A 52,829-nucleotide genomic window follows, 5' to 3' on the forward strand; every position below is an offset into this window, starting at 1 on the left:
TGGAAGTAGGTGAACTGCGTCACCTCCATGCCGTCACACCAGACTTCCCAGCCGAGACCCCATGCACCGATGGTCGGGTTCTCCCAGTCATCCTCGACAAAACGGATGTCATGCAGATCCGGGTCGATCCCGATGGCGCGATAGCTCTCGAGCAGAAGCTGCTGGCTCTCTTCCGGCGTCGGCTTCAGCAGCACCTGATACTGGTAATAGTGCTGGAGCCGGTTGGGGTTCTCGCCATAACGCCCGTCGGAGGGGCGGCGGGACGGCTGCACATAGGCTGCCTTCCACGGTGTGTCGCCCAGCGCCCGCAGCGTGGTGTGCGGGGAGAGCGTGCCCGCACCGACCTCGATGTCGTAGGGCTGAAGGATGGCGCACCCTTGGGCCGACCAGAAGCGATGGAGGGTCAGGATCAGATCCTGAAACGACAGGGGTTTGCCGGTAGGGCGAGGGGACGCCGGGTCCATGGGACTTAACAAGCTCCGCTTATATGCAGGGGCGGGCACCATACAGTGATGAAGCCGGAACGGAAAGAAAGGAGCCGGAGGGGACCGTCGTGCGTTGCGGGAATGGCAGCTCGCGGTGCCGTTTCTTGTCTCCGGGCGGACAGGCGGGCATGAGAGAAACAGACAAAAAGAAAGAGACTGTGCCGATGAAGCGCTTCTTCAACTCCCGTGAAACTCTGGTGACGGAATCGCTTGACGGCCTGTTGCGTTCTTCCATGGGGCAGCACCTCTGTCGCCTCGACGGCTATCCCGAGATCAAGGTTGTCCTGCGCAAGGAGCGGAATCCGGAGCATGTGGCGATCATTTCCGGCGGTGGTTCCGGCCACGAACCAGCCCACGCGGGATTTGTCGGGGATGGCATGCTGGACGCGGCTGTCTGTGGCTCCGTGTTCGCATCCCCCGGCGTCGATGCCGTGCTCGCTGCGATTCTGGCCGTCTCCGGAAAAGCCGGATGCCTGCTGGTCATCAAAAGCTACACCGGCGACCGCCTCAACTTCACGCTGGCCGCCGAGCAGGCCCGCGATATGGGTATCCCCGTCGAAACGGTGATTGTGGGCGACGACATCGCGCTGCCCGGCAGTCGTTATCCCCGTGGATTGGCCGGAACCGTGCTGGTCCAGAAGATTGCCGGTCATGCAGCCTCGCAGGGCGAGCCTCTGGATGTTGTGGCCCGCAAGGCGCGGGAAGCTGCGGAGAAAATTGCGTCGATCGGTCTCTCCCTGACGGACTGCAACGCCTACGACACCGCGCATAAAACCCGGTTGGAAAAAGGTCAGGCCGAACTCGGCCTTGGCATTCACGGCGAACCCGGTGCCCAGCAGATCGATGTCGCCAAGGCGGACAGTCTCATGGAGCAGGCGTCCGCCGCGCTTCAGAAGGCGCTTTCAGGTGGTGAAAAGAAATACGCTCTGCTGCTCAACATGCTCGGCAGCGTACCACCGGTCGAAATGACGCTGCTGCTCGAAGCCTTTGCGAAAACACCCCTCGCGCAACAGGTCGAACTCATCATCGGGCCAGCGCCTGTTATGACGGCTCTGGATATGAACGGCTTTTCGCTGACCGTCATCGAACTGACTGACGACATTGCGGAGGCGCTGAAGGCATCCGTCGAGCCGCCCGCATGGCCCGGCGTCGCGACTTTCGGCAAGCCCGCTCTCCGCAAGATGCCCGCGCTCCCGAAAACCTTCGAGACCGCGCCGTCGTCCAACCCGCAACTGGAAGCCCTGATGCGCATCGGAGCCGAGGCGCTGATCGCAAATGCGGACAGCCTCAATGCGCTCGACGCCAAGATCGGCGACGGCGACGCAGGCTCGACCTTTGCCGAAGCCGCAAAAGAAATCCTCAACGCGCTGGACCGCCTGCCTCTCGCTGACCCGCACGCGCTGTTCAGTACCATCGGGCGCGTGCTGACACGTCACACTGGCGGTTCCAGCGGGGCTCTTCTGTCGGTTCTGTTCTCGACAGCAGGCCGCAGCACGTCATCATGGGCCGTGGCGCTACAGGAAGGACTGGAGGCCATGCAGACACTGGGGGGCGCAAAATCGGGTGACCGGACCATGATCGACGCGATTGATCCGGCTCTGAAAGCGCTGGCTGAAGGCGGCTCGCTCAGGGATGCGGCAACGGCAGCCCGCAAAGGAGCCGACGCCACCAGAAAGATGGGCAAGGCTCAGGCAGGGCGGGCGTCCTACGTGCCGGAAAGCCAGATGAACGACGTGCCGGACCCCGGTGCGGAGGCGATCGCACGGCTGCTGGAAGCCATGTCTGCATCATCATGATTGAAGAAGGGTTCCCGTTGTTTCGGGAACCCCGTTGTCAGAGGCATGAAGTATGAGTCTTGAATCCGTTAAAGCCTTTTTCGCCGCCAACGCACCCGACGTGGAGATCATCGATCAGGGCGCAAGCACGGCGACCGTCCCTCTGGCGGCGCAGGCGCTGGGCGTGAAGGAAGGTCAGATCGCCAAGACACTGGCCATCAAGGTGGGCGATGAGCGGGTTCTCGTCGTCATGGCCGGAGATGCAAGGCTTGATAACCGCAAGACCAAGGCCGCCTTTGGCGCACGCCCCAGAATGCTCCCCGCCGAGGAGGTTCTGGAACTGACCAGCCACCCCGTCGGCGGCGTGTGTCCGTTCGGTCTGCCGCAGCCGATGAAAGTCTATTGTGACATCTCACTGAAAGCGTTTGATGAGGTCTATCCGGCCGCAGGCTCACTCACGAGTTCTGTGCGGCTGACACCGGCGCGGCTGGCGGAACTGGTGGATGCGGGGTGGGTGGATGTTAGTCAGGATGTGGTGTCGTAGAGGGATTTTCTTTAATTTATAAAATCACATTATTTTTTTTATTTTTCTGAAGTTCTTATTTCCATCTTTGGGAAAGCGAGGCAATTAGCCAGTCGAGTTCTCGTCGCGCCGAAGATACAATGCTGACATAGGAGTGAATCGTGAGTGATGTAGAAAGATGATTTGTATTAAGCGTTTCTACTCGTCCTTTACCGATCATCATGATGTCCATCTTGGCGTTCGATGATAGGCGTGACGACAAGTCGTCACGATATTTCTCAGCCTGCGCGATATCGTCACGAGTGATATTATGTGATGGCCGTTTAAATTCAATGAGTAGGTAAGTATCGCCATAATCCTGCGAAAGCAATAAATCTGGGCGTTTCGCAACTCGACTGCCCGTGAACGATTTGTCTGTGTAGGTTTCAATCATTTTGCGTAGCGTTATATTTGAAGACATCATAGAATACTAACGGCCGAGTATCCATAGGTTGGTTTCGAGCGCTTTGTGCGCATCTTTTTCAAGAGTATCTGGATTCTGGATGAGTTGGTCAAAAAAATCGAGGAATTGCCGCCGTTGTGAGGCTTGATGACCAATAGTTGCGAGTTCTACGAGCCCGAATTCTTCCAAGGATGTCGCAAACGAGCCAACATCTGACTTACTTGATGCTTTTATGTGGTCAAGCACTACCCAGTAGGGGTCACATTCCATGGCATCCAAAGTCACGTCGACAATCGTAGCAACGCGATCGTGGCTTTCATCATAAAATCGCTTAAGAATTCGGTTAAGGGCTTCTTCAGCGTATTGACGACGGTATTGAGGTAACCTTTGGAGCCGTTGATGAATCTGCTTTTGTAGTCGTGCTTTTTGAAGATTCACTTCTTTAGAATGAAATTCTTTTAGAGCCGCTTTAATTTCTTCGTTAACATACAGTTTGATTTCTTGAAAAGATTTGCTATTTTCGAGGATGTTACTCCAGTCGGCGGTTACAAAATCTTCAACTCCAGTTACTTCAATTTCTCCATAGACTCGCCTTAGTAGTTTTTTTGGTATTTCTTCATCATCTTCAAGGCCAAACAGCATTGGTCGTCCAATTGCTTTGCCATTTACTTTCAAGATGATGCCCGGTGATCGTAAAGGTCGTTTCCCATCGGCAATAGTAAAGTGTAGATCAGTGTCGCCTGTTAATGGCAATTTAACAGTCGTTTGAATCGTTGTTCCAGGAACGTCCTGAACGGAGAGACAGATTTCGTTTACGAATACTTTGAAGGTATCTTCACGACCATAATCATAAATAAGAATCTCTCGAAGTCGGTCTGGAGTAGGAAAGTTTAGTCGGTTATCGAGGTCCGACAACAGGACGGTCGTTCCGGTAGGAGATCCAGCAGCAGCATTTTCTATAAACGGTAGAGGGACTGACTCTAGATCATTTTGATTTTCTATGAGGTCTTTCTTGTCAATAATTACAGTGCATTGATTGTCGCGTGCGACAGTGACTACTTTCATGTGACTTGCAATCATCAAACCAGCGAACTTGCCGATCCCTTTGCGGCCTTTTATCTTTCGCTTGTATTGAGAAGTAAGGTCACCTCGTCGTGTTCTTTTATCACTTGCAATGTTGAGGTATTCACTGCGTATTTCAGACTTCGTCATTCCTGTTCCGTCATCTTTAACGATAACAGGGTCGTTTGTTACTGGGTCGGGAAGTGTAACCCATACATTGGTGGCGTCTGCATCCCAAGCATTATCGATGAGTTCTTTTAAGGCTGCTTCGCTGGAACGATATGTCTCGCCTAGAATTCGCGTTAGTCGTGTATTCACAGCAAAGTGCGCACTTAAATTCATCTGTTCCTCTTTCTAGACCGATCATTCCGGTAAGGTCCCTTAATATAGCAGAAAATTAATACACTACCATCCAAGTAGGAGTGATTTATGTGAAATCTTTATCAATAATTTTGAAAAGAAAATTTTATAAAAATGGTTATTATTTTTATATTTTATCTAATTATTTCATAAAAACCGCAAAAACTTTTCGCATCTTTAGCACTTTCGGCGCAATAACAACCTGACAATATCCATTGTCAGGATTGCGCCTGAAATAGTCATCATGCTCGGCTTCCGCAGGCCAGAATTTGGTCAGTGGTTCGATTTGCGTGACCAGCGGCGTATTCCACAAACCCGACTGTTCGATTTCCTGCTTGACGGCTTCCGCCGTTTCACGCTGTTTTTCGCTGGTCCAGAAAATAACCGACCGATATTGGGTGCCTCTGTCATTGCCCCGCCGGTTCAGCATGGTCGGATCATGCAGTGTGAAGAAGATCCGCAAAAGCTGGGCATAAGAGATCACTGCCGGATCAAAGATAACTTCCACGACTTCGGCATGACCGGTGAGGCCGGAACAGACTTCTTTATAGGTTGGATTTTCGGTCTTGCCGCCCGCATAGCCGGACTGCACGCTCAGGACACCATTGATGGAGACCAGCACAGCCTCCACGCACCAGAAGCATCCTCCGCCGAGTATCGCAGTTTCACTCATGGCGCGTCCTGTCAGTTCATTCTGTGAAGGTTTCTCTTACCTTTAACCACATATGGGTGACAGGGTTTCCCCGCCACCCACACTTAAGGGGAAACCCGCAAAACTATTTCCCCACAACGCCATGATCTTAACCATAAGAAGTTTTTGGTGAAGCTTTTTTCAAAAAGCTTCAAAGAACACCGCCTTTTTGAAAAAAGGCGGCACCCAAAAATTTTTATCTGTTTGAAAACCTCAGCACTCACCCCAGACGGGCGAGTGCTGCTTTCAGACGATCCCGGTCACCCTGCTGTGTCACCAGACGCTCGCGGGTTTCCTCGACAACCTCCGGCCTACCACGGGCGATGAAGTCGGCATTGCCCAGCTTGCGCTCGGTCTTTTCGATTTCACCTTCCGCCTTGGTCAGTTCCTTCGCCAGCCGGGCGCGTTCAGCATCCAGATCAATGATATCGGCAAGCGGCAGAACCAGCGTCGCTTCATCAAGCACCGCCTGAGCCGAGCCTTTCGGAACATCGCCGTCCAGAACGCCGATTTCGGAAACACGGGCCATACGACCGATCGTTTCCTTCCAGCGTGTGGCGCGATCTTGCGTGGTGGCCGACGCGTCCTTCAGCAGCACAGGCGACAGACGGGAAGGGGGCACATTCATTTCCGAACGCACAGTGCGGATTTCGGAAATAAAGCGCGTCAGCCAGTCGATTTCCTCAACGGCAGCCTCAGCGCCCGGCACGGTCACAGGAACCGGCCATGTCGCGCCCATGAGTTCGCCACGCGGGCCATAGCCGAACTCGTGCCAGAGCGTGTCGGTGACAAACGGCATGATCGGCTGAAGCAGACGCAGGATCGTCTCCAGCACCCACGCCGTGACAGCGCGCAGTTCGTCGGCTTCCGGCGTTGTGTCGCCTGCGAACAGCGGCTTGGTCAGTTCCAGATACCAGTCACAGAAACGGTTCCAGACAAAGCGGTAGCACGCACCGGCATATTCATCGAAACGATAGGCTTCGAGCGCGCTGGTCGCCTCGCTGATGGCCTTGGACGCTTCGAAGATGATCCAGCGCCCGAGCGGACTCTGCACGGTCGAAGGATCGAAGCCCTCAACCGGCTTCACGCCGTTCATTTCGCAGAAGCGCGAGGCATTCCACAGCTTGGTTACAAACGCCCGGTGGTCTTCCACGCGCTTCGGACCAAACTTCAGATCACGTCCCACGCCGGTCAACGCGCAGATGGTGAAACGGACCGCATCCGCGCCGTACTGGTCGAGCAACTCCAGCGGGTCGATGCCGTTGCCCTTGCTCTTCGACATTTTCTGACCGCGCTCGTCGCGCACCAGACCATGAATGAAGACCGTGCGGAACGGCACATCCTTCATGAAGTGCAGGCCCATCATCATCATCCGGGCGACCCAGAAAAAGATGATGTCAAAGCCGGTGACAAGCACATCGGTCGGATAATAGCGGGCCAGATCCGGTGTCTTTTCAGGCCAGCCGAGGGTGGAGAACGGCCACAGCGCGGAGGAGAACCACGTGTCCAGCACGTCTTCATCCTGCGTCAGTTCGACGTTTTCCCCGTAATGGGCTTTCGCCTGCTGCTTCGCGTCGGCGTCGTCATACCCGACAAAAACAGTGCCATCCGGGCCATACCAGGCCGGGATACGATGCCCCCACCAGAGCTGGCGGGAAATGCACCAAGGCTGAATGTCCCGCATCCAGGCGAAGAACGTGTTCTCCCACTGACGCGGCACAAAGGTGACATCGCCTTTTTCGACAGCTTCAATGGCCGGACCGGCGAGGGTAGCGGCATCGCAATACCACTGTGTCGTCAGGCGCGGCTCGACCACGGCGCCACCACGCTCGGCGTGCGGCACCTGATTGGTGTGCGGCTCGATCTCGACGAGATAACCCAGCGCCTCCAACTCGGCGACAATGGCTTTGCGGGCATCCTCGCGGGACTTGCCTTCCAGACCGCGCACGAAAGCAGGATCGGCCAAACCTTCAACGGTGTGAAGATCGTCCTCGATTTCCGCGAGTGTGACGGCAGCGCCTTCGTCCAGCACTGTCAGCATCGGAAGGTCATGACGCTTGCCGACTTCAAAGTCGTTGAAGTCATGCGCCGGGGTGATCTTGACCGCGCCCGTGCCTTTTTCCGGATCGGAATAGGTGTCGGCGACGATGGGAATGCGGCGACCGGTTAGCGGCAGGACAACGAAACGTCCGACCAGAGCCTTGTAACGCTCGTCCTCGGGGTGCACGGCAACAGCCGTATCGCCCAGCATGGTTTCCGGACGGGTCGTGGCGACCACAATGGATTCACCCTCAGAGTCCGCAACCGGATAGCGGATGTGCCAGAGATTGCCACGCACTTCCTTGTTCTCGACCTCAAGGTCCGAGATGGCGGTCCGGAAATGTGGGTCCCAGTTGACGAGGCGACGGTCACGATAGATCAGCTTCTCACGATACAGCGTGACGAAGACTTCCTTGACAGCCTTGGACAGCCCGTCATCCATGGTGAAGCGCTCGCGCGACCAGTCGAGGGACGAGCCGAGGCGACGAAGCTGGCGGGTGATGCCGCTGCCCGATTCACCTTTCCATTTCCACACACGATTGAGGAACTCTTCGCGGCCAAGCTCCTGCCGCGTAGTGTTTTCGCCTGCCAACTGACGCTCAACAACAAGCTGGGTCGCAATGCCCGCGTGGTCCGTGCCCGGCTGCCAGAGCGTGTCGCGCCCCTGCATACGTTTCCAGCGGATGAGCGTGTCCTGCAACGTCATGGTCAGTGCATGCCCCATATGGAGCGTGCCGGTGACGTTGGGCGGCGGGATCATGATGGTGAAAGGCGTGGCCTTGCTGTTCGGATCGGCAGCGAACCGTCCCTCAGTTTCCCAGGTTTCGTAGAGCTGGGCTTCGGTGTCGTTCGCCTGAAACGTTTTGCTGAGCATCGCCTCTAACCAGATGGAAGGTGTTTGAACAAAAAGAAACGCAGCGCTTATGTGCGCTGCGTTTCCTCATACCGCTTTGAGCGGGTCTCTGACCAGCCGTTCCGAACTGTTGCCAGTCGGTCGGACCGGGATCAGAGTGATCAGCGGTCGCTAAGACGCTCGATCTCTTTCTGAACAGCCTGCTGCACGATGCCGGACAGGTGCTGGTCAAGCCATTCCTTCAGGAATGCGCGCACTTCATCGCGAACGATGTCTTCAATGGTCAGGTTTCCACCACGCGTGATAGCCACTCGTCTCTCCTTGTGTTCATAAGATTGTTTGCGGCGGAGCATCTGCTGAAGCGCGCCGAAAGAATGTTCCGTAGCACCGACAGTCTGCTTGTCCAGAGCGATCTGTACGGGCTCCGGTGCATCAGAGTCGGAATAGCCGGCGGCGTTTTCCGCCGGAGTTCTGTTCTCGCTCATTCTGGTCCTAGCCTGTTGTGTCTCGACATTCTCCACCAGGAGCGCTGGTTGAGACAAGGGGGGGACTACAGGTACTGGTGTTGGCAGGGTGGGAACATGAGATTCGGTTTCTGCCGTTACCGAGTCATGTGTCTCTGCAGGCTGAGCGGAAACGGTTTCCAGTTCAGGTGCAGGAGATGGCGGGGGAGCAGCAGCGGGCTCTGGTTCTGCAGGCGCAGGCGCTTCAGCCACGGGGGCAGGCGGCTCTGGTGCAGGTTGTTCCGGCTCGGGCTGTGGCTCCGGTTTGTGCTCAGCTTCTGGCGGCGGAGCTGGAGTATGAGCCTCTACAGGCGCTGCCGGCTCATGCTGTTCTGCGTGCTCGTGCGCTTCCGGCTTTTCCTCTTCCACAAACATGGAGGAGTCGAGCACAAGAACACTGTCATCGTCGTCCTGCGCGGGCGGTGCCGGTGGAGCAACGGGTTCCTCAGCTTTCGGTTCCGCCGGAGCAGGTGCGTGCTCCTCAGGCGCAGCAGCCTGCTGGGATGCTGCGTGAGCCTCTTTTCCTTCTTGCAGAATGCGACGGATGGAACTCAGAACAGTGTTGATGGAACCGTTTTCCGGCTGCGTGTCGTTATTCTCTGTCATTCAAAAACCTTTCCACGCCGCGCTTATCGTCCGGGCTGATCCAACGCATAATCATTCAGCCCCCACAAACGATCCTTAACCGCGTCATAGTAAGCTTTCTCATTATAAAGCGGTACGTTGAGATGTAGATCAAGAGCTGTCAGACGACCAATCGCCTGAGCGACGTTGTAAGAGGACGTGACCATGTTGCTCAGGCTCTGAACAAGCGCCACCTGCGCCTGAAGCAGGGTGCTCTGCTGCTGCAGCACTTCAAGAGTGGTGCTTGTTCCTACAATGGCCTGTCTTTCCACACCATCAAGTGCGATCATGCCGGCCTTGATGGCCGCGTGATTGCTCTCGATAGCAGCTTTGTAAGACACCAGTCGCTGCCAGTTTGACGCGGCAGCCTGCGCAGCGGTTCGGCGCTGCACGTCAACTGCACGACTGGAGGCCTGAGCCTGCTGTTTGGCCTGCCGGACTTCCGAATATTCTGAACCACCCTGATAGATAGGCACGGTCACATCGAGCGTGGCGTATTTATCGTCCTTTGTCTTACCACCAAGCTGCTGGTTGACCTGACGCATATAAGCGACAGAGGCGGCAACAGTCGGCATCAGAGCAGCCATCGCGACCGACACGGCGTCTTTCTGTGCGGATTCTGTGAAGAGCGCGGTAATGACGTCCGGGTTGTTCTTCACAGCCATGGCCACAGCCTGATTTTCCGATTTGACCGGAAGCACGAGTGGCTGCGGGGGAACCAGGTTTGGGGGAGGGGCCATTCCCACGACCTGCATATAGGTGGCCTGCGCGGTCTGAAGTGTTCCCTCGGACTGCTGGCGGGTCGCCTTTGCGCTGGCATAAGCTGATTCAGCCTGCGCCACGTCGGTACGCGTAATTTCACCAACGCGGAAACGTTCGTTTGTGGCCTTGAGCTGCTGCTCAAGCACGCGTTCGTTGTTGATGTTCAACTGGAGAAGCTGTTCGTCTTCAATCACGCCGACATAAGCGTTCACAACGCTCATGAAGACCTGCTGCTCCGTGGAGATCAGCTTCGCTCGTTCGGCCATGACCTTGTTGACGGCCTGATGGGTCTGGGCCGTCGTTTTGCCACCGGTGTAGATCGGTTCGGTGGCTGATACGTTCGCGGCGAAGCCGAACGTGCTGTATTTACGCTGATAGCCGCGGATGCCGTCCGCGGAGTCACCATCGTAGTTGTTGCTGCCCTTATAGTAGCTGGGATTGAACTGTCCCTTGATGGTGGGATGCCAGCCAGCAAGTGCGGTTGGGACGTTTTCGTCCGTCGCCCGCAGTGTCGCACGTTCCTGCTGAAGTGTCGGGTTGGTCAGGTAGGCAACAGAAAGAGCTTCCTCCAGCGTGTGAGGAATGAAACTGGGCTCGCCGCTGCCATCATATTTCTGGGCCATGGCTGTCGAGCTGCACAGTAGACCTGCCAGTCCCAAACCCAAGTGGCAGGAATGTTTCATGTAACTTCTCTCTTTGATACCTGCTCCGCACACTCGACCGGAGTTGAGAGCTTATGCCACGCTGATGTCGGATTTTCCACTATTCTACTTAACAGCAGATTGCCACACCGCAATTTATCTCGGCAAAAGGATTACCTCTTCTCAGAAAGCAAAGGCCGCCGGGCGCGTAAAGGCGGGAAGCACAGGCGCTTCAGAATCGAAAAAGCGACGGATGGACCATCCTTCACCTTTTTCAGCTTCAGCCAGAAACGCTGAAGATGTTCCGTCATCTGGACGCAGTATGCCAGCCACACGACCGTTTTCTGTCAGTTGGGTGCTGCAGAAACGGGGGATTTCCTCGATGGCGCCGTCAAAAAAGATCAGATCGAAAGGTGAGCTTTCGGGCGCGCCACCGGCAAGGGAGGCCCGCTTCCAGGATACGTCGACAGACGCACGCATCGTAAATGCCGTGCCGATGGCCAGCAGGGAGGCATCTTCTTCAAGGGCAGTTACCTCTGCGCCGAGCATGGCGATAAGGGCTGCCGTATATCCCGTAGCGGCTCCGACCACGAGCACGCGCTGGCCAGCCTGAATGGCCGCCATCTGCACCAGTCGTGCGGTCACCATCGATTGCAGCAGATAACGACCATTTCCGAGTGGAAGCGTGAGGTCGGAATAGGCGAATTCCTGCTCATTTTCCGGAACGGCATATTCACGGGGAAGCGCCCGCATGGCCGTGACGATGCGCGGATCATTGACTTCCAGCGGACGCACCTGATCATCGACCATCCGCTGTCGGGCATCGTCGAAAGCCGAGGCGCTGGTATCCGGGAAGTAAGGAGCCATCACGGAGGTCGGGGCCTGATCTGCGGCATAGGTCATGATGGCGGTGTTCCGTTTCAGTCTGTGTGGTCTCCGTGGAAACGCAGCCGTTCCAGGATCATCATACAATAATGAGAAAACCCAGCCAGAGCCCTTCGTCAACCAGTTGTAGCATCAACTGTGCTGACAATGGGTTGAGCGGACATGATGGCAGGGGAATGACAGACAGGACTTGACCCGCCGCGAGACGTGAGAGATATAGCGCTGGCACCGATGAGGTCCGGTGGCAGAATGGTGATGTAGCGGACTGCAAATCCGCGAATGTGGGTTCGATTCCCGCCCGGACCTCCAATGCCCTCAGAAAACCGCAGAAAACCGCCAAAAACCACCCAAGTTTTACACTTTGGTTATTTTGGTTTTACAGCCTCCAAAAGATCCATTGCCTGTTGAGCCAGTCGTTTTTGATCGACGGCGCGGGTGTATCTGGCGACTTCAGACAGGTTCTTATGACCCGTCACGGCAGCGATCTGGTGAGTTGTGCATCCTGCCTCAGCCAATCGTCTTGCTGAGGCCTTTCTCAGCCCATGCGCCGATAGGTCATCCGGCAGACCGGCAGCAGAAACCCAGTCGCGCATCAAGTTTCCGAGCGAATCGGAAGATGGTTTCTGGCCCCATTTCACCTCAAGGAAATAAGCCCCGACATTCCCTACCGACGCGAGGCTTTCCGCAAGGCCGGGGAGAATAGGGATCATGAGTCGCGTCCCGGTCTTCTGCTGCGTTACTTCTATCATCCCAGCCCTGATGCTTGCTGGCCCCATCCGAACTACATCAGAGCGCCTCTGTCCCGTGTGAAGCATAAGAGAGAACGCGGTTCGCGCCCGACTACCGAGTGGCCAGCACGCTTGAAATTGAGCCACCTCTTCTTCTGTCCACGCCCTTGCTCCGTCGGCTTTTTCTTTCAGGCGTCGCACGCCCGTCGTCGGGTCCGTGGCACGCATGTCAGATTCAACGGCGAGTCGAAAAACAAGACCGAACATCCGCAGCCATCTGTTTCCTGCCGCTGGACGATCAGCAAATCGGGAAAGAATCGCTCTGATGTGCTTCGGCTCGAAATCTTTAACTGGTTGAGACGCGAACGGTTCGCTCATCATGCGGATAAGAACGTTTCTGTATCCGCGTTGCGTCGGCTCTCTTAGCGAAAGAAAGGCGTTCGTTTTCATCCAGTCCTCGCAAAGACGGGCAAACGTTCCGACGCCCCTGATCTCTTTCGGTCTCTCAGGTTCAGCTTGAGCAATGGCCGCATGGTATGCTGGCCAGAATGCGTCATCATCAAGCGGCGGCAGCTTAAGGCGAGGCAGTTTAGGGTGACGAAAATAGAAGCGCAGAACGCCATCACGTCCACGATGACGTTGCACATACTTGATTCTGACCGCAACCATCCATCAGGTACCAAGCAACTCGTCCAGAGGATTACGATCTGCTGGCGATGAGGTGGCCGACAGAAGCCCTTGCTGCCGGTCGATCCACTGGTCTAGCTGATGTCTGTCCCACACACGCCGTGAGCCGATGCGTATGGAAACCACAGCATCAGCAACGCGCGTGTGGAATAGAGCCTCTGATATGCTCAGATACCTAGCGGCCTCTGTTGAGCGAAGTAAACGCGGCGTGATCGTCTCACTCATCGGCGCTCTCCTTTTTAATAACGAGACCTCGCCTCTGCATTTCTTCGAATATCCGTTCAGAACGCGGAACCGCTCTATTGTCCGACACGCGCCAGCTATCGTCCAATAATTCGCGGATGAGGATTATTTGGTCGTAGGCGTTCATGGCCTGGACCTCGCACGGATGGCAGAGATTGCGGCATCAACACCGTCATTGAACCACTGCTCAGGCATGGAGAAATCAGGAATTCGCGTTTCTTTCAGCGTTTGCAGGATATTCTCCCGCTCATCCTTCCGGCACGCCTCGCCGTATGCGCGGAGTTGGTCAGAGGAGAACGCCTCTGCCGTATTCATATAAAGAGATTGCCATTTTGGCTCAGGCAGCTTCACTTCGTCAGGCATCCGTGTTCTCCAGTGGTCTGGCGTACATCAGGCAGATTTCGCCGTCCTCAGTGTCGAATGCGCCTATCATCTTCCATCTATCGGTCCCGTGCCACGGGGGACGCCCAATCCGTTCAAGGTGCTTAACTTCCAGTGCCTCGTTTTCCTCCACCATCTCCGGGGGCATATCATCAGTCCAATAACGAAGCTCTATACTATTACGTCGGCAAATTTCTTTTGCATCCCTCATGCCGATTTCATCGTGCCCAAACCACTCAGCAAATTTCGGATATGGAACACCATCTTTCCTTATATCCTGTGTCCAGTATTTAAAGTAATTCACTGCCCGTCCTCCTTCATGGCGGCGTCGATGGCGGAGCGGAGTGTTTCTTCGTAATTGCCAGTTCCGCATACGCCGAACGATGTTTCTCCGGATGTGTTCATTGAGCAGTGAATTTCTACATCCTCCGTATTCACCGCAATGTTTTCCAACCACTCCAACCGCTTCGTATCTTCCGCACACTCAGCCTGCGCCCGTTCGTAGCCGCGCTGTTCAGCTTCGAGGGCTAAGTCTGCCCTGATATATGGAGCATGATGATTACCAGAAACACGAGGCCAGCGTCCTAGGGACATCAATCCTGTATCCGGATTTAGCCATACCCATTCTGGAAGTTTTTTCTGCTCCTTCGTCATCTCTCGCGCGGCTGTTAGAACTTGCGTGTCTACAGTTGTTACTGGGCCGCGTCTGATACGATCCTCGGCTTCCTCAATAAATTTCTCAGCAATATACGCGAGCGTTTGGGGTGCAAACCCTGAATTATCAAACCGCAGACAGCTTACAATATCAGCGATCTGCTCTTCTCTCGTCCGGGCCATTACTTGCGGTCCCCGTGAATAGATGGATGTGCGCAGAAATACACAGGGAAACATTCCTCTTGCCGCTTGCCGCCAACACGCCACCAATTCCGCGTCTGTGACGAGGGCGCGAAATACCACATGGAGCAAACATTCCCTTTCTTATCCATTCCAAGAACATGCGTTGTGGTTCCGTCATGTTCACTAATCGGCCGCCACATAGCGGCGAAGGCGGCTTTGAGTGCTTCCTCTGCATCTCTCGAAAACGTCTTCCATTGTGGCGCTCCCGACAGAGCGCAAATCCTGTCCGGCTTGAATCCCTGCCGAGTGCATATTGCCCGTGCCGCCGCCTCGATCATTTCTGGTGTCGGGGTCATGATGCGGCTCCTTTGAGGGCTTTTCTCGCGCGATCACGAAGCTCTTTCACCCCGATCTTGAGCCATGACTGTTCAGACATGGTTGTCTTTGCTTGACCAGAGAGCGTATCGCTACCGTAAGTCTCTATTGAGAGAAGAGCCTCCCGCAACCTCTGCGCCTCAGCGTCTTTCTCTGCGAGCACGGCTAGGTGGTCGGACTCACGGATGATGGGGAAATAATCATAGTAGGGATTAAATGTAATTGATGCCCCCACTAGTTTTTTCTCAGGGTAAAAATCCCGCGGGCAGGCGTACCCTATAACCAGCGCACTGCTCTGCGCCCGCACGCCAACAGCACGCAGCAGATCTATAAACGTCACGTTGTCACCGCGCCCAACACGCATGATCCAGTCCGTCAGCGCAGTTTCCTGCGCCTCGGTGAGCGGTGTTCGGATCACGAACGTCTCGGGTGTTTCCGGGGGCGGGGAGAAAGGGTCTTGGCGCTCGGTCATGCGGCTGCTCCCTCATCTTCCCGTTCGAAAATTTCGAGCGCGGCATTAACAGAAGCATCAACCCGGTCACTGAGATCCGGGCGGTTTTCAGACAGATGCTTTCTCCACTGCTTTGTTTTGGGAGAGGAAGTAATCCGCTGCAGCGCTTCCAGCGTAGGCGCATCCTGTATTGCTGCGATCAGATCGTCTGTTGCGTCGGCATCTGTGTCGGCAGGTGGTCGATCTGCGCCGGTCTCGGCCCAAGCGCGTAGACGCTCCCCTGTATCAACTGTGATTTTCTGACCGGCAGGAAAGATGGCCTGCAGATCATGATTTAGTTTGCGCTGCATGTCATAGCGAGGCTCGCCGGGTGTTTCTGGGTGCATCGTCATTGAACCAGACAACTCAAACATGAAGGATTTTTCGCAGACAGGCATGAAACCCATCTGGCGAATTTCATTCCTCTCTCGGCCCGTTCTTTCGTCTTTCACCTTCTCAAACTTGATCTTTTCCTGAGCACGCAGACAGAAAATCAGATGTGTCCGGCACTGGATTAACTTTGCCATCATGCGCTTGTGGAGCTGCTTAGGCTTTTTCCAGCTTGGAGCGGTCATTGCATCGACTTTCCACGCCTGCACGACGCCGTTGCGGTCTGTGGCTGCCGCAATTGCGGCCTGTTCAGCCATGTCTGAGCAGCCACCTTCGCCATCCCACTCATGCGACATGCTGTCGATGACGATCACAGTGGCCCCGGCTTCTTCAGCGGCTTTGATGGCTTCAACGTATCGTTCCGGTGTGAACGGGGGCGGGAAATCTAAGTGCATGAAATCGAACGTGCCGCTGGCTGGGTCGGCTTTTGCTCCGGGCATAGGGGCATAATGCAGAGCGCGGCCAGCTTCTGTGTCGATGACAGCAATTTTTCCATTCTGTCCTTTGATGCCCTCAGCAAGCGTCAAGGCCGAAAAGGTCTTCCCGGATCCAGAGGCACCAGCAATTCCGAACAGAAGACCGATCTTCTCACGAACGGCAGGGCGAATTGTGAAAACCATCAGACAAATTCCTCGATCATCTCATCGCGCATTTCGCGCTCTTCTGTTTCGCGTATCAGCCAGTTCGGGGCTTCAATGGTGGCCATGTGCGGATATCCGGGCCAAACGCCGCTTTTCATGCATCGCCCCCAAATATCGACAGCGCGCTGAACGTCATCCTGGGCGATGTGCTGCAGAGTTCTGCCGGGCGTCATGACAGACACAGCGAATGGTTCGACCATTTCAAAAACAATGAACCGCATGGGTGCTGGGTCATTCCCACGGAGACGGCGCGCTCCGTCAGCATAGAAACGGTCCTGAGTTCGATAGGCTCGAACCATGCGGCGGTCCCATTCGGTTGGGTTGGCGCTCATCATCGTTCCCTTGAGGTCGAATAAAGGCGAACGTGGATCGTCAGGCATCCGGTCAACCATCGCTCGGCACCAAATGTCCCGGTCTCGCCAGACCATGACTTGCTCTGATTTTCCAGGCGCGAAAAACTCTTTGCACTCCTCGCGTTCTCGCATCTCAGAGAGAACCGCAGTGCTACAAGCGTGAGCGATATCGAAATCTTTCGACAGGAGAGGGATGACGCCTGCGTCGCGGCAAGCATTACGCTCTTCTTTCGCGGCGGCCTTTTTGTAATCGCTGAATTTTATCTCCTGAATAGGAGCGCCCTTCCCAAGAATTAGCTGATGGATAGCCGAGCCCTTATCCATCGCAGCCGTGATTTCCTTTGGTTGCTGATTGGGGTTGAGCCGCACATGAGCGAACCGTGCATGCTTAGGGCTCTGATCGAGTATAATCCGCGCAATACTGTTCGACAGGCTGGGCTCAATCACAGGATCAGAATGGTAGACTGATTCAGGAATGTCATAGATCCCCGGCTTAACGATCTGCATCACAACACCCATCCAGTCTGCTCGAACGTCGCGTCTGCATGCGCCAGATGCGCCTCCAGCATGAACTCCCGATCATCCGCCGCAATGCGATTTGCCGAACGCTGCATGTCGTCGGCCATGTCGCCCAGTTCCAGAATCATTGATGCGATCTGGTCAGAAAACTCGTTGTTCAGATCGTCACATTCCCCCATACGTCGAACAGTTTCCTGAAACGCGGGAAGCTGCGCCGCTGCCTGTTCACGATGGGAGATATTGTGCGCGTCGTTTGTCGTCAGGCCATAAACCTTCATCTCACCCTCCATTGTTGGAGAAAATTCGGACAACTCGTCCACGGAACCCGCTCCGAAGAGCGGAGAACGCGGGCGTGTTTATTTGTAGTCTCGCCTCAATTTAAGAAGGCGATCCATTAAAATATTGAAGTATTGTTCATCTCTTTCGTGAAAAGATTTCTTTATGAGATCGATATATTCAAGAAATTGATCATCAGGAACGTCAATTCTTCTTTCTCTCAATTCCCTGAGAAGAAGATCATCAGATACCTCATCCAGATAGTCTCGAACGTCAATTTCTATGCATGCCATCTCAAAACCCTCCCGCCACAGCCTCAAAACCCCACAACATCCCGGCGCACACAATCGCCATGAGCGCGGCCATTCCAACAGCCAGTCGCGTGGACACCACGATCTGCTCGGGGACTTTCTCGATCTGCGTGTCGAGCCAATCCAACGCGACCTGAACCGCGTCCGCCGTGGAGCAGGGGAGACTGGAGAGCCACAGGCCGATGGCCGGGGCGATGATCAGCGTGATGGGCTGAGCCATTCGTTCGCGGCTGATATCCAGCTCCGTGTTCAGGTCGCGGATGTTGGTCAGATTGTTGTTCCGTTCCAGCCAGAGGCGGTCGTTTTCAGCAGACAACGCCACGTTCTGATCACGCAGTTCACGGGCTGCACGCTCGACCATGGGCCAGTCGTGGTGTGCAAGGCCGTGGTTCAGGGCGGTGAGGGTGGTGTTCATGCTTCTGGCCTCAATACTGGATTGAAACGTGACGGATTGTATTCTTGGCAATCGCGACAACGACCGCCTTGGCCTGATCTTCTGTCAGTCCGATGGCTGACAGATCGGCTACAATCTCACCGTTGGTCTTGGCGCAGTGTGCACGGTTTGCTGCCCGGCGCTTTTCCTCTGCGAGCCGATCAGCTTCCTCTTTCGCAATACGATCACGTTCAGCCTGAACAGCGGCTTCTTTGTCGCGGCGCGCCTTTTCCACAGCTGCAACACGATCCTTTTCAGCCTGCTCAGCATCCTGCCGAGCCTGTCGTTCAGCGCGCTCCTTCGCGTTCTTTTCTGCGAGAGCCTGCAATTCCAGCTCGCGCTTTTCACGCGCCGCCTTTTCCTCAGCCGCAATGCGCGCTTCCTCAGCAGCCCGTTCAGCTATCCGCTTCTCACGCTCACGCTGTTCAGCTTCTTGCTTAAGACGTCGGTTGATCTTAGCTTCCTGAGCCAGACGACGCTCTTCTTTCTCGCGTGCGTCGCGGGCAATAGCAGCTTCCTTCTGTGCCTCAAGCTGTTGCGTCACATTCGTGACAGCAAGTTTTGCCCGCGCACTGAACTCCTCGAAATCACGACCGGACAATTCTGTCAGCCGATCTAGGCGGCCCTTCACAATATCGACGGAAGGGTTTTCATCAAATCGGGAAAGCGCCTCGATCTCTTGAATGGCGGATTTATGTGCGTCTGTTCGCGCGGTCTCACGAGCCTCGTATTCATCGACTGGAGCACGGACTTCATCGCGCAGCTTATCGCAGCGATCCCGAACAATCCGAAGATCAGCATTGACCAGATCGACGGTTTTCTTTGCATCCGCCTTCAGATCATTGCCCATATTCTCAAGAGCCGTCTTGGAACGAGACACCTGAAACGCGATCGACTTTATTTGCTTGCGGCCCTTTTCTGTCGTGGCGTCAGTCGGGATTGCTCGAACATTGCTTTCCAGATCGGAAAGCAGTTTCTCAATACCGCCCTCACGAAACACTTCTGATGGCACCAGAGCGCCAGTATTCAGAATAGCGACTTCACTTCCGCTCATCTGTATTTCCTCCATTACCTGCCGTATCCGGCTACCAGACGAGGACCGCAGCCCTCGTAGAACAGTGGGATCAGGCGTGTTCGCGGATTTGTTCGAGCGCGACGGTTGCAGCGGCGTTGATTTCCTCGACGGCTGAAAATCCCTCGTCGGCTGGTGCGAACGGGTCCATCTGGTTCCGGCCCGACATGACGCGATCTCGTTCGATTGCATCCATCAGCGACCGCGATGCCTTGGCGATATGTTCGAGCGACACGGCGCGTTGCGTCATTGCAGCGAGTGTTACGCGGCTGTTGTGGCCTTGGCCCCGGTAATACGGTGAGCCTGCCGGTGCGACGTTGAACGCCATGTTGTCTGGATATGCCATTTTCCAGACCTCACGCTACTTTTTCTGCGGCAGGGACCCACTGACTGGACCGCAGTTCAATGAACGCAATGAGATGGCCGTATTCCTGCGCGGTTACGCTATCACCGTGTGTTTTCTGAACGGCTGAACGGAATTCATCGAGCGTTCCATTGAAACATCCGCGATTGACCGAAATCCCGTTGGCGGACCGGAACCATGTGAGTGTCCCGTTTTCAGAGCCGACGTGTGAGTGCCAACCAATATGGATTGAGAGTTCGACCTCAGCGTTGCCGGAGACCAGAGCGTCGCCGTAGACCCGAGCGTCGCCGGAGACCCGAGCGTTGCCGGAGACCCGAGCGTTGTCGGAGACCAGAGCGTCGCCGTAGACCCGAGCGTCGCCGGAGACCCGAGCGTCGCCGTAGACCTCAGCGTTGTCGGAGACCAGAGCGTCGCCGTAGACCAGAGCGTTGCCGGAGACCAGAGCGTTGCCGGAGACCTGAGCGTTGCCGGAGACCCGAGCGTTGCCGGAGACCCAAGCGTCGCCGGACTGGGATAGATTCGTATCTTTTTCGATATATCCACCAAGATCACCAGCATTCACGCCGAGCGCTGCTATTGCGACCAGCGCTCGGATACGAAACAGCCTCGTTCCATTTGGCGCTATTACCGTGTCGCTTTCCAGAAGTTCGTATTTGGTGTTTTCCATCCCATCCTCCTCGGCGTTGGTGTGCCGGTGTGCGGTGTTGATGGGATTATGTGACATGAGATCACATAATCAGTCAAGGGAAAATGTGATTTAAGATCACATTATTTCTTCCCACTCAGTTTCGGCGATTCATCCCAAGTGAACGTCGGCCATTCCGCCGCCAGAATCCGGGCAAAAAAAAACGGCGCGAGATGTCTCTGTTTCAGACAATGCAAGCATAAAATTAATATGCTTGCATTGCCATGCTGGGACAGAATAGTTTTGTTTCATGGAAAAAAAGATTACGAATCGTCGAAATGGCGGCGTTGCTCGCATGAAGGCACTCAAACCAGAAGCGCGCACAGAAATTGCTCGAGCAGCCGCAAAAGCACGCTGGGCACAGGCAAAAATGGTAAGAGCAACGCATGGCTCTTCTGAACACCCTCTTGTTATCGGGGATACGAAAATTCCATGCTTCGTACTCGAGGATGGTAGGCGCGTTATCACGCAAGGAGGATTTACGGACGCTTTAGGTATGGCTCGTGGTGGGTCCATGGTGCCGGGTATGAATCGACTCGAGCTTTTTGTCTCTCGAAAGTCTATAAATCCTTTTATTAACAGTGAGTTGAGGGAGAGAATCGCCAACCCTATAGCGTTTATAACGCCTGACGGTTTGAGGGCGAACGGATTTGAGGCTGAACTGCTTCACGATGTTTGTGAGGCTGTTCTTCTGGCTAGGTCAGAAGGCAAATTACAGAGGCAGCAATGGGGGATTGCTTCCAACTGCGAATTATTAATCCGGGGATTTGCGCGCGTAGGTATTGTTGCTCTAGTCGATGAAGCAACTGGATATCAAAAAGATCGCGAAAAAAATGCCCTTGCGGAAATTTTAGAAAAGTTTATCGCAAAAGAACTTTCTGCTTGGGTCCCAACGTTTTCTTCTGAATTCTATGAGCAAATGTTTCGGTTGAGAGGGCTGGACTTTTCCTCTGAAAATTTAAAACGGCCGCAGTATTTTGGAACTCTTACAAATGACATTGTTTATAAGAGAATTGCTCCCGGAGTTCTGGACGAATTAAAAAGAGTAACCCCAAGAACGGAAAAGGGCAGACCTAGTGCAAAATATTTTCAGAGCCTCACAAGTAATTTAGGGTATCCCAAATTAAAGGAGCACCTAGGTGCAGTAGTTGCTTTTATGAAAATAAGCAAAGACTGGAAAAGTTTTGTGTCATTGCTCGATGAGCATTATCCACGTTTTGATAGAACCCCGATGCTACCCATGGATTACGACCAGAAAGAGGATAGTGGTGAAGGGATCTAAATCTACCTTGCGCGGTGGAGATCTTCGCGTCCCCAAGCACCCCGCAACAAAAAACCGCGCATAACCGCCATCAACCTCTTTTGCGTTCCCATTTCGTTCTCATTCGTGAGATGGTTCTCACGGAACGAGAAGGGGAGCGGAATGGGGGAGTTAAGCGGCATTAGACGGATCGGCTTTGCTCGCCAACCGCTCAGCGACGGCCCTCAAAGCTGCTTTCTCCGGCTCGTCCATAGCTCGCCACATCCTAAGGAGGGAACGCTCATCGGGGTCTTCGATGACCTCGCTGCCCGCTTTGAACGTAGGAATCTGAGAGCCATGACGAAGGTAATCGAGCGAAACCTCCAAGAGGTCCGCTAGGGCGCACATTTTCTCCCACTGGGAAGCTACGTCCTTGTTCTCCATCCGTGACAGGTACGTGCGATCAATCCCGGTGGCAGCGTGTATCTCCACCTGGTTCAACTCACGCTCGACGCGCAGCCTCTTTATTCTCTGGCCTAAGGTCTCTGTCATAAAGCGAGACTGCCACTCCGCCGAAATTGATGTGTGACTTCAGATCACTATTTTGCTTGACCTTTTATGTGATCTGAGGTCACATATGGGCATGACGCCAAAAGAACTCATATCGAAGGTCGGCAGTTCACTGAGTTTGTCTCGTGCCCTCGGCCTCAAAGGTCACGCCAGCCTTTTCCGATGGAAGCAGATACCGCCCGAGTATTGCCCGGTGATCGAGCGCGAGTTCGGCATCCCCCGCGAAGAACTGCGCCCCGACCTATTCCGCCGCGAGGAGGTCCAGCCATGAGCGCCAAAACCTCGGCATTCACCAACCTGTCAGTTGATATCTCACTGCCCGAGGGCTTTTCGGAGCGCATCTCTGATAGCGTCTGCGGCGGCATTGCTGATCTCCTCCCTGTGGTTTTCTCCTATGTGGCTAATCACGTCATTGCGTGTTCCAGCCTCGAAACCACAGGACTGGCAGAGCACCCGGTCGTCGCCAGATGGGTCTGGCCCCAAAATCTCGACGCTGAGATTGCTGCCGCACTCCGGGCACTGCGGAACGATATTCAAAAGATTGCCTTCGCTCATACCAATTCATCCTCTGTTGCAACGGGTGATGAAAGCGTGGGGGAGGTTGCGACTCCCTCACGCGCCAAGAGCCTAGGCGACGCCGGGGAGGGTTGGAAATGATCCAGATCCTCACGACATGGCTCGTCCTGTCCGTACCGTTCGCTCTGCTGCTCGGCGCTGTGTGTCGGGGAGGGCGAGCATGAGCGCCTCAATACCATCAGGCTATCGCAAGGTAGGCGCGCTTCGTGGCGGCCGCTGGTTCCCGTTGGCGAAGACCAACTCAGGCGAGCTGGTCTCACAGCAGCTCATGAACACATGGCGGTCCCTGCGGAAATGGGACGTGAAGATCGTCAACGATGGCGACACGGCCATTTATTGCGCGAAAAGGATCGGGTGAATGGCGAGTGATCAAAATCTTCGCGTCGCGGCGGGGAGAATTGGCCGTGATATCGAGAAGTGTGGCGGTTCACAGGGTAATTCTTCCAAGCCACAGCAGCGCCAGCCAGAACAGCGCCGGAGCGACGATCCACGCCCCGACGCGAAGAAACAGTCTGGCGGTTGGGATCAGCCGGGATCGCGTGATCTCTGTAATGAAATGCCGTTCTGATCTCACGACATGCCACCCATCAGCTCCAACTCAATCCGTGCCGCGAGCATCTGCCGGTCTCTCAATGAGGCCGCTGGATGCACGACGGCCCATGTTCGGGCAGCCGCAATGAGCGACTGCGCGATGATGGGCTGTGCGTTCGGGAGCGCTGCTTCCCGGTCGTATGAGTGCATCACCTCCATGTCTCGTTTCTCCATTTCTCGTGTCCGCAAAACAGAGAATGAGGGAATGAGATGTGGAAAAACAGCGTACAAAATTACCGAGATTTTCGGGGAGGTCGCATGAGCGCAGTAGACGCCATCACCTACGCCGAAACCGTGACGGGCGTTCTCCGTCGGAAATACGGCCCGCTCCGCCACGCATCGAAGTTGTTGGCACGAGCAGTCGGATCGACGCCGCGCACGGTTCAGAACTGGCTTGATGGGATCAATGCGCCGCGTGGTGCTGAACTTATCAGGCTAATGCAGGAATGTGACGAATTGCGGGATGAAATATTCCGGCTCGTCGAGGAGGGTAAATGCCAAAAGGATACGGCATCGATTTCGGTTGGTGTGGCTTCGGCACCCATGCCGGACCGCCGAAGGTCTACAGATTGGGCTGGTTTCTGATCGTCGTCTTTCCGGACGGGATCGCTCTGGCCCTAAAAAGCTATCGTGCTGCACTGATGATTAAGAAGCGCGAGGTGGTGGAATGACAGTTCGCCTTTCGCAACTCCGCGAAAGACTGGCTGACGAAGCAGAGATGTTGTCGCAGTCAGAGGTTGCGCGGAAGTATCGAATTCCTGTGTCTCAGGTGTGCGAAATAATCAGCGGGAAAAGACCCGTAACCGCAACTGTTGCCAATGCAATGGGCTGGATTGTCGATGAGCCGATAGTGCGGCCGATGTTTGGTCAAAACTTCATTCCATCAGCGGAGAACTCGCATGTCTGACATTGGTCATAACACTGGCGGCGTGGCTGCTGATCGTCTCAAGAGCCTCGTGGAGAGATATACGCGGCTCGAAGAAGAGAAGAAGGGTCTCACTGATGACCAGAAGGACATTCTGACTGAGGGGGCCTCTGCCGGTTTCGACAAGAAGGTGCTTCGTCAGCTTATCCGGATCGTGAACTGTAAAGACAAAGACAAGCTGAGGTCTGAAGAAGAACTTCTGGATATTTATCGTCGTGCGATTGGAGAGGACTAATGCTAAAATCCGCCCTCGCCAAATTGACGCAACACAACATAGTCCGTCTCATCACGGACAATGCCAGACTGCGTGACGAAAACACACACCTGAAACGACGCAACCACGAACTGGAGCGCAACGACCGGCGCACGCTCGACCTGTTGGCGCAGAAGAACGTGGAGATTCAAGCTCTTCAAGAGCAACTCCGTGGACGTGACCGGAAAATCGCTGATTATCGCCGGGATCGTGAGGGGAGGTTTGCGTGATGAAAGTTCTGATCGGCTGTGAATATAGCGGCATTGTTCGGGATGCATTCATCTCCAATGGTCATGAGGCTATGTCGTGTGATCTGCTACCGACAGATCGTCCAGGCCCGCACTATCAAGGGGATATCAGGGACGTCCTCGATTACCCTTGGGATTTGGCAATCTTTCACCCGCCCTGCACTGATCTGTCCGTTTCAGGAGCCCGGCACTTTACAGAAAAGAGGATTAATGGTCGGCAGCAGGCTTCCGTGTCGTTTTTCATGCGTCTGACAAAAACGGATATCCCTCGCGTGGCCATCGAAAACCCGGTCTGCATCATGTCGACACTCTGGCGACGCCCAGACCAGATCATCCAGCCGTGGCAGTTTGGTCATGGTGAGACGAAGGCAACATGCCTCTGGCTGAAAGGGCTTCCTCAGCTGAATCCCACAGAAATTGTGGATGGACGCGAAAACCGCATTCATCGCATGCCACCGTCCCCTGACCGCGGGAAGTTGCGGAGCGCGACATATCCGGGAATTGCCGCGGCGATGGCGGAACAGTGGGGGAGGTCCGCACGATGCTGATGCAGGATACCGTGCTCTACCCCGAGACGAAGCCGCGCAAGCGTCCGCAGCACCACGAGGATAATCTGCACACCCAGATTGCCAACGCTCTGCGGGTGATTTTGCCTTCATGCGTTGTGTGGACCTCGACTGAGAACCGGTTCAACGGGCCGCGTGAAGGCGCACGCCGCAAAGCCCGCGGCTGCCGTGCGGGATGGCCGGATATGATGTTCTGCCACGCAGGACGAACGATCTATGCCGAACTGAAGCACGGGAAGAATGGTGCATCGAAAGAACAACGTGATCTGCACGCAGAATTGCGAGGGCAGGGATTCCCTGTTGCAGTCTGCCGGTCGCTCGACGAGGTGCTGGCGTTCTTGAAAGAGAATGAATTTCCGATGCGTGGGGAGATAGCAGCATGAGCAGCATACCGCAGTCATCTCAGTCGAAACGGATTGCGAAAATCATATTCGATGCCCTGAGCCGTGAAATAGAAATGTCCGGCCTCAGCATCTCCGCATTTATGCGCAGCATCGGCGTTCATGTGGCAACCTATAACTCTCTCAAGGAGGGGTGGGTGCCCAGCGGAATGACCATGCTTCGCCTGTTCTACCAGCTGGATATCGACCAGAAGCAGATTGGAAAAATGATCGATCTGGCAGAAGAATTTAACGAGACACGGGTAGAGGCGGTCTTGGGTGTAAGGCCAGTCCGTGCTACACCAAAAACAGCGAGACCCGCGAGTGCTGGACACACTCAAGCGGGCCTCTGACCAACGCGGATGTATGCACCATTCGCGCGGCTGATCCGGTACATGCCGGATCACGTTGCCGCCTGTCAATTCGGCAGGCGAGGTGCGCCGTTCGCTCCAGATGGAGTGATGTGATGACTGAATACTTTATCGTCGATGTGCGTGAGGAATTTCGCGGGAAATATATCACGCTTTGGCGCCCTGATAATGCTGGATACTGCTGGCCTATTCCATGGGCTGGACGTTATTCTCAGATGCAGATTTTAGAAAATCATGAGTATTACACCACTAAAAGATTTTCGAAAAATGCGCCAAACTTTGAAGGGCATGCATTCGAACGCTACCCGGTCGCTTGCGATATCGTGACGAGGCTTGTCGAGACGCCAGAGCGAGGCGACATCGATGGTGACGTGGGGCCGGTTATAAGGAATACGAAGAAAAACCGAGATTATTTACTCCGTCATAGATTCCGTCGCCCGATCACGGACGAGGTGACGGCATGAGCGATCTACCCGATCCACTGACGCCGGAAGATTGCGATCTGCGGGGCCTTCCGTTCATGCAACTCGATGTTGTGCGCTTGATCGATAGCGATCTGTTCGCACTGTCGACAGGCGACGAGTTCAAGGCTTCTGTGGCCCTCTGGTGCAAGTCATGGACCCAACTCCCAGCCGCAAGCCTTCCCGATGATGACCGTGTATTGGCTCATCTTTCGGGATCAGGAACAAAGTGGAAGCGCATTAAAGCCATGGCTTTGCGCGGCTGGGTCAAATGCAGCGATGGGCGTCTGTATCATCCCACGGTAGCCGAAAAGGCACTCCACGCATGGAAGGCCCGCACTAATCAACGCGAGAGAGCGGCAAAGCGCTGGAACAAAAACAACAGCAGCGATGGCAATGCCACGGCATCCGAAAATGATATGCCACGGCATAGCCACGGGATATCCCAAGGCAATGCCATAGAGAGGGAGAGGGAGAGGGAGATATCCTCACTACGTTCGGATGAGAGAGAGGGCGCGCCTTTGTCGCTCGCTCCCGCTGTCGATGCCGACGATGGCCAAACCGATCTCGAGGATTTCACCGGGCCTGCCAGCCCGAAGCCGAAACGCGCCGCCCGGCTCCCCGCCGACTGGCAACCGAGCGCCGAGGATGCGGAATTTGCCCGCAGCCTCGGCCTCGATGCTGACCGGGTTTCCGCAGTTTTCCGCGATTATTGGTCAGCCAAGGGCGGGAAAGACGCGACGAAAACCGACTGGTCCGCGACGTGGCGGAACTGGTGCCGCCGCGAGCAGCAGAGCGTGATGACTGGCGGCAAAGTCGCGGTTTCGGGGCCTCGGCAGGGGGCGCCTCAGTCGGCCCGAGAAATCCAGCGGCAGAACGCGGAATCGTTGGCTGACCGCATGGCGCGGCGTTACGGCAAGGGGGTGCAGGCATGAGCGCGATTGTGAAACTTCCGACCCGAGCGGCGGAACTCAGTCCAGCCCTTTCGGCGGCGATCGCCCATCGCTCGGTGGAGAAGTTCGGAAGCGGAGAAGATGGCGTCGTCATCCGCGTCGGCGAAGCTCGACTGACCCAAGTGATGATCGACGAAGCGGCACGCGCACTGCCCTCCCACGAAGCTGCCATGAAGCCGCTCGATGGCCCAGAATTGCAGGCGAAATGCGAGGAACTGATGGACATGCTCGCTGGCGCTGCGGCCATGACACCCGATGACAAAACGCTCGGGATGCGGACGTTTGCGCTGGTCGTGGGTTGTGAGGATATTCCGCGTGTTGCATTCGGAGATGGGTTGCTTCGGGATGCCGTGAAGCGCTTCAAGTTCTTCCCATCCGTTGCGGAGATCGTCGATTTTCTGAACGAGAGGTGTGCGGCCCATCGTGACCAGTTGGCACGGCTGAAGATCATCGCGCGGTCCAAGCCGACCGAAACGCCCACACGCCAGAAGCCGTCCCCAGAGGAACGCGCCGCCGTCGCTGCCAAGCTGGAAGCGCTACGCGCCGAGAAATCCGCACAAGCGGCGCAGGATGCCGCAATAGACGAGTTCGGTAGTTGGACACCCGAAGGGGCCGAGAACCTGTCAGGCGACGCTCTGGCGGCATTCTTGGAGGGGCTTATTCCCACATTGGATGGTCCGAAGCGCGAAGTGACCGAAATGCGCATCGTGGAGCTGCGGAAGAGCGCCGCGATGATGCGGCAGGTTTTGGCGATGAGCGAGGGGGCGCGGGCATGAGTGCTTCGTTTCCACTGACAGCAGGAAAGTCTGATGAATGGTTTACGCCGCCGGAGATTTTCGACGCGCTGAACTGTCAGTTTGACCTTGATGTGGCGCAACCGTCTGAAGGGCGTGCGTTTCTATCAGTGCCTTGCCGTCAGTTTCTCACGAAAGTGGATGATGGGTTGGTTGCGCCATGGTCAGGCTTCGTATGGATGAACCCGCCTTTTGGTGGCCGAAATGGTGTTGTGCGCTGGCTGGATCGATTTGTCGCGCATGGAAATGGAATTGCCCTGGTGAACGCGCTCACATCGTCCGGGTGGTTTCAGGACTTCTCTCCCAAAATGGATGCGCTGATCTTCCCGCGAGGAAAGACGCGCTTTGTTCGCCCTGATGGGAGCAGGGGAGAAAGCCCTCAAAGTGGAATTGTGCTGATGGGGATTGGCAAGCAGGCCGCTGATGTGATGCGACGTGTCTCGCCTACTTTCGGATTGCGGGTCGAAGAGGTGGCCTCATGAACGACTGCGAGGGAAAGAAACGCTACACGCGCCTCGGTGCCAAACTCGACGCCCGGATCATGCGGCGGAAGAACATGCAGGTCGTGGCCTATACGTGCCGCGAGTGTGGACGCTGGCACGTTGGCGGAATTGGCCTCGGCTATGCGACGAAACGGCCCGCGCCACGTGTGATTTGTCTTGGTGTGGGGAGTGTGACGGCGTGAGCGAAAACAGTACCCAAGCGGGAAATGACGTGGTACGATCAGGGATGAGCAATAAATCATCATCCCGAAAAAAGCGATCTGTTTTCAGAAATCGAGGTCGCGCACGTCGTGGTGCAGCATTTTCGCTTCGAAAATTAAGCTGCCTGCGTCTGCCATCAGTGAGGACGGTTTGATGATGAACAGTAATCGTTTTCTCGCTCTTGTGGCGATATGCGGGGCTACCATTGTGGGTGTGTTGGGGTTTCACGCATACGACAATGCTCAGGGGTATCGCCGAATTGCAGAGATGGTTGCGCGTGGCGCTAATCCTCAATCAGCCGCCTGCGCTGTCTGGGGAAACAGTATCGACGGCACAACAATGATCGATCCGGTCTGCGTTGCAGCCCAAGGGCATCAGAATCAATGACCAATCCCGAAACATGGCCTGAGTGTCTGACAGAAAAGGGACGCGAGAACGCCAACGCTCCACCGCGTGACTGGGGCATTGCGTGCGCGAGGATGAACCTGCTGGCCGGGGTGCCGCTGACTGAGGCGCAAAGAAAATTGGTGGAGAGGGCAGGGTGATGGCAGCGCAGAAACGCAGGGTTGTAATCCGGCAGGCCGAGGATATGGGGCCGACGCCTGAGAGGATAGCTAAGGGGGATTTTGAGACGGGTTCTCCCCCGCGCGTTCTGACGACCGTGACGGCTATGCTCCGGTCAGGAGATATCACACAGGATGAGGCTGATGCTGCTGACCGGTGGTATCGGGATTATCAACTGGCGTTTCTAACGGGTTACACACTGAGCCGGTATGGGCAGGCGAACACATACGAGGCACCGCACGAGGATCACGATCCGAACACGCAGAGGCTCCGGCACGACGCGGTATCGTTCGCGGTTGTGCGAGGGCAGGCGGCAGGGAGGATCAGCGAGATACGGTCAAGGCTAGGCATGTGCGGGCATCAGAGACTGAAGATGATGCTGGTCGATGAGATGAGTTTTTCCCGGATTGGGGAGGCTATTTATCCGAAAAAGAGCCAGCCCGATGCGGTAAGGTCAGCGAAGTTCCAGTGTGCTATTATTCTGGAGCAGTTGCGTGAGTTTTATCAATCGAGCGCCAATGAGCAAAAGAACTTGCGCGATTGCATAGAATATGCTTGATTTCTATAACGTTGCAAAAATTATGCAAGCCATCCTTCGGGGTGGCTTTTTCTGTTTCTGAGGGGGGGGGGCTGCTATCCTTCCGCATCTGACCCGGATGCGACAATCCCGAACCTCTCTAAACGGACAGTCCCAGAGGGTGTCTAGCTGTCCGTGGTGGGCAAACCGTGTGGCCTTAAATTTACAGCGGTAGGGCGGGAAGGGTTTTTCAAGGAGAATGGCTATGGCCGGAAAGAAGCCGGTCAGGAGTGCTCAGGTAAAATTAACTGACGACGTTTGGGAGTCTGTTCTCTGTGCTATCGAAGATGGGTTCACCATCCGCCAGATAGCCGATATGGACGGCATGCCATCGTGGGACACTATACGTCGTGCCATGCGAGGCGATCCTGAAAAGTCGTCACAATACGCGCACGCACGCGAGAAATCCTCAGAAGCTTTTGAGGCGGAACTATTAGAGGCAGCACGCACGGCAGGCCCGGAAGACGCGGCAGCCAAGCGGCTTCATGTCGACGCGCTCAAGTGGGTCATGTCGAAGCGATCCCCTAAAGTCTACGGCGACAAGATCACACAGGAACACACTGGGCCGGGCGGGAAAGACCTACCCACTCCAACGCTTGTAATATCCACATACCAGAAACCGGATGACACAGACACGGATTGAGATCCCGCCTGCATTTGGCGATTTCGGCCATCCGTATCGGTATCGTGTTTGGTATGGCGGCCGTGGTTCGTCAAAATCATGGACCGTCGCCCGCGTTCTGATTGCACTAGCGGCCTCTAGACCGATCCGCGTTCTGTGTGTGCGTGAGTTCCAGAACAGCATCAACGATTCAGTCAAACGGCTACTCGCTGACCAGATCGAAAGTCTCGGACTGGCAAAATGGTTCAAGGTCCAAGAGACAAGCATCTCGTCATCATCTGGCGCGGAGTTTCTATTTAAAGGGTTGGCCCGGAACATTCAGGGCATCAAATCGACTGAAGGTGTTGATATCTGTTGGGTCGAGGAAGGCCAGACAGTCAGTCAGTCATCGCTTGATATCCTCATACCGACGATCCGTAAGGCTGGGTCTGAGTTATGGTTCACCTACAACCCGGAACACGATGATGACCCTATGCATCGCCTTATGCGGATGTTGGAGACAGAAGACGCGGCGCTGGTCAGAAAGGTCGGCTGGCAGGATAACCCGTGGTTTCCCGATGAGCTTAACGCCGAGCGGAAATTACTGCTCAAGCATGACCCGGAAGCCTACGAGCATGTGTGGGAAGGCGAGTGCCGCACGATCAGCGAGGCGGTTGTGTTTCGCCATCGTGTTTCGTTCGATCCGTTCGACACGCCGCACGACGCCCGGTTTTACTACGGGGCTGACTGGGGTTTTTCGCAAGACCCCACTGCTCTGGTGCGGGCATTCATTACCGATGACGTGCTGTATATCGACCAGGAGGCTTTCGGTTACGGCGTTGAGATGGACGAGTTGCCGAGCCTGTTCGACACGATTCCGGGCTCGCGTGACTGGCCCATCCTCGCAGATTGCGCGAGACCCGAGACGATCAGCTACATGGCCAATCGTCATCGATTCCGCATCATGGCCGCAGAGAAGTGGCCGGGCAGCGTCGAGGATGGCGTCGAGCGCATCAAGGCGTTTCGCAAGATCGTGGTCCATCCACGGTGCAAGAGCATTTCCAAAGAGTTCCGGATGTATTCGTACAAGGTGGACCCGCGAGATAGCAGGATCATCCTCCCGAAACTCGAAGACAAGTGGAACCACGGGATCGACGCGCTCCGGTATGCGCTGGCCCCACTGATTCAGAACCGACGCAAGATGCCGTCATTCGCAAACTACAAGCCCACAGGACGCAGATGAAGAAACTGTTCGCACGCAACCGGGAGCGACGGACCGCCCCCGTGCGTGTCGAGCCCTCTCTCCAGATGTCCAAAAAAGAACGGCTGAACCTCGGCTCGTTCAAGTGCGGGGATGGCGTGTCTATTCCCCGGTCGATGGAAGAGGTTTTGAGGCCCTACGAGCCCCCGAAAGGCATTGTCGGCAGCGGAACTTCAATGGCGCAGGACAGCGGCTTGGCTGGCTCCATGTCTTCGCTCGCTGGTTTCGCTGGTGGGTATCCTGAGATTGCGGCCGGATATTTCGCTGATGGTCTCGCGTTTCTCGGATACCCGCAGTTGGCGCAGATGGCCCAACGCGCTGAGTTCCGGAAGCCGTGCCAAGTCATCGCGCGTGAATGCACGCGGGAATGGATCGAGTTCGGCTCGGCAAAGCAGGGCAACGACGAGAAAGAGAACGACGCCGCTGCCGAGAAGATCAAGCAGATAGAGGCTGAGTTCATCCGTCTGGACGTGCGGCGTATCGTGCAGAGGCATATTTATCACGGCCTGACATATGGCCTCGGTCATATCTGGATTGGCATCAAAGGAGCGGCGATAGACTCATCCGCGCAGGCCCAGCCGCTCGTCATAGGCCCGAACGGGATGAGCAAGGGCTCTCTGGAACGGCTGGAGAATGTCGAACCGATCTGGACAACGCCAAATAAATACAACGCCGACAATCCTCTGCGTGCGGATTACTACCGCGCTTCGTCGTGGTGGGTTCTTGGCGTCGAGGTCCACCGCTCGCGCCTGCTGACGACTGTGCCCTTTCCGGTGTCGCAGATGCTGGCCCCCGCGTTTAATTTCGGCGGCCAGTCTCTCACGCAGATGCTGCAAGCCTACGTGCATAACTACCTCGGCACGCGCAATTCGACCGCGAACATCGTCCGCAATTTCTCGAAAATCGTCCTGAAAACGGACATGACCGGGAACATGCAGGCCGACATGCCGGGCCAGCCAATGCCATACGGCGACGTGGATATGCAGTCCGTTCAGGGCCGTGCCGCCTTCATGCAGGACACGGCGGACGGGCAGTCTGCGATCGTGGTGGATAAGGAGCGCGAAGACGCTGCAATCATCGCCACGCCACTCGGTGGCCTTGACGCATTGCAGGCGCAGAGCATGAAGGCGATGGCTTCCATACCGGGCATCCCGCTCGTCAAGCTGTTCGGTATCCAGCCGACCGGCCTGAATGCGTCGTCAGAAGGTGAAATCCGCGTATTCTATGATGAGATTTCGTCATTTCAAGAAGAGAATGTCCGCCCGGTCATTCAGACGATCTTTGAGGCCGTGCAGATAAACCTCTGGGGCAAGATTGATCCTGATCTGTCGTTCGAGTTCATCCAGCTCTGGCAGATGGACGAGAAGCAGCTTGCTGAGATTGAGAAGCTGAAGGCCGATCAGGACGCGGTTCTCGTGCAGGCCGGTATTGTGTCGCCAGAAGAAGCCCGCGAACGGCAGGCCACGGACCCGCAGAGCAACTATCGCAATGTCAATCTGACAGGGATAGCGCCAGAGCCACCCGATCCAGAGGTGGACGGCGAGGGGCTTGAGGGCGTGTTGAAGCACGGTGAGGAAGAGGAATAGTGGCGCTTCGCTGCCAGTCAGCCCAAGGCAAGCGAATAGCGCCTGTCCGGGCCAGCGCGGCGGTTGAGGCTAAATATTACGCCGCCCTCCACGCTCTACTTGAGCGCATGCACAACGAGGTCATTCGCGATCTCGCGAAAGCCTACACCAAGGCAGAGCCGCAGATAGCGCAGGACGCTTCACCGCTCGCTGCTCTGGTCAAGATCATGGATGGCCTGACAAAGAAATGGCGCAAGAGGTTCGAGGATGACGCGGAAACCATCGCGCAACGGTTCACAAAATCCGCACAAGGTCACGCGCAACGCGGTTTTCAGGGTGAACTGAAGCGCCAAGGCTTTATCGTCCAGTTCAAGCCGACACGACGTGTTCAGGACGTGCTCCAGCGCTCAATTGCCGAGAACGTCAACCTCATCACCGGCATGAGCGCGGATTATCTCAAAGGCATTGAGACCGCCGTGAACATGTCCGTGATGAACGGGCGCGATCTCAAAAGCCTGGGTGACACGCTCCAGCAGCAATACGGTGTCAGCAGGCGTCGAGCGTCCCTGATTGCGCGGGACCAGAATTCGAAAGCTACGTCCGCCATAAACCGGACACGGCAACTCGAACTCGGGATCACAGAGGCAATCTGGGTTCATTCATCGGGCGGCAAGCACCCGCGACCGAGCCACGTAAAGGCTGGACGAGACAAGCTGAGATACCGGCTCGACAAGGGCGCTTTCATAGACGACGAATGGATACACCCCGGCGAGTGCATCAACTGCTTTACAGGAGAGACCTTAGTCAATCTCGACAATGGTTGTCATAAAGTCTGGCGTCACGATTATAGGGGAGACGTTCTTATCCTTGAATTTGGCGAGACCAGTGTAAGAGCGACACCTAATCACCCTCTTCTTACCAGCAAAGGATGGGTCGCGGCTGAGTTGATCGAGGGTGGAGATTATGTATGGGAGGCTAGGCTTAAGATAATTGAGACCGGCATGAGCAACCACCACATACGACATGCCAGATTCGATGATCTTTTCGATGCGTTCGGGACTTTCGCCTATCGGAAGACTGACGTTGGATCTGGATTTGATTTCCACGGCCATGTCCCGGATTCGGAAGTCGAGACTGTAGGGCCAGAGGTCAAACTGTCGGACGAACGGTATGCCTCTCTCACTGAGAGCGTCCGCGAACTCTTGCTCGCCAATTCCGATAGCCGGGGCGCAGTTGTCCTCGATAGCATTGAGGCGGCGCATTCTTTCGATGCGGGCCGCAAGCGTGATGGAAGAAAGTTCTTCGGCGCTACTGTTGGAGAAGCGAATGACATTAGCCTCGCCACCGCTCCGCGTATCCAAACCAAGGTAACGCATTCTGGTGCGGACAAAATCTCTGGAACGACCGAGGTAGTGAGCCATTCTGAGGACAGACACACCATCGGTGTGCCACTGGATGATTTTCTCGTCGTTTCCAGAGAACGAAATATCTCTTTTATGGTGCCCGATATCATCGAGGGCGCGACTGACCACCTGCTGACTGCATCCGATCCTCGCTCCGATATCGGACATACTCATTCCTTCATCGTAAAGCCTGACGACCTCCTGAATATCAATGTCGATGCGGCGATGAGACTTTCTGCCCTTTCGAAAGTCGGTCGCAAACCCAGCTTTGCGGAGATGCTTGCTGAGTTCATCAGTGTTTACGCCGATGTTCTCGGCGAGAGCTTTGAGTGTGGGGAATTTGTGTATAGACGCCGCCGCATCAGCGACAAATTCAGGCGTGAATATTATTCTGGCCATGTATATACCCTAGAAAGTGATACCGGGTATTATACGGTCGGAGAAACAGCGACAGCAACAAAAAACTGCCGATGTGTTTCGTCACCGATTATTCCGGGGTTTGACGACTAGAAATGACTGACAAACTGGCTTTCGACCGTTCGGTGCGACGCATCGACGCGGACGGACACCTCCACGTTGAACGCTGCGTCATCAGCGCCGCAGTCGTGTCACCGTATTATGGCCGAGAAATCCCCGGTTCGGAAGAGTTGAGCCTAGAGCCTGACACGATTTATTGGCTCTACCGCGATGCCGACGCGCTGCGTGAAGCGGCGGCCAGCATGAACGGCAAGCCCATCATCGAGGTTCATCAGCCTATCAGTGCTGAAGATCACCCGAAAGAAATAACCGTCGGTGCCGTCAACAATGTCCGTTTCGATGACCCTGACCTGATTGGCGAACTGTCGATCTGGGATGGTGATGCCATCGATCGGATTGAGGACGGCTCGAAACGCTGCGTCTCGTCTGGATACGCTTACCGAGCGGTCCCGGAAGAGGGCGAGATCAGCGGCCAGAAATACACGCTCAAGATGGTTGATATTCGCTTCAACCACCTTGCGCTTGTCGAAAACCCCCGCGTGCAAACTGCCATCATCGGCGACAGCGCGATCACCACAATGGAGAACGATATCATGGCTGTTCGCAAGCCCATGACAGCAGCAGGCCGCGTCTTGGCGGCTTTGAAGAGTGGCCGCCTCGGCATGGATGCGTCCGAAGAGGACGTAAAGAAGTGCATGGACGAGGACGAGGACGACAAAAAGGAAGACGAGAAGGCCGCCGACGCCAAGGCTTGTGATGAAGATAGCAAGAAGGCCGAGGATGAAGACGAGGACGACAAAAAGGCTGAAGACGAGGAAGAGGACAAGCCGAAACCCGGCATGGACGCTGCCTCTGTTCGTCTGGCCATTGATGCTGCCGTCTCCAAAGAGCGCAAGCGCAACAAGCAGGCGCAGGACGCCCGCGAAGCTGTCCGCCCTCTCGTCGGTGATGTCATCGGTCTGGACAACGCGCCGGACATTTATCGCTACGCACTGAAGAACGTCGGTGTGGATGCGGAGAACGTCCACCCGTCGGCTCTGCCTGCAATGGTCAGTATGGCTATGGCGTCCCGCCAGCAGAAGCCGCGTGTGGCGATGGATGCAGCGCCTGACAGTGATTCCCCTCTGGCGGGCGTCTCCGCTCGTCGCAAAGCGTAAGGAGTAGCCCAGATGGGTTTCCCCAAGAAGATCAATTACAACTGGGCGGTTGGATTTCCGGGCGGCATTGCCTCGGCCAATCCCCGCCGATCCGCCATTCCCGGCTCCCTCGGTTTCCGTGCTGGCGCGGGTGGCGTGTCCGTCGGTGCGTTCGGATGGGTGCAGGCTGACGGCGTGACCGTGCTGAACAAGCCGGTCGCCACCGAGGCCCCTACAGGTTTCGTCCTGTGTGACCAGACTGGCCTCATCACTGAATATCTCGGTGAGTCCACAATGACGCTGCTCGATGGCTGGAATGTCCAGCTCATGACGGGCGGAGATTACTTCGCTGTAGCCACAACCGCCGCGACCGCTGGGCAGGCTGTCTACGCCTCCACGACCGATGGAACGCTGACGACTGGCGCGGCTGGCACCGTTCCTGACGGCACTGTCGCAACCGGCTTCGTCGTGACGCAGGGCGGAGCAATCGGCGCAACAATCATCATCTCTGGCGCAGTAGCGCCGATCTCCGGGAGCAACGAATAATGGCGACTTTCCGCACTGATGCGGCCCGTCTCGCTCAGGACTGGGGAATCAACCTCCCCGGCGTGACGCACTATGTGGGTGAGCGTGGTAACGCGTTCGACGCCGCCCCTGTGTTCTCTGCCGTGACCGCACCGAACAGCGGTATTCCGGCTGTCATCAACACGATGGTTGATCCGCAGCTTATCCGCCAGCTCATCACTCCGACGAAATCGGAAGAGATTTACGGCAGTCAGAAGAAGGGCGACCGGGCTATCAAGACCGTCATGTTCCCGGTCCTTGAATCCTCTGGTTACGCTGTAGCGTATGGCGACTATGAGCAGGCTGGTGACAGCAGCGCAAACGCCAACTGGGTCAGCCGTCAGTCATTTCCGTTCCAGACGTGGGCCAAGTATGGCGATCTGGAAGCTGAAATGATGGGCATGGGTAACATCGACTGGATTGCCGAGCAGCGCACGGCCGGCGCTTCTGTCCTCGCCAAGCAGGCGAACCTCATCAATCTGTTCGGTGTATCTGGCCTTGAGAACTATGGCGCTCTCAACGATCCGTCCCTGCCTGCTGCTATCACAGCATCGCTCAAGACCGGAACGGCGACGGCATGGACCAGCACCAGCGACCCGAACGCAGTCTACAACGATTTTGTGACCCTGTTCTCTGATCTGAACAAGGCTATGATGGGCAACATCGACAACCAGACCCGCGTCAAGGTTGTCCTGCCGTCCGAATTGTCGCCTGTCCTGACCTACACGAACAGCTTCGGCATCACCCTTGAGGAGATGCTGAAGAAGTCATGGCCGAACATGGAAATCGTGTTTCTGCCGGAAGCGGGCGTCACTATGTCTGGCGGCTACACCAGCGCGAACGTCATGCAGATGTTTGTGCCGGAAGTGGATGGTGTTGAGACTGTCACTACTGCTTTCACCGAACGCCTGACCATGCACCGGCTTGAGCAGTATTCCACCAACGCACGACAGAAAATGTCGCGTGGCGGATGGGGCACGGTCTGGAAACGCCCGATGGCCGTTGCTCAGATGGTGGGGATTTGATCATGGCCGACACAGTAACCGTCTGCTGCCGCCTCCCGCATGGCCTGCGTCTGCGCCTCACCCCGGAAGGTGATGTTCAGCGCCGCGCCGAACTGAGCAAGGCAGGAACCCCTGACCGCAGCCCCACTGGCTACGTCAAGGAGGTCGTTGTGCAGGGCGCGAACCGTGCGCCGAACTACCACCCGAAAGATAACGTGATGCTCGGTCGCGTTGGCCGAACGGTGGTGGACAAGTCATTCTGGGATGCGTGGATCGCTGCTCACAAGGATAGCGATCTGGTCAAGAATAACTGCGTGTTTGCAGAACTGACCGACGCAAAGGCTGATGCCAAGGCTGCCGAGTTCTCCAAGGTTAAGACAGGCTTTGAGCCGGTCGATCCTGAAGAACTGAAGCGAAAAGGTCTTGAGGCAGCGGCCTGATGAGTGACGCGATCACGCAATGTCCGGGCGTGGCTACGTTCGATTACGATGTGTGGTCGCTACGCTACCCGGCACTCAAATGCTACATTGGCGAGGATTTGGCCCAGTCTTATTTCGATGAGGCTGGTCTGTATCTGAACAATACGCCATTGAGCATTGTTCGGGACGTTGGAAAACGTGCGGTTCTGCTGGGTATGCTGACCGCACATCTGGCGCTTCTGAACCTACCGACCTCTCAAGGCGGTCTCGGTGGCTCTGTTGGCCGCGTGTCTTCGGCGTCCCGTGGCAGCGTGTCGATCTCCACGGATTTCGGCCCGCAGACCGCGGACGCCGCATGGTTCAACCAGACACAGCCCGGCGCGGCGTTCTGGGTGGCAACGCGCTATCTCAGGCAGATGGCGTTCGTCCCGGGACGATCAACAAGGCCGCGCATATGGCCCTGAAGTCGAACGGCGGCCCCGGCTGGCAAGCTGCTATCGAGAGATTGCAGCAGAAGGTCAGGTCAGGCGCACACGCGGCGGCAGGCTTTCAGGATGGCGAGACCTACCCTGATGGAACGCCGGTTGCTCAAGTTGCAGCATGGGATGAGTTCGGAACAAAGACCGCGCCGCCTCGCTCATTCATGAGAAAGACCATCACGGATCATAAAGCGGAGTGGCCGAAGCTACTTGCGGCTGCTTTGAAAGCGACGAACTACGACGTGGACAAGGCTCTTGGGATGGTAGGCGAGAAAATGGCCGCCCAGATACGAGAGGAAATCGCGTCGATAGATGGCCCGGCAAACGCGCCATTGACCAACCTCCTGAAAGACCGTTTCCCGATGGGAGGTTATTCGATTGATGATCTCCGCAAGGCTGCTAACGACATTCGAAAAGGCGTTACAGCACCAGCAGGAAAGCCACTGGTCTGGTCGGGGCAGATGCTCCGATCTGTCACGTCACAGGTAAAAGAGGGCGCGACGGATGATTGATGTCTTCGGACTAGCTGGCTCTCTCTGCTCGAACGTCAACCCTCGCACGCAGGCGTTGATCCGCATCAGCACGGGTAGCACCGATAACGCGGATGGAACGCCAAACGTCCAGTATGAAACAACGATCATCGAAATTGAGGTTCAGGCCCTCACATCCGAGGACTTGAAACAGGTCGAGAATATCAGCCAGCAGGCCGACATGCGGGCCGTCTACTTGTTCGGGGCGGCGAAGGCACTCAACCGCCCCCTTCAAATCGGCGGCGATATCCTGACATTTTACGGCTCTGACTGGCTGATTACGCAATCTCTGGAAGACTGGGGCAATAACGAATGGTCCAAGGTAGTGGCAACACGCCAGCTTCCTACGCCGTAACGCCAACTGAAAAGGACATTTACACAGCCGTTCGATCATGGCTCCTTTCGGTCCTCCCTTCTGGTTTCAGGGTTATTCAGGGGCAGCAGAACCGAGCAGCCCCACCTCCTGACCCGTTCGCCGTCATGACGCTCATCGGACGCGAGAGGATTGCCACAAACGGCTGGTCATACACAGATACCGCCCGCAACGTCACTGAGCAGACGCAGCTCACAATGCAGGTCAGTCTGTTCGGATGCGCTTCGAGCAACCAGATGGAAACCATCACGATGCTCTGGCGCGATTTTCAGGCGGTGGACTGGTTTCGCTCGCAGTCGATACCGATTGCACCACTCAACACCTCTTCGACCCGGAAGCTCGGTTTTCTCAATGGCGAGAAACAATACGAAGACTGCTGGTCTGCTGATCTGCTCATGCAGGTCAATTTCACAGCGTCTGTCCGGCAGCAATTCGCCGACACGCTTTCTGCAACATTGATCGAGGTGGATACGACCTATCCACCAACGGAGTAACCTATGGGTAGCATCCCTATTTCGCAGGTGGTGAGCGTCGTCCCCGGCGTCCTCGCAGCCGCGTCCGGTCTGGACAATCTCTCTGCCCTGTTCGCAACCGCTCCGACGACCAGCCTGACGGCAGGAAGCGTGCAGTCATTCACATCTGCCGCTGATGTCGGCACGGCGTTCGGTGACACGTCAAACGTGTATCGCATGGCTGAGGTCTATTTCTCTGGCTATGAAACAGCCGTCATGACGCCCGGCACGCTCTACATTGGCGCGGTCGATGTGTCAGAGGCAATCGGCACGCAGCTTGATACGCTCCGAAACGCAAACGGCGGCTGGAACGGCCTGGTATTTGACACAGTTCTGGCGCTCACAAACGCGCAGGCCGTCGCCACATGGGTAGGCACACAGAATCAGCAGATTTATTGCGCTCTGGCGGACAACACAACCGAGGCCGCGACGACAGGCAACACGACCGCTCTGGGACCGTGGCTCGCCACCCAGAACATCAGCGGCGTGACGGCCATCTATGACACGGACGTTCTGTCCTGTGCTCTGGCGATGGCGTGGATGGCCTCCCTGTCATTCGATACGACGGACGGACGGCAGACGCTGGCGTTCATTGAGGATGCGTCCGGCCTTGTCGAGGCGGCTGTTACGGATGGCTCAACAGCATCAACGCTGATCACCAATGGTTATTCGTTCTACGGCCAGTATGCGAACGGTGCGAGCCAGTTCGTATTCATGCGCCCCGGACAGGTTTCCGGAAAGTTCCTGTGGGCAGACAGCTACGTCAATCAGATATGGCTCAACAGCAATCTGACGACTGATCTCATCAATCTCCTGCTGACGACGGGAAATATCCCCTACAACACGCAGGGCGATACGTTGGTTGAAGCCTCGCTCAAGGACACAATCACGCAAGCCCTTTCGTTCGGCATGATCCAGACCGGCGTCAATCTGACCACGCTCCAGAAGCAGCAAATCAACAATGCAGCGGGCGTCACCACGGCGGCGGATAGCGTCGTCAATAATGGCTACTACCTGAAACCGAACATCAGCACTGCCGCCGCTTCTTATCGTGTCAAACGCACAACGCCGCCCGCGCAGCTTTGGTATTCCGATGGCCAGTCTGTGCAGAGCATAACCCTCAACAGCGTGGAGGTACAGTAACATGTCTGATCTCGATATCACCTCTGCCAATTCGATCTTCGTCATCACTGTCACGTCGCTATTGCAGGCTCCTGTCACGCTCCAGAATTACGCGGCAGACCGGGCATGGGACGCTCCAGAATTGGAGATGGCCGAAACGCAAATGTCGATCGACGGGTATCTGAATGCAGGCTGGGTGCCGAACCCGGTTGACCAGACAGTTTCATTCTCGGCGGCCAGTGTCAGTGTTCCTGTGTTCGAGACGATCATGGCGGCGCAGCAGACGTCACGCTCGCTCTATCGTCTCGGTGGTGAAATCACACTGACCAGCACAGGCCGGAAATACACGATGGTCAACGGCATCCTGCGAGCGGCCAGCGTTCTGCCAGCAGCAGCGCGTGTTCTTGAGGCTCGGGCCTTCTCGATCCGCTGGCAGTCCGTAACTCCGGCAGGTATCTGATATGGCCCTCAAGAGCGTAACCGTCACCGTCCCGCACGATGGCGACGACAAAGGCAAGCAGTTCGTCATTACCCGCATGTCGGCCATTGAGGCTGACAGATGGGGGCGTCACTGTCTCCAAGCGGCGGCGGCGTCTGGTGGCGACATTCCGGGCATCGTTGAGGGTGGCGGCATGGCGTCCGTGGCGGCGGCTGGCATCGGCATCTTCGCGGGCATGAATCCGGACAGAATGGACGAACTTCTTGACCGGCTGATGCAGCAGATTGAAATGCTGCCCGATCCGTCGAACCCGAACACCCGACTGAACTGGACGCTGGCGCAGACCCAGATCGAAGAAATCCCGACCGTGGCTTGGCTCCAGACAGAGGCGTTCAAGCTGCATGTGGATTTTTTCAAGGGCGCAGGCCGGTTGTTCTCCCTGCTGTCCATGATGCTGGCGGTGGAAAACAACGGCCCTGCGCCGCAGTCCGAAACGTCGATGAGCGACACGCAATCGTAATTATGGAGGGTGTCGCCACCCTTCATGAACTTCAGACGATTTATGACAGCGAGGACTTCGAGGACTTGCTTGAAATCGCCATTGTCAAAAGGTTCAATAGATAATGGCAACCGTCATTGATGCCCTCGTTGTCACGCTCGGTCTCGACCCCCGCGACCTGAAGAAAGGCCAGCGGGAAGCGGAAACCTCCCTCAAGAAGGTCGAAAAATCCTCGGCGGACGTAGGCAAGAGCCTGTCTCACGCTGGCGAAACTGGCGCGCAGGCCATTCGGTCCCTGTCACGCGAGGCTCTTTCTTTCTTCGCGGTCCTGACAGCAGGCAAGAGCCTGAAGGCGTTCGTGCAGGACAACACACGCACAAACGTGGCGCTTGGCAATCTGTCCAGAAATCTTGGCGTTTCAGCCCAAAACCTCGGGGCGTGGCAGAACGTCGCCAAGTCTTTCGGCGGCACGGCCGACGACGTGTCTGGATCCATGCAGTCTCTGGTTTCGCAGTTTCAGACGATCGACGGGCGGCGAAATCTCGGCATCACGTTCGGGCAGATGGGCGTCGGTCTACAGAATGCGAACGGCCAACTTCGAAGCATGAACGAGATGCTTCCTGACCTCGCACGGGCTGCCCAGCGTATGGGGCCGCAGTTGTTTTCTGCGCTCGGTCAGCAGGCTGGGTTCTCACAGGGCTTCATCAACATGCTGGAGCAAGGTCCGCAGAAAATACAAGCGCTCTACTCCGCATTGCAGGACTATGCGCCAAAGAAGGCGGATACTGAGGAGTCGGGAGAGTTGCTCGCTGATTGGGTTAAGCTCACCGCGCAGTCAGAGGCGTTCGGTCGCACGATCATGACTAGCCTGACGCCTGAACTGCATGACATGATGCAGTGGGTTTCAGCTCTCATTGACAAAAATCAAGGGTGGATCAGACAGGATATCCCAACCTATGCCAAGCAGATAGGCGATGGGATTAAGGGCATTGACTGGCGAGCGGTCGGCACAGACGTCAAAATGTTCGCTGATTACCTGCGCTCTATCGACTGGCAGAGGGTCGGGCAGGATGTGGAGCAGTTCGCGTCTGCTGCTGATGGTGTGGCTCAGGCTCTTGGTGGTTGGCAGCGGGTTACTGAAAGCCTTTTTGCTCTCTGGGCTGGATCAAAATTCATAAGAATTGCCGCAACACTAGCGACCATGGCCCGTGGTGCTGGCGCGATTGGCGCCGTTGCGGCTGCTATAGGAGCGCCGGAAATTGCGGTTGCGGCTGCCGGTGCTGTCGGCGGCTATGAGGCGTATAAGCATGGCGGTCGCGTCCGACGCTGGTTTGACGACAATGCCACCGGCGCTTCGTGGATAGACAACAAGCTTTCCAGCTATGGCCTCGGCCACTCCTATCGCCAGCAGGCCATGGCGGACGCCGGAACACCATACAAGGCGGGCGGCCTTCTGTCCCAGACCGGCGCGACACAGGCGCAGTATGACATCTACACCCGCACAGTCGCAGGCATCGAGCATGCTCGATACGATCAGATGGGCGGCTATCACAACGCCTACGCTGGCCGATACCAGATGAGCGCATCAGCCATAGCGGACGCGGCGAAATATCTGGGCGAGACGACGCCATCCAGAGCGTCATTCCTCTCAAATCCCGACATGCAGGAACGGTATTTCGAGGCGTACAGCTCTCTGAACGCGCAATATCTGACGACGCACAACAGCGCGTATCGTGGCGCATCGGCAGCACAGAAGCTGGCGGCCCTCGCCTACGCCCACAATCAGGGTATGGGCGGCGCATCCAGTTGGCTGAAAACCGGGGTTGTTGGGCATGACGGCAACGGCACGGCTGGCACCCGGTATTCCGATGGTGTGCTGGCTAATCTGAACGCTTCCAGAGATGCAACGCGGGTTGTGAGCGCGTCCACGTCTACGCAGCCCGTCAGCAACAGTTCGAGCGTGAACGCGAACGTCACGATCAACGCGCTGGGCGGCGACCCGCACGCGATCAAACAGGCTGTGCAGACTGCGTTCAACGATCCTCGCTTCCTCGCTCGTCAATCAAACCGAGGGCTACAGTAATGGCTATGACCACCGTATTGCAGCCGGTCACAGCAAATGTGATCTCAGGCTCTGGCGTGCCAAAACTGTGGTCCACTGTCATTTCCAGCGGTGAAGCCGTGGCGTCTGTTGAACTGGATACGCTGCTTCAATCGTATCTGGTCAATAAGCAGGATCAGGTATGGGGCCTGTTCGATAGCAGCAATAACCCCGTGCTGACGGCTGGCCGCGTGCGGGCCATCGACATACGGAGCCAGTATCGCAAGACGGACGCCCCGCAGGAAAATGGCGCATTCATGTCGTACAATAAGATCCGCCTTCCTTCGCAGATCATGATCGAAATGCTCTGTGATGGGTCGGCTATGAGCTACGGCAATATCAGCGCGATAAGCGGTCTTCTGTCTGCTTTTGGTGCCACGGGCGCAACTTCAGATCTGGCGATCAGAAAGCAGTTCATGACCAATCTGGACGCGCTCGTTGCTGACCTGAATCTCTATCACGTCACAACGCCGGAAATCTCATACGCGAACATGAACGTCGTCGGCTATGCGATCCGTCGTTCTGTTGAGCGCGGTGTTACCCTTCTGTTCGCTGAAATCATGGTGGAAGAGGTGCGTGTGACCCACAAGCACAGCACCACAAACACGGCAGGGAAAACAGGTCAGCCGTCTGGTGCGTCGTCAGTGAATACAGGCAACGTGCAGACGCAGACGAACAGTTCCGCCACGACAGCAGCCCTTGCAACAGGGAGCGTGAATTGACCGACCCTGTCACCATTCCGCTCAATGCCACCCCGCGCCAGAGCGTCACGGTCCCACTGTCCGGGTCGTCTGTGGAGTTGGAAATATACCAGCTATCCACCGGACTATTCATGGATGTGTATCTGTCCGGGACGCTCACGATTGCTGGTGTGTTGTGTCAGGACAGAACGTGGATCATCCGCAAATCCTGCTACGGTTTCCCCGGCGATCTCTCGTTTGTGGACACGCAAGGATCGTCAGACCCTGACTATACCGGTCTCACTGACCGATATGTTCTGATTTATCAGGAGGGTCAGAATGTCTGACACCAGCTTCACACAGAAGAAGATCGAGGTTTCTTTCACGATCTTCGACAGTAACGGAAACCAGAAGACCCGGACATTCAATGGTCTTCGCGTTTCCTGCCAGATCGTGAATGCAGGCGTCGAAGCCGGGTCCATGTGCGCTCTCAGGATCGAGGGCATGAGCCTGTCAGTGATGAACGCGCTGTCTGTCGTGCAGGCTGGCATCATCGCGCAGAGCAACAACACTGTTACCGTCCGGGCCTCTGATGGTGGCCAGTGGCAAGAGGTATTTTATGGAGGCGTGACAGAGGGGTTCGTTGATTTTGGGGGCGCACCGAATGTGGCCTTCATGGTGACAGCCATGTCGATGTCAATTCTATCGGCTACGAAGATTTCGACCACGCAGTTCAATGGTGCGGTATCTGTTGCCGATATCCTTCAGGCCATTGCGACAAAGGCCGGACTGACATTCGAGAACAACGGCGTCACGGCTGTAACGTCAGGCCCGGTCTATTATGAGGGAACCGCCGCCGATCAGTTGAGTCGGGTCCGGGACGCCTTTCGTATCGTGTATTTCGTCTCGATGAACACGCTGAGGGTCTGGCCGTATGAGTATCTGGCCGATGAGCAATATCAGGTCGAGGTATCCGCAGACACTGGAATGATGGGCTATCCGGCGTATTCTCAGGGCGGAACAGCCGTTCGGACGCTCTTCAACAGTCAGATCAGTTTTCACACGACAATCAAACTGAACAGCCAATACTCACCAGCGGGCTGGCTGGCGGCAAACGGGCAGATATCGGGCGTGTCTGGCGGCGCAACGCACCTACCATCTAACGGCCTCTGGGTGGTCGTGAATGTGCAGCACGATCTCCAGTCAGAAACACCGGACGGACAGTGGACAACGTATTTCGAGGCAGCGCGCCCCGATATGGCAGGGCAGGTGTATTTTGGCAGATAGGCTATTCGGCACTCTCAGCCAGACCGACAGTGGCAGCGGTTTCACGGCGATAAACGCACAGATCAACCGCATCATGAGCCTGATGGGGTCGAATATGCCCGTGAAGGTGCTGTCCGTTTCTGCTACCGGGCTGGAGCCGGTCGGTTTTGTCGATGTGCAGATTCTCGTGCATCAGGTGGACGGTCGAGGCAACCCGACAGAGCGAGGCATCCTGCACAACGTCCCGTATATCCGCATCCAAGGCGGAACGCGGGCCATAATCTGCGATCCGGCTGCTGGTGACATTGGCTTCATCATGATTGCGGGGCGGGACATTTCCAACGTCAAAGCTAACCGCGCCGCCGCCGTTCCGGGGTCTTTCCGGGTCAATGACTGGGCCGACGCGGTTTATATCGGCGGCCTGCTGAACGCTGCTCCAGAGGAATATATAGGCTGGATCGACGGCAATATTCACGTCAAGACGGCGGGGCAGTTCATTGTGGATGCCGCCAGTATGCAGGTGAATTGCGGGATCACGGCGACGGGAGATGTGAAAGCGGGCAATATCTCCCTTGAAAGCCACACGCATACCGAGAACGGCAAAGGCAGCCAGACGAGCGCACCGGAGTAGGCCGCAACAACAGAACCAGACTGATGGGAGACCAAGAGCGTCAACCGGCAGGCTCCGAGTATCCAGAAATAACGAAACCCCCCGCGGGCTGGCACCTGGGATAAAAACGTCAACCCACAAGCCCGAAATGATGCTATCACCGGCCTGATGCCGCCAAAAAAGCCAACAATCGAGCGATTGCGCCAGTTATCTAACCCCGCGAAAGCTGGAGACGAGGACCGGGCGCAACCGCTCACCATTGATGAGATTGATGCGGCTATCTGGATTCTGCTGGACATGCGCCGCCGCAATCCGGACGTGACATTCAAGAACGCGATGGCGCTCCTGCGAATGGTCAAACGGCTTGTCTGGGATGTTGAGGGATTATCGCATCAGAGTGAGAAGGTGATCTATCCGCACCGTTTCAAGGTGGACGCGATCCGCAGGCTATTCGGCGATAGCTTCGATCACTACATGCGCGACGTTGAGGAAGACAGGAAGATGTAGTCCTTGCATTATTGCATAAAACCCGGCATATTCGTTTAACTTCGCCAAAATTCCGACAGCCGCCCTCTGGGTGGCTTTTTTTATGGCCGATCATGAACACATTGCTGCTGGACCGAACGACGTGGGATTTACTTCTCGACGCGAGCGGTAACATTGCTGTCGCGTCCGGCGCTTATGCCATCGGGCAGGATATTTCGTCTGCCGTGCGTGTGTTCAGTGGCGAGGCTTATTACGACACAACGCGCGGTCTGCCTTACAAAGCGCAGATACTCGGTCGCACAAACTCAACCGCCGTATTCCAAGCGCAGGCAGAGGCGGCGGCCCTGACAGTGCCGGACTGCGCGTCGGCTCAATGTCTTGTCGCTGGCCTGACAAAAGCACGGAAACTGACTGGCGCAATCCTCTTCACAACTGACGACGGCGAGACTTCCAGTGTCAACATCTAATGGCACAACATCAGTTCCGACCGCGACGTTCACAGACGCTGGCTTTGTTGCGCCCGCCGAAAGCGACATTCTGACTGGCGCTCTGGCAGATCTCAACTCTGCCATGGGCGGCAACCTGAACACGGATATTTCAACACCGCAGGGGCAGATTGCCACGTCTTTTACGGCTGCTCTTGGTGACGCCTACGCGCAAATTCTCGCCGTTCTGAATGGCGTTGACCCGTCGCGCGCCTCTGGTCGGTTGCAGGACGCGATCGGAAACATTTACTTTCTGAGCCGAAAAGGGGCGACCTCAACAGTCGTCACGGTCGTCTGCGCGGGCGTTCCGTCGGTGGTGATCCCAGAAGGAACGCTGATACAGGACAGCGCGGGCTATCGTTATTCTGCCGATGGCGCGATCACGATTGACGAGACCGGCAAGGGCACCGGGACATTCACCTGTACGACCAGCGGGGCTATTGCCTGCGCTGCGAACAGTGTCAGCACCTATCAGACGATCTCCGGCCTCACATCCGTCAGCAATCCGAGTGCGGGCGTTGAGGGATCGGACGAGGAAGGCCGGGTTGCATTCGAGAAGCGGCGGTCCGCATCCGTCGCCATGAACAGTGTCAACGTGCTGGATGCCATTGCGTCAAATGTCGGTGAGGTGGATGGTGTCACATCTGTTTACGCTGTGGACAATCCCACATCGGCAGCGGCAACTGTTGGTGGCGTTTCCATCGACGCTTACGGACTGTTCGTCTGTGTAAACGGCGGCACTGACGAGGATGTGGCTCTGGCTATCCTTGAGAAAAAACCGCCTGGCTGCCCGTATGTCGGGACAACGAGTGTCACGGTTACGGACCCAAACCGCAAATACACAACGCCACCCTCTTATGTTGTGAAGTTCACCCGCGCCACTGCGACGGCCACGTATTTCAACGTCACGATCCGCTCAGGGGTGGATGTGCCGTCCACAGCGACGGCGAGTATTCAGGCCGCTGTCCTCGCTGCATTCGATGACGACGACAACGCCACTATTGGTGGGATTCTCTATTCGAGCGCTTATTACACGGCGGTCGCGGCTGTCGGTTCATGGGTCACGATTATTGAGATCACCATCGGGACGGCGGCATCACCCACGGGCTTTGTTGCGGATTTCGACATTGACCAGATCCCGACGCTGGACGCATCGGACATCACAGTCACGGTTTCATAATGCAGAACATCGAGCAGACCGTCCTTTCGCAATACGCGAATAGTCCTGCGCTCTGCACGATCATTGATGCGTGGAATCAGGCCATTGATCCGTCAACCCTGATTGATTCCTGGTATGACAATATCTGGAACCCGAACACAGCCATTGGTTACGGGTTGGATGTGTGGGGCCGCATTGTCGGGGTCAGTCGCGTTCTGAAAGTGGCCCCTACCGGATTCATCGGCTTCAAGGAGGCCGATGACAGTTCCGGATCCGCGCTGCCGTTCAACGAGGGGATTTTTTACTCAGGGCAGCCGACAACCTCAAATTACGCACTGACCGACGATGCTTTCCGGTTACTGATACAGGCGAAGGCTCTCGCAAACATATCAGATTGCTCTGTCACTTCCATAAACTCGATCCTGATGATGCTGTTCTCAAGCAGTGGGAATATCTGGGTCAAAGACGGCGGCGATATGACGATGACCATCTGCTATGATTTCACTTTAACCCAAGTTCAGGCTGCCATTATCCAGAACTCGGGCGTCCTTCCGCGCATTGCTGGTTGCGCGATCTCATACGAGAAAGTATCATGAAAAACGCAGACTCCCCCACGCTGTTTGGAACCGCGTTCGGCTCCAGTGCGGCAACGGCCGACATAACATCGCCACTTCCCGCGACAACCTCGACCAGCGGCCGCGCCTCATTGTCCGTCGGTTTTCCGCCTGAGAATTTTACACCAACGACAGCGGGGGGCGTTCCCCCATATGGGGCAGACTGGAATGGCATCCTGAACATGCTGTCTTTGGCAGTTCAGGCATTGCAGGCTCGCGGAATCTCGGAATGGGACAGTACGTTTTCGACGGATATTTCAGGGTATCCGCAATATGCTGTGGTGCAGTATTCTGGTGGATATTACGTCTCCACAGCGGACGCGAACACGACGACGCCTGGCGCGGACGGCGCAACTTGGCAGAGCCTGTTTTCTGGCTACGCGCTCCAGTCGTGGGTCACTAGCAACTACGTCAACGGCTCTGCGGCGTCTGGGAACTTCAGCGTCCAGAACGTCCAGATCGCCAATTATGCGTCTGGTCTCGGCGGAGTTGGCACGTATCTTCAGGTAACACCTAATGGCGCCGATGCTGTTGCGTTCCCGTCTGTCGGATACGGCAACAATACGTGGCAGGCCAAAGGGAATTATGTCGCATCCAACGCGAATACAAGCGGGGCGACTGTCGATCTTCAGATAACCGGGGCTTATTACAGTAATTCGGTCAGCGCGCCCTACCTGTTCGGATACAACTCTGACGGGACAACAGCAAACTACATCCTCGCTACACAGGATTGGACGAACGGTCAGTTTGCAACGCTCGAAAGCCTGTCATCCACAAATCAGACGCTAAACACAAATACAAACAATCTAAATAACGCAATATCTAATACAAATAATCAGGTAGCTGCACTAAACACTCTGAAGATTTCCACATCCACCAATAAAAGTGGGGAAGGGAATACTATGGTTTCCGCAATCTACTTCAGCACGTCTGCGGGAAAATTAACCATTGTTTATTACGACAGCACAGGCGCTCAGGTAACAAAATTTCTGACTGTCACATCGTAATATCGCCCACTTTTCTCACTTCCTGACCCGCCCCGAGCGGGTTTTTTCATTTCTGGAACACTGAATGTCTGAGACACAAGCACCAACACTCAATGTCGAGATCGGTATTCTCAGACATCGCGTGGACCAACTCGAAGACGGCCAGCAATCGCTATCGAACCAAGTTTCCGTCCTGTCAGCTGAAAATAAAGCCCGCGCCGAACAGCTTGAGAAACAACTCGCTACCGGCTTCACGCAGTTCAACGACAAACTGGACCGGATTGGCAGCTTACGGACCTACGTGACGCTCGGAATCTCCGTGGGTGTTGGTGTGGCGTGTGGCGTCGTGGCGCACCATTTCGGGTTTGCTGTGCTGTGACCGCCCCGAATTTTGCCCCATGCCTCGATTTCACGCTCCACTGGGAGGGTGGATTTCAGAACAACCCCAATGACGCCGGGAACTATCTTTACGGCACGATCGGCGGTGGTCCGCTGATTGGCACGAACATGGGGATCACGCCACGCACGCTGATGTCGTGGCTCGACCGCCCCTTACTCGCATCGGACATGCGCGACCTTGGCCGCGAAACGGCTGCGGCGATCTATCGCACCCGATTCTGGAACACGGTTTACGGAGACAGCCTGAGCGCGGGCGTCGATCTGATGGGGTTCGATCATGCGGTCATGGCTGGTCCTGATTATTCTCTCGCAGAGATTGGCACGGCTCAGGCAGCGAGCGTGGATGCTCAGACAAAATGGCTGGACCGGGAGAGAATGAAGCTCATCCAGCTACGTCTGACCGTTCCGGCGGATGGGATATTCGGACCCGTGACACGCGCTGCTCTGTCTCAGCGTGCGGTGGCTCAGAACGCCCTGCACATCCTCTATCTCGGCCAGTTGCAGGAGCAGTATTACCGCCGCCTCAGCGGATTCACGACGTTCGGCATCGGCTGGCTAAACCGGCTCAGAGCCCGGCAGACGTTAGCCCTCAATCTGATGGATGAAGCCTATGTCTCTGCCTGACACTCTCATTCCGTCAGCAGCCCGGACCTACGTTGTCCCGGCGGACGCATCGCCCGACGTATGCGGTGGTGTCTCCACGTGGGACGCACTGCGGATACGCGGGATCATCCCGATGTTCAGCGGTTCGTCCTGCCAGTGCAAGGCGCGGTTCCCAGCGAAATCCAGCGCGGACATTCTCGACTATGCGGTCGATTTCTCGGCATGGCTGGCTGACACGGGCGACACGATTGAGACGGTATCAGTCACATTCCCCGATACGACCGGCCTGACATACGACCTCACCGATCTGTGGGCTGATGTTTACCAGGGCGAGACCGTCGTCATCATGCTGGCGTCAGGTCGCCCCGGTACGAAACAGCGTGTCGTGGTCACGGTCGAAACCACCGAGGGCCGCACGAAGGCTGTTCCGATCGAGATCAAAATCACACGGGCGACGCCTGCGACTGACCCGCCGAACAACCTCATCCCGACCAATGCACTCGCCCTGAACGGCATCTATCTCACCGACGATACCGGAGCTTATCTGATCCCATGACCGACGTATCTCTCAGCAATCTCCCGGCAGTTTCTCTCGAAAGCGCGGACGCAATCGTCGGAACCAGTGGCGGAAGCTTCGCGCGGGTCGCTGTCGACTCAATTACGTCGGCGGTTTCTGCTGCTGAGACAGCCGCGACCTCTGCTGAGCAGGCCGCGCAGACCATCACGTCTGGCGGATACACGACCGGGGACGACGTCTCCACAGCCATTGAAAAGGCTACCTCTGACCTAGTTGTGGCTGGTTCGAGCGGCACGAACATTGGTGACAACCCGGTCACGTTCGGGGGTGAGCAG

The 52,829-nt window shown here is 56.1% G+C and carries 74 protein-coding genes and 1 tRNA gene (1 of these 75 running past the window's edge); 51 read left to right on the forward strand and 24 right to left on the reverse strand.

The window, feature by feature from the left end; all coding sequences use genetic code 11:
- On the reverse strand, positions 1-464 hold a 464-nt coding region (locus B3759_RS07715), incomplete at its 3' end, for a glycine--tRNA ligase subunit alpha (RefSeq protein ID WP_291365243.1).
- Positions 465-613: 149 nt separating this feature from the next.
- On the opposite strand from B3759_RS07715, the gene B3759_RS07720 reads away from it, so the two are divergent.
- Positions 614-2,281 carry a dihydroxyacetone kinase subunit DhaK gene (locus B3759_RS07720; RefSeq protein WP_291365244.1) on the forward strand — a complete coding sequence of 556 codons (1,668 nt, stop codon included), beginning with the start codon at positions 614-616 and terminating at the stop codon, positions 2,279-2,281.
- Positions 2,282-2,333: 52 nt separating this feature from the next.
- Positions 2,334-2,804 carry a YbaK/EbsC family protein gene (locus B3759_RS07725; RefSeq protein ID WP_291365246.1) on the forward strand — a complete coding sequence of 157 codons (471 nt, stop codon included), beginning with the start codon at positions 2,334-2,336 and terminating at the stop codon, positions 2,802-2,804.
- A gap of 55 nt (positions 2,805-2,859) precedes the next feature.
- Here B3759_RS07725 and B3759_RS07730 read toward each other — a convergent pair whose 3' ends face one another.
- The 7 genes from B3759_RS07730 to B3759_RS07760 all read right to left on the reverse strand — a co-directional run bounded on the left by B3759_RS07730 (position 2,860) and on the right by B3759_RS07760 (position 11,664).
- Complete coding sequence (locus B3759_RS07730) at positions 2,860-3,216, reverse strand: hypothetical protein (protein WP_291365249.1); 357 nt, start codon at positions 3,214-3,216, stop codon at positions 2,860-2,862.
- Positions 3,217-3,252: 36 nt separating this feature from the next.
- Positions 3,253-4,629 (reverse strand): ATP-binding protein, encoded by a 1,377-nt coding sequence (locus B3759_RS07735; RefSeq protein WP_291365251.1) that lies wholly within the window; start codon positions 4,627-4,629, stop codon positions 3,253-3,255.
- Between the two features lie 160 nt (positions 4,630-4,789).
- Positions 4,790-5,320, reverse strand: coding sequence for a peptide-methionine (S)-S-oxide reductase MsrA (gene msrA, locus B3759_RS07740; RefSeq protein WP_291365253.1), 531 nt, complete (start codon positions 5,318-5,320; stop codon positions 4,790-4,792).
- Between the two features lie 238 nt (positions 5,321-5,558).
- Entirely contained in the window at positions 5,559-8,252 is a 2,694-nt protein-coding gene (locus B3759_RS07745; RefSeq protein WP_291365255.1) for a valine--tRNA ligase, read from the reverse strand.
- 140 nt (positions 8,253-8,392) lie between these two features.
- Positions 8,393-9,340: a DUF2497 domain-containing protein gene (locus B3759_RS07750; RefSeq protein ID WP_291365257.1), complete on the reverse strand. Its 948-nt coding sequence runs from the start codon at positions 9,338-9,340 to the stop codon at positions 8,393-8,395.
- Positions 9,341-9,363: 23 nt separating this feature from the next.
- Positions 9,364-10,803 (reverse strand): TolC family outer membrane protein, encoded by a 1,440-nt coding sequence (locus B3759_RS07755; protein ID WP_291365259.1) that lies wholly within the window; start codon positions 10,801-10,803, stop codon positions 9,364-9,366.
- Positions 10,804-10,944: 141 nt separating this feature from the next.
- A complete protein-coding gene (locus B3759_RS07760) occupies positions 10,945-11,664 on the reverse strand; it encodes a protein-L-isoaspartate O-methyltransferase family protein (RefSeq protein ID WP_291365261.1) in 720 nt (239 codons plus the stop codon).
- Between the two features lie 217 nt (positions 11,665-11,881).
- On the opposite strand from B3759_RS07760, the gene B3759_RS07765 reads away from it, so the two are divergent.
- A tRNA-Cys gene (locus B3759_RS07765) sits at positions 11,882-11,955 on the forward strand.
- 56 nt (positions 11,956-12,011) lie between these two features.
- Here the strand turns inward: B3759_RS07765 and B3759_RS07770 are convergent.
- The 13 genes from B3759_RS07770 to B3759_RS07830 form a co-directional block, all read right to left on the reverse strand.
- Complete coding sequence (locus B3759_RS07770) at positions 12,012-13,043, reverse strand: tyrosine-type recombinase/integrase (RefSeq protein WP_291365263.1); 1,032 nt, start codon at positions 13,041-13,043, stop codon at positions 12,012-12,014.
- A 3-nt stretch (positions 13,044-13,046) separates the two neighbouring features.
- The gene (locus B3759_RS07775) at positions 13,047-13,286 is read right to left on the reverse strand and encodes a helix-turn-helix transcriptional regulator (protein WP_291365265.1); all 240 of its coding nucleotides are present in this window, start codon (positions 13,284-13,286) and stop codon (positions 13,047-13,049) included.
- A 141-nt stretch (positions 13,287-13,427) separates the two neighbouring features.
- Positions 13,428-13,667, reverse strand: a complete 240-nt coding sequence (locus tag B3759_RS07780; RefSeq protein WP_291365267.1) for a hypothetical protein — start codon at positions 13,665-13,667, stop codon at positions 13,428-13,430.
- Positions 13,660-13,989, reverse strand: coding sequence for a hypothetical protein (locus B3759_RS07785; RefSeq protein ID WP_291365269.1), 330 nt, complete (start codon positions 13,987-13,989; stop codon positions 13,660-13,662). The genes B3759_RS07780 and B3759_RS07785 overlap by 8 nt, the downstream gene beginning before the upstream one ends.
- Entirely contained in the window at positions 13,986-14,522 is a 537-nt protein-coding gene (locus tag B3759_RS07790; protein WP_291365271.1) for a hypothetical protein, read from the reverse strand. The genes B3759_RS07785 and B3759_RS07790 overlap by 4 nt, the downstream gene beginning before the upstream one ends.
- Positions 14,523-14,874: 352 nt before the next feature.
- A complete protein-coding gene (locus B3759_RS07795; RefSeq protein WP_291365273.1) occupies positions 14,875-15,369 on the reverse strand; it encodes a hypothetical protein in 495 nt (164 codons plus the stop codon).
- Positions 15,366-16,397, reverse strand: a complete 1,032-nt coding sequence (locus B3759_RS07800) for an AAA family ATPase (RefSeq protein WP_291365275.1) — start codon at positions 16,395-16,397, stop codon at positions 15,366-15,368. Before B3759_RS07800 ends, B3759_RS07795 begins: the two co-directional genes overlap by 4 nt.
- On the reverse strand, positions 16,397-17,290 hold the full coding sequence (locus B3759_RS07805) for a PD-(D/E)XK nuclease-like domain-containing protein (RefSeq protein ID WP_291365277.1): 894 nt from the start codon (positions 17,288-17,290) through the stop codon (positions 16,397-16,399). The genes B3759_RS07800 and B3759_RS07805 overlap by 1 nt, the downstream gene beginning before the upstream one ends.
- Entirely contained in the window at positions 17,278-17,610 is a 333-nt protein-coding gene (locus B3759_RS07810; RefSeq protein ID WP_291365279.1) for a hypothetical protein, read from the reverse strand. Before B3759_RS07810 ends, B3759_RS07805 begins: the two co-directional genes overlap by 13 nt.
- A gap of 250 nt (positions 17,611-17,860) precedes the next feature.
- Positions 17,861-18,292 (reverse strand): hypothetical protein, encoded by a 432-nt coding sequence (locus B3759_RS07815; protein ID WP_291365281.1) that lies wholly within the window; start codon positions 18,290-18,292, stop codon positions 17,861-17,863.
- Between the two features lie 10 nt (positions 18,293-18,302).
- Positions 18,303-19,364 carry a hypothetical protein gene (locus tag B3759_RS07820; protein ID WP_291365283.1) on the reverse strand — a complete coding sequence of 354 codons (1,062 nt, stop codon included), beginning with the start codon at positions 19,362-19,364 and terminating at the stop codon, positions 18,303-18,305.
- Between the two features lie 70 nt (positions 19,365-19,434).
- A complete protein-coding gene (locus tag B3759_RS07825) occupies positions 19,435-19,728 on the reverse strand; it encodes a hypothetical protein (RefSeq protein ID WP_291365285.1) in 294 nt (97 codons plus the stop codon).
- Between the two features lie 10 nt (positions 19,729-19,738).
- Complete coding sequence (locus B3759_RS07830; RefSeq protein ID WP_291365287.1) at positions 19,739-20,413, reverse strand: hypothetical protein; 675 nt, start codon at positions 20,411-20,413, stop codon at positions 19,739-19,741.
- Positions 20,414-20,681: 268 nt separating this feature from the next.
- On the opposite strand from B3759_RS07830, the gene B3759_RS07835 reads away from it, so the two are divergent.
- Positions 20,682-21,713, forward strand: coding sequence for a P63C domain-containing protein (locus B3759_RS07835; RefSeq protein WP_291365289.1), 1,032 nt, complete (start codon positions 20,682-20,684; stop codon positions 21,711-21,713).
- Between the two features lie 150 nt (positions 21,714-21,863).
- Here B3759_RS07835 and B3759_RS07840 read toward each other — a convergent pair whose 3' ends face one another.
- Positions 21,864-22,223 carry a helix-turn-helix domain-containing protein gene (locus B3759_RS07840; RefSeq protein ID WP_291365290.1) on the reverse strand — a complete coding sequence of 120 codons (360 nt, stop codon included), beginning with the start codon at positions 22,221-22,223 and terminating at the stop codon, positions 21,864-21,866.
- 85 nt (positions 22,224-22,308) lie between these two features.
- Here B3759_RS07840 and B3759_RS07845 point away from each other — a divergent pair, with 85 nt between their 5' ends.
- The 4 genes from B3759_RS07845 to B3759_RS07860 all read left to right on the forward strand — a co-directional run bounded on the left by B3759_RS07845 (position 22,309) and on the right by B3759_RS07860 (position 23,385).
- Positions 22,309-22,512 carry a YdaS family helix-turn-helix protein gene (locus tag B3759_RS07845; RefSeq protein WP_291365292.1) on the forward strand — a complete coding sequence of 68 codons (204 nt, stop codon included), beginning with the start codon at positions 22,309-22,311 and terminating at the stop codon, positions 22,510-22,512.
- Positions 22,509-22,898 carry a hypothetical protein gene (locus tag B3759_RS07850; protein WP_291365294.1) on the forward strand — a complete coding sequence of 130 codons (390 nt, stop codon included), beginning with the start codon at positions 22,509-22,511 and terminating at the stop codon, positions 22,896-22,898. The genes B3759_RS07845 and B3759_RS07850 overlap by 4 nt, the downstream gene beginning before the upstream one ends.
- A gap of 79 nt (positions 22,899-22,977) precedes the next feature.
- The gene (locus B3759_RS07855; protein WP_291365296.1) at positions 22,978-23,175 is read left to right on the forward strand and encodes a hypothetical protein; all 198 of its coding nucleotides are present in this window, start codon (positions 22,978-22,980) and stop codon (positions 23,173-23,175) included.
- A complete protein-coding gene (locus tag B3759_RS07860; RefSeq protein ID WP_291365298.1) occupies positions 23,176-23,385 on the forward strand; it encodes a hypothetical protein in 210 nt (69 codons plus the stop codon).
- Between the two features lie 2 nt (positions 23,386-23,387).
- Here the strand turns inward: B3759_RS07860 and B3759_RS07865 are convergent, their stop codons facing one another.
- Positions 23,388-23,582 carry a hypothetical protein gene (locus B3759_RS07865; protein WP_291365300.1) on the reverse strand — a complete coding sequence of 65 codons (195 nt, stop codon included), beginning with the start codon at positions 23,580-23,582 and terminating at the stop codon, positions 23,388-23,390.
- 84 nt (positions 23,583-23,666) lie between these two features.
- Here B3759_RS07865 and B3759_RS07870 point away from each other — a divergent pair, with 84 nt between their 5' ends.
- The 3 genes from B3759_RS07870 (at position 23,667) to B3759_RS07880 (ending at position 24,568) form a co-directional block, all read left to right on the forward strand.
- Complete coding sequence (locus tag B3759_RS07870; RefSeq protein ID WP_291365302.1) at positions 23,667-23,993, forward strand: hypothetical protein; 327 nt, start codon at positions 23,667-23,669, stop codon at positions 23,991-23,993.
- A gap of 82 nt (positions 23,994-24,075) precedes the next feature.
- Complete coding sequence (locus tag B3759_RS07875) at positions 24,076-24,315, forward strand: helix-turn-helix domain-containing protein (protein WP_291365304.1); 240 nt, start codon at positions 24,076-24,078, stop codon at positions 24,313-24,315.
- The gene (locus tag B3759_RS07880) at positions 24,308-24,568 is read left to right on the forward strand and encodes a DUF2312 domain-containing protein (protein ID WP_291365307.1); all 261 of its coding nucleotides are present in this window, start codon (positions 24,308-24,310) and stop codon (positions 24,566-24,568) included. The genes B3759_RS07875 and B3759_RS07880 overlap by 8 nt, the downstream gene beginning before the upstream one ends.
- A gap of 2 nt (positions 24,569-24,570) precedes the next feature.
- Here the strand turns inward: B3759_RS07880 and B3759_RS07885 are convergent, their stop codons facing one another.
- A complete protein-coding gene (locus tag B3759_RS07885; protein ID WP_291365309.1) occupies positions 24,571-24,747 on the reverse strand; it encodes a hypothetical protein in 177 nt (58 codons plus the stop codon).
- A gap of 68 nt (positions 24,748-24,815) precedes the next feature.
- Here B3759_RS07885 and B3759_RS07890 point away from each other — a divergent pair, with 68 nt between their 5' ends.
- The 40 genes from B3759_RS07890 to B3759_RS08085 form a co-directional block, all read left to right on the forward strand.
- Positions 24,816-25,382: a hypothetical protein gene (locus B3759_RS07890; protein ID WP_291365311.1), complete on the forward strand. Its 567-nt coding sequence runs from the start codon at positions 24,816-24,818 to the stop codon at positions 25,380-25,382.
- Entirely contained in the window at positions 25,376-25,783 is a 408-nt protein-coding gene (locus tag B3759_RS07895) for a VRR-NUC domain-containing protein (protein WP_291365313.1), read from the forward strand. Before B3759_RS07890 ends, B3759_RS07895 begins: the two co-directional genes overlap by 7 nt.
- On the forward strand, positions 25,780-26,133 hold the full coding sequence (locus B3759_RS07900; RefSeq protein ID WP_291365315.1) for a hypothetical protein: 354 nt from the start codon (positions 25,780-25,782) through the stop codon (positions 26,131-26,133). Before B3759_RS07895 ends, B3759_RS07900 begins: the two co-directional genes overlap by 4 nt.
- Positions 26,134-26,246: 113 nt before the next feature.
- Positions 26,247-26,615, forward strand: coding sequence for a hypothetical protein (locus B3759_RS07905; protein WP_291365317.1), 369 nt, complete (start codon positions 26,247-26,249; stop codon positions 26,613-26,615).
- Positions 26,612-27,547, forward strand: coding sequence for a DUF1376 domain-containing protein (locus tag B3759_RS07910; RefSeq protein ID WP_291365319.1), 936 nt, complete (start codon positions 26,612-26,614; stop codon positions 27,545-27,547). Before B3759_RS07905 ends, B3759_RS07910 begins: the two co-directional genes overlap by 4 nt.
- Positions 27,544-28,341: a hypothetical protein gene (locus B3759_RS07915; protein ID WP_291365321.1), complete on the forward strand. Its 798-nt coding sequence runs from the start codon at positions 27,544-27,546 to the stop codon at positions 28,339-28,341. The genes B3759_RS07910 and B3759_RS07915 overlap by 4 nt, the downstream gene beginning before the upstream one ends.
- The gene (locus B3759_RS07920; RefSeq protein ID WP_291365323.1) at positions 28,338-28,841 is read left to right on the forward strand and encodes a DNA N-6-adenine-methyltransferase; all 504 of its coding nucleotides are present in this window, start codon (positions 28,338-28,340) and stop codon (positions 28,839-28,841) included. The genes B3759_RS07915 and B3759_RS07920 overlap by 4 nt, the downstream gene beginning before the upstream one ends.
- Positions 28,838-29,044, forward strand: coding sequence for a hypothetical protein (locus B3759_RS07925; RefSeq protein WP_291365326.1), 207 nt, complete (start codon positions 28,838-28,840; stop codon positions 29,042-29,044). The genes B3759_RS07920 and B3759_RS07925 overlap by 4 nt, the downstream gene beginning before the upstream one ends.
- Positions 29,045-29,216: 172 nt before the next feature.
- Entirely contained in the window at positions 29,217-29,450 is a 234-nt protein-coding gene (locus tag B3759_RS07930) for a hypothetical protein (RefSeq protein ID WP_291365328.1), read from the forward strand.
- Positions 29,447-29,608, forward strand: coding sequence for a hypothetical protein (locus B3759_RS07935; RefSeq protein ID WP_291365330.1), 162 nt, complete (start codon positions 29,447-29,449; stop codon positions 29,606-29,608). The genes B3759_RS07930 and B3759_RS07935 overlap by 4 nt, the downstream gene beginning before the upstream one ends.
- Positions 29,608-30,186, forward strand: coding sequence for a hypothetical protein (locus B3759_RS07940; protein ID WP_291365332.1), 579 nt, complete (start codon positions 29,608-29,610; stop codon positions 30,184-30,186). Before B3759_RS07935 ends, B3759_RS07940 begins: the two co-directional genes overlap by 1 nt.
- A 223-nt stretch (positions 30,187-30,409) precedes the next feature.
- The gene (locus B3759_RS07945; protein WP_291365334.1) at positions 30,410-30,847 is read left to right on the forward strand and encodes a hypothetical protein; all 438 of its coding nucleotides are present in this window, start codon (positions 30,410-30,412) and stop codon (positions 30,845-30,847) included.
- Positions 30,828-32,048, forward strand: coding sequence for a PBSX family phage terminase large subunit (locus tag B3759_RS07950; protein ID WP_291365336.1), 1,221 nt, complete (start codon positions 30,828-30,830; stop codon positions 32,046-32,048). The genes B3759_RS07945 and B3759_RS07950 overlap by 20 nt, the downstream gene beginning before the upstream one ends.
- On the forward strand, positions 32,045-33,652 hold the full coding sequence (locus tag B3759_RS07955) for a DUF1073 domain-containing protein (RefSeq protein ID WP_291365338.1): 1,608 nt from the start codon (positions 32,045-32,047) through the stop codon (positions 33,650-33,652). The genes B3759_RS07950 and B3759_RS07955 overlap by 4 nt, the downstream gene beginning before the upstream one ends.
- Complete coding sequence (locus tag B3759_RS07960) at positions 33,652-35,544, forward strand: hypothetical protein (protein WP_291365340.1); 1,893 nt, start codon at positions 33,652-33,654, stop codon at positions 35,542-35,544. The genes B3759_RS07955 and B3759_RS07960 overlap by 1 nt, the downstream gene beginning before the upstream one ends.
- A gap of 2 nt (positions 35,545-35,546) precedes the next feature.
- Complete coding sequence (locus tag B3759_RS07965) at positions 35,547-36,668, forward strand: DUF2213 domain-containing protein (protein ID WP_291365342.1); 1,122 nt, start codon at positions 35,547-35,549, stop codon at positions 36,666-36,668.
- A 12-nt stretch (positions 36,669-36,680) separates the two neighbouring features.
- Positions 36,681-37,193 (forward strand): structural cement protein Gp24, encoded by a 513-nt coding sequence (locus B3759_RS07970; RefSeq protein WP_291365344.1) that lies wholly within the window; start codon positions 36,681-36,683, stop codon positions 37,191-37,193.
- Positions 37,193-38,236 carry a hypothetical protein gene (locus B3759_RS07975; RefSeq protein ID WP_291365346.1) on the forward strand — a complete coding sequence of 348 codons (1,044 nt, stop codon included), beginning with the start codon at positions 37,193-37,195 and terminating at the stop codon, positions 38,234-38,236. Before B3759_RS07970 ends, B3759_RS07975 begins: the two co-directional genes overlap by 1 nt.
- Positions 38,237-38,238: 2 nt before the next feature.
- Positions 38,239-38,655 (forward strand): hypothetical protein, encoded by a 417-nt coding sequence (locus B3759_RS07980; protein ID WP_291365348.1) that lies wholly within the window; start codon positions 38,239-38,241, stop codon positions 38,653-38,655.
- A complete protein-coding gene (locus tag B3759_RS07985; protein ID WP_291365350.1) occupies positions 38,655-39,098 on the forward strand; it encodes a DUF4054 domain-containing protein in 444 nt (147 codons plus the stop codon). Before B3759_RS07980 ends, B3759_RS07985 begins: the two co-directional genes overlap by 1 nt.
- The gene (locus B3759_RS07990) at positions 38,990-39,625 is read left to right on the forward strand and encodes a hypothetical protein (RefSeq protein ID WP_291365352.1); all 636 of its coding nucleotides are present in this window, start codon (positions 38,990-38,992) and stop codon (positions 39,623-39,625) included. Before B3759_RS07985 ends, B3759_RS07990 begins: the two co-directional genes overlap by 109 nt.
- Positions 39,618-39,998, forward strand: coding sequence for a hypothetical protein (locus B3759_RS07995; protein ID WP_291365354.1), 381 nt, complete (start codon positions 39,618-39,620; stop codon positions 39,996-39,998). The genes B3759_RS07990 and B3759_RS07995 overlap by 8 nt, the downstream gene beginning before the upstream one ends.
- Positions 39,956-40,510 (forward strand): phage neck terminator protein, encoded by a 555-nt coding sequence (locus tag B3759_RS08000; protein WP_291365356.1) that lies wholly within the window; start codon positions 39,956-39,958, stop codon positions 40,508-40,510. Before B3759_RS07995 ends, B3759_RS08000 begins: the two co-directional genes overlap by 43 nt.
- A gap of 3 nt (positions 40,511-40,513) precedes the next feature.
- Positions 40,514-41,671 carry a DUF3383 family protein gene (locus B3759_RS08005; RefSeq protein ID WP_291365358.1) on the forward strand — a complete coding sequence of 386 codons (1,158 nt, stop codon included), beginning with the start codon at positions 40,514-40,516 and terminating at the stop codon, positions 41,669-41,671.
- Between the two features lies 1 nt (position 41,672).
- Complete coding sequence (locus B3759_RS08010; protein ID WP_291365360.1) at positions 41,673-42,110, forward strand: phage tail fiber protein; 438 nt, start codon at positions 41,673-41,675, stop codon at positions 42,108-42,110.
- 1 nt (position 42,111) lies between these two features.
- The gene (locus tag B3759_RS08015; RefSeq protein WP_291365362.1) at positions 42,112-42,609 is read left to right on the forward strand and encodes a hypothetical protein; all 498 of its coding nucleotides are present in this window, start codon (positions 42,112-42,114) and stop codon (positions 42,607-42,609) included.
- A 103-nt stretch (positions 42,610-42,712) separates the two neighbouring features.
- Positions 42,713-44,671 carry a hypothetical protein gene (locus B3759_RS08020; RefSeq protein WP_291365364.1) on the forward strand — a complete coding sequence of 653 codons (1,959 nt, stop codon included), beginning with the start codon at positions 42,713-42,715 and terminating at the stop codon, positions 44,669-44,671.
- Positions 44,671-45,411 (forward strand): phage baseplate protein, encoded by a 741-nt coding sequence (locus B3759_RS08025; RefSeq protein WP_291365366.1) that lies wholly within the window; start codon positions 44,671-44,673, stop codon positions 45,409-45,411. The genes B3759_RS08020 and B3759_RS08025 overlap by 1 nt, the downstream gene beginning before the upstream one ends.
- Complete coding sequence (locus B3759_RS08030; protein WP_291365368.1) at positions 45,408-45,716, forward strand: hypothetical protein; 309 nt, start codon at positions 45,408-45,410, stop codon at positions 45,714-45,716. The genes B3759_RS08025 and B3759_RS08030 overlap by 4 nt, the downstream gene beginning before the upstream one ends.
- Complete coding sequence (locus tag B3759_RS08035; protein ID WP_291365370.1) at positions 45,709-46,656, forward strand: baseplate hub protein; 948 nt, start codon at positions 45,709-45,711, stop codon at positions 46,654-46,656. The genes B3759_RS08030 and B3759_RS08035 overlap by 8 nt, the downstream gene beginning before the upstream one ends.
- Entirely contained in the window at positions 46,646-47,266 is a 621-nt protein-coding gene (locus tag B3759_RS08040; RefSeq protein WP_291365372.1) for a Gp138 family membrane-puncturing spike protein, read from the forward strand. The genes B3759_RS08035 and B3759_RS08040 overlap by 11 nt, the downstream gene beginning before the upstream one ends.
- Before the next feature lie 147 nt (positions 47,267-47,413).
- Positions 47,414-47,752 carry a hypothetical protein gene (locus B3759_RS08045; RefSeq protein WP_291365374.1) on the forward strand — a complete coding sequence of 113 codons (339 nt, stop codon included), beginning with the start codon at positions 47,414-47,416 and terminating at the stop codon, positions 47,750-47,752.
- A 92-nt stretch (positions 47,753-47,844) separates the two neighbouring features.
- Positions 47,845-48,198: a hypothetical protein gene (locus B3759_RS08050; RefSeq protein WP_291365376.1), complete on the forward strand. Its 354-nt coding sequence runs from the start codon at positions 47,845-47,847 to the stop codon at positions 48,196-48,198.
- Positions 48,185-49,396: a baseplate J/gp47 family protein gene (locus B3759_RS08055; protein ID WP_291365378.1), complete on the forward strand. Its 1,212-nt coding sequence runs from the start codon at positions 48,185-48,187 to the stop codon at positions 49,394-49,396. The genes B3759_RS08050 and B3759_RS08055 overlap by 14 nt, the downstream gene beginning before the upstream one ends.
- Positions 49,396-49,971, forward strand: coding sequence for a DUF2612 domain-containing protein (locus B3759_RS08060; RefSeq protein WP_291365380.1), 576 nt, complete (start codon positions 49,396-49,398; stop codon positions 49,969-49,971). The genes B3759_RS08055 and B3759_RS08060 overlap by 1 nt, the downstream gene beginning before the upstream one ends.
- Positions 49,968-50,996 (forward strand): hypothetical protein, encoded by a 1,029-nt coding sequence (locus B3759_RS08065; protein WP_291365382.1) that lies wholly within the window; start codon positions 49,968-49,970, stop codon positions 50,994-50,996. The genes B3759_RS08060 and B3759_RS08065 overlap by 4 nt, the downstream gene beginning before the upstream one ends.
- A 64-nt stretch (positions 50,997-51,060) precedes the next feature.
- Positions 51,061-51,354 (forward strand): hypothetical protein, encoded by a 294-nt coding sequence (locus B3759_RS08070; RefSeq protein WP_291365384.1) that lies wholly within the window; start codon positions 51,061-51,063, stop codon positions 51,352-51,354.
- Positions 51,351-51,998 (forward strand): glycoside hydrolase family 108 protein, encoded by a 648-nt coding sequence (locus tag B3759_RS08075; RefSeq protein ID WP_291365386.1) that lies wholly within the window; start codon positions 51,351-51,353, stop codon positions 51,996-51,998. Before B3759_RS08070 ends, B3759_RS08075 begins: the two co-directional genes overlap by 4 nt.
- On the forward strand, positions 51,985-52,533 hold the full coding sequence (locus B3759_RS08080) for a hypothetical protein (protein WP_291365389.1): 549 nt from the start codon (positions 51,985-51,987) through the stop codon (positions 52,531-52,533). The genes B3759_RS08075 and B3759_RS08080 overlap by 14 nt, the downstream gene beginning before the upstream one ends.
- Positions 52,530-52,829 carry the 5' portion of a glycoside hydrolase family 30 beta sandwich domain-containing protein gene (locus B3759_RS08085; protein WP_291365390.1) on the forward strand. It continues 3,000 nt past the right edge of the window, so 300 of the gene's 3,300 nt are visible here — the first part of the coding sequence; the start codon lies at positions 52,530-52,532; the stop codon falls past the right edge of the window. The genes B3759_RS08080 and B3759_RS08085 overlap by 4 nt, the downstream gene beginning before the upstream one ends.

The organism is Acetobacter sp. UBA5411 (assembly GCF_002409645.1).
Taxonomy (GTDB): domain Bacteria; phylum Pseudomonadota; class Alphaproteobacteria; order Acetobacterales; family Acetobacteraceae; genus Acetobacter.

What these genes read in the sequence shown, in the direction of transcription:
- B3759_RS07955 (WP_291365338.1), top strand. Translation starts at nt 32,045, where the DNA reads ATGAAGAAACTGTTCGCACGCAACCGGGAGCGACGGACCGCCCCCGTG.
- B3759_RS07930 (WP_291365328.1), top strand. Translation starts at nt 29,217, where the DNA reads ATGATGAACAGTAATCGTTTTCTCGCTCTTGTGGCGATATGCGGGGCT.
- B3759_RS07755 (WP_291365259.1), bottom strand. Translation starts at nt 10,803, where the DNA reads ATGAAACATTCCTGCCACTTGGGTTTGGGACTGGCAGGTCTACTGTGC.
- B3759_RS07845 (WP_291365292.1), top strand. Translation starts at nt 22,309, where the DNA reads ATGGGCATGACGCCAAAAGAACTCATATCGAAGGTCGGCAGTTCACTG.
- B3759_RS08020 (WP_291365364.1), top strand. Translation starts at nt 42,713, where the DNA reads ATGGCAACCGTCATTGATGCCCTCGTTGTCACGCTCGGTCTCGACCCC.
- B3759_RS07945 (WP_291365334.1), top strand. Translation starts at nt 30,410, where the DNA reads ATGGCCGGAAAGAAGCCGGTCAGGAGTGCTCAGGTAAAATTAACTGAC.
- B3759_RS07970 (WP_291365344.1), top strand. Translation starts at nt 36,681, where the DNA reads ATGGGTTTCCCCAAGAAGATCAATTACAACTGGGCGGTTGGATTTCCG.
- B3759_RS07780 (WP_291365267.1), bottom strand. Translation starts at nt 13,667, where the DNA reads ATGCCTGACGAAGTGAAGCTGCCTGAGCCAAAATGGCAATCTCTTTAT.
- B3759_RS08015 (WP_291365362.1), top strand. Translation starts at nt 42,112, where the DNA reads ATGGCCCTCAAGAGCGTAACCGTCACCGTCCCGCACGATGGCGACGAC.
- B3759_RS08065 (WP_291365382.1), top strand. Translation starts at nt 49,968, where the DNA reads ATGAAAAACGCAGACTCCCCCACGCTGTTTGGAACCGCGTTCGGCTCC.
- B3759_RS07935 (WP_291365330.1), top strand. Translation starts at nt 29,447, where the DNA reads ATGACCAATCCCGAAACATGGCCTGAGTGTCTGACAGAAAAGGGACGC.
- B3759_RS07735 (WP_291365251.1), bottom strand. Translation starts at nt 4,629, where the DNA reads ATGAATTTAAGTGCGCACTTTGCTGTGAATACACGACTAACGCGAATT.
- B3759_RS07920 (WP_291365323.1), top strand. Translation starts at nt 28,338, where the DNA reads ATGAGTGCTTCGTTTCCACTGACAGCAGGAAAGTCTGATGAATGGTTT.
- B3759_RS08060 (WP_291365380.1), top strand. Translation starts at nt 49,396, where the DNA reads ATGCAGAACATCGAGCAGACCGTCCTTTCGCAATACGCGAATAGTCCT.
- B3759_RS07795 (WP_291365273.1), bottom strand. Translation starts at nt 15,369, where the DNA reads ATGACCGAGCGCCAAGACCCTTTCTCCCCGCCCCCGGAAACACCCGAG.
- B3759_RS07950 (WP_291365336.1), top strand. Translation starts at nt 30,828, where the DNA reads ATGACACAGACACGGATTGAGATCCCGCCTGCATTTGGCGATTTCGGC.
- B3759_RS08045 (WP_291365374.1), top strand. Translation starts at nt 47,414, where the DNA reads ATGCCGCCAAAAAAGCCAACAATCGAGCGATTGCGCCAGTTATCTAAC.
- B3759_RS07980 (WP_291365348.1), top strand. Translation starts at nt 38,239, where the DNA reads ATGGCCGACACAGTAACCGTCTGCTGCCGCCTCCCGCATGGCCTGCGT.
- B3759_RS07850 (WP_291365294.1), top strand. Translation starts at nt 22,509, where the DNA reads ATGAGCGCCAAAACCTCGGCATTCACCAACCTGTCAGTTGATATCTCA.
- B3759_RS07880 (WP_291365307.1), top strand. Translation starts at nt 24,308, where the DNA reads ATGTCTGACATTGGTCATAACACTGGCGGCGTGGCTGCTGATCGTCTC.
- B3759_RS07990 (WP_291365352.1), top strand. Translation starts at nt 38,990, where the DNA reads ATGGTTCAACCAGACACAGCCCGGCGCGGCGTTCTGGGTGGCAACGCG.
- B3759_RS07725 (WP_291365246.1), top strand. Translation starts at nt 2,334, where the DNA reads ATGAGTCTTGAATCCGTTAAAGCCTTTTTCGCCGCCAACGCACCCGAC.
- B3759_RS07965 (WP_291365342.1), top strand. Translation starts at nt 35,547, where the DNA reads ATGACTGACAAACTGGCTTTCGACCGTTCGGTGCGACGCATCGACGCG.
- B3759_RS07840 (WP_291365290.1), bottom strand. Translation starts at nt 22,223, where the DNA reads ATGACAGAGACCTTAGGCCAGAGAATAAAGAGGCTGCGCGTCGAGCGT.
- B3759_RS07855 (WP_291365296.1), top strand. Translation starts at nt 22,978, where the DNA reads ATGAGCGCCTCAATACCATCAGGCTATCGCAAGGTAGGCGCGCTTCGT.
- B3759_RS07800 (WP_291365275.1), bottom strand. Translation starts at nt 16,397, where the DNA reads ATGGTTTTCACAATTCGCCCTGCCGTTCGTGAGAAGATCGGTCTTCTG.
- B3759_RS08070 (WP_291365384.1), top strand. Translation starts at nt 51,061, where the DNA reads ATGTCTGAGACACAAGCACCAACACTCAATGTCGAGATCGGTATTCTC.
- B3759_RS08035 (WP_291365370.1), top strand. Translation starts at nt 45,709, where the DNA reads ATGTCTGACACCAGCTTCACACAGAAGAAGATCGAGGTTTCTTTCACG.
- B3759_RS07895 (WP_291365313.1), top strand. Translation starts at nt 25,376, where the DNA reads ATGCTGATGCAGGATACCGTGCTCTACCCCGAGACGAAGCCGCGCAAG.
- B3759_RS07750 (WP_291365257.1), bottom strand. Translation starts at nt 9,340, where the DNA reads ATGACAGAGAATAACGACACGCAGCCGGAAAACGGTTCCATCAACACT.
- B3759_RS07835 (WP_291365289.1), top strand. Translation starts at nt 20,682, where the DNA reads ATGGAAAAAAAGATTACGAATCGTCGAAATGGCGGCGTTGCTCGCATG.
- B3759_RS07900 (WP_291365315.1), top strand. Translation starts at nt 25,780, where the DNA reads ATGAGCAGCATACCGCAGTCATCTCAGTCGAAACGGATTGCGAAAATC.
- B3759_RS07790 (WP_291365271.1), bottom strand. Translation starts at nt 14,522, where the DNA reads ATGGCCCGGACGAGAGAAGAGCAGATCGCTGATATTGTAAGCTGTCTG.
- B3759_RS07875 (WP_291365304.1), top strand. Translation starts at nt 24,076, where the DNA reads ATGACAGTTCGCCTTTCGCAACTCCGCGAAAGACTGGCTGACGAAGCA.
- B3759_RS07865 (WP_291365300.1), bottom strand. Translation starts at nt 23,582, where the DNA reads ATGGAGAAACGAGACATGGAGGTGATGCACTCATACGACCGGGAAGCA.
- B3759_RS07760 (WP_291365261.1), bottom strand. Translation starts at nt 11,664, where the DNA reads ATGACCTATGCCGCAGATCAGGCCCCGACCTCCGTGATGGCTCCTTAC.
- B3759_RS07925 (WP_291365326.1), top strand. Translation starts at nt 28,838, where the DNA reads ATGAACGACTGCGAGGGAAAGAAACGCTACACGCGCCTCGGTGCCAAA.
- msrA (WP_291365253.1), bottom strand. Translation starts at nt 5,320, where the DNA reads ATGAGTGAAACTGCGATACTCGGCGGAGGATGCTTCTGGTGCGTGGAG.
- B3759_RS07805 (WP_291365277.1), bottom strand. Translation starts at nt 17,290, where the DNA reads ATGGGTGTTGTGATGCAGATCGTTAAGCCGGGGATCTATGACATTCCT.
- B3759_RS07745 (WP_291365255.1), bottom strand. Translation starts at nt 8,252, where the DNA reads ATGCTCAGCAAAACGTTTCAGGCGAACGACACCGAAGCCCAGCTCTAC.
- B3759_RS07825 (WP_291365285.1), bottom strand. Translation starts at nt 19,728, where the DNA reads ATGGCATATCCAGACAACATGGCGTTCAACGTCGCACCGGCAGGCTCA.
- B3759_RS08050 (WP_291365376.1), top strand. Translation starts at nt 47,845, where the DNA reads ATGAACACATTGCTGCTGGACCGAACGACGTGGGATTTACTTCTCGAC.
- B3759_RS07905 (WP_291365317.1), top strand. Translation starts at nt 26,247, where the DNA reads ATGACTGAATACTTTATCGTCGATGTGCGTGAGGAATTTCGCGGGAAA.
- B3759_RS08010 (WP_291365360.1), top strand. Translation starts at nt 41,673, where the DNA reads ATGTCTGATCTCGATATCACCTCTGCCAATTCGATCTTCGTCATCACT.
- B3759_RS07995 (WP_291365354.1), top strand. Translation starts at nt 39,618, where the DNA reads ATGATTGATGTCTTCGGACTAGCTGGCTCTCTCTGCTCGAACGTCAAC.
- B3759_RS07770 (WP_291365263.1), bottom strand. Translation starts at nt 13,043, where the DNA reads ATGGTTGCGGTCAGAATCAAGTATGTGCAACGTCATCGTGGACGTGAT.
- B3759_RS07775 (WP_291365265.1), bottom strand. Translation starts at nt 13,286, where the DNA reads ATGAGTGAGACGATCACGCCGCGTTTACTTCGCTCAACAGAGGCCGCT.
- B3759_RS07860 (WP_291365298.1), top strand. Translation starts at nt 23,176, where the DNA reads ATGGCGAGTGATCAAAATCTTCGCGTCGCGGCGGGGAGAATTGGCCGT.
- B3759_RS08025 (WP_291365366.1), top strand. Translation starts at nt 44,671, where the DNA reads ATGGCTATGACCACCGTATTGCAGCCGGTCACAGCAAATGTGATCTCA.
- B3759_RS07830 (WP_291365287.1), bottom strand. Translation starts at nt 20,413, where the DNA reads ATGGAAAACACCAAATACGAACTTCTGGAAAGCGACACGGTAATAGCG.
- B3759_RS07870 (WP_291365302.1), top strand. Translation starts at nt 23,667, where the DNA reads ATGAGCGCAGTAGACGCCATCACCTACGCCGAAACCGTGACGGGCGTT.
- B3759_RS07910 (WP_291365319.1), top strand. Translation starts at nt 26,612, where the DNA reads ATGAGCGATCTACCCGATCCACTGACGCCGGAAGATTGCGATCTGCGG.
- B3759_RS07730 (WP_291365249.1), bottom strand. Translation starts at nt 3,216, where the DNA reads ATGATTGAAACCTACACAGACAAATCGTTCACGGGCAGTCGAGTTGCG.
- B3759_RS07820 (WP_291365283.1), bottom strand. Translation starts at nt 19,364, where the DNA reads ATGAGCGGAAGTGAAGTCGCTATTCTGAATACTGGCGCTCTGGTGCCA.
- B3759_RS07985 (WP_291365350.1), top strand. Translation starts at nt 38,655, where the DNA reads ATGAGTGACGCGATCACGCAATGTCCGGGCGTGGCTACGTTCGATTAC.
- B3759_RS08000 (WP_291365356.1), top strand. Translation starts at nt 39,956, where the DNA reads ATGGTCCAAGGTAGTGGCAACACGCCAGCTTCCTACGCCGTAACGCCA.
- B3759_RS08080 (WP_291365389.1), top strand. Translation starts at nt 51,985, where the DNA reads ATGTCTCTGCCTGACACTCTCATTCCGTCAGCAGCCCGGACCTACGTT.
- B3759_RS07815 (WP_291365281.1), bottom strand. Translation starts at nt 18,292, where the DNA reads ATGAACACCACCCTCACCGCCCTGAACCACGGCCTTGCACACCACGAC.
- B3759_RS08005 (WP_291365358.1), top strand. Translation starts at nt 40,514, where the DNA reads ATGGGTAGCATCCCTATTTCGCAGGTGGTGAGCGTCGTCCCCGGCGTC.
- B3759_RS07915 (WP_291365321.1), top strand. Translation starts at nt 27,544, where the DNA reads ATGAGCGCGATTGTGAAACTTCCGACCCGAGCGGCGGAACTCAGTCCA.
- B3759_RS07890 (WP_291365311.1), top strand. Translation starts at nt 24,816, where the DNA reads ATGAAAGTTCTGATCGGCTGTGAATATAGCGGCATTGTTCGGGATGCA.
- B3759_RS07975 (WP_291365346.1), top strand. Translation starts at nt 37,193, where the DNA reads ATGGCGACTTTCCGCACTGATGCGGCCCGTCTCGCTCAGGACTGGGGA.
- B3759_RS07720 (WP_291365244.1), top strand. Translation starts at nt 614, where the DNA reads ATGAGAGAAACAGACAAAAAGAAAGAGACTGTGCCGATGAAGCGCTTC.
- B3759_RS07940 (WP_291365332.1), top strand. Translation starts at nt 29,608, where the DNA reads ATGGCAGCGCAGAAACGCAGGGTTGTAATCCGGCAGGCCGAGGATATG.